Source organism: Novosphingobium colocasiae (assembly GCF_014652555.1).
Taxonomy (GTDB): domain Bacteria; phylum Pseudomonadota; class Alphaproteobacteria; order Sphingomonadales; family Sphingomonadaceae; genus Novosphingobium; species Novosphingobium colocasiae.
Genome location: NZ_BMZA01000001.1, coordinates 329,407 through 384,245, shown reverse-complemented (window position 1 = coordinate 384,245; position 54,839 = coordinate 329,407). Strand labels below are relative to the sequence as shown.

The following is a 54,839-nucleotide window of genomic DNA, read 5'->3' as shown; positions in this document are numbered from 1 at the left end:
GTCCGAAGACATCAAGCCGCGCCCCAATGCCGGCTGCCGCATGCTGGTGCTTTCGCCGACGCGCGAACTGGCGGCGCAGATCGCCGAGAACATGCGCGGCTATGCCAAGTTCCTCAACCTCACCGTACAGTGCGTGTTCGGCGGCGTCCCCGTGGGCAAGCAGGCCCGCGCGCTGGAGCGCGGCACCGATGTGCTGGTCGCCACCCCCGGCCGCCTGCTCGACCTGATCGACCAGCGCGCGCTGACGCTGCGCCATGTCGAGATCTTTGTGCTCGACGAAGCCGACCAGATGATGGACCTCGGCTTCATCGTCCCGCTCAAGCGCGTTGCCGCGCTGCTGCCCAAGAAGCGCCAGAGCCTGTTCTTCTCGGCCACCATGCCGCAGGCGATCGCGGACCTCGGCCGCCAGTTCATCAACGATCCGGTGCGCGTCGAAGTGGCCCCGCAATCCACCACCGCAGAACGGGTGGAACAGTACATCACCTTCATCAACCAGGCCGAAAAGCAGGCGCTGCTCACGCTCAGTCTGCGCGCGGGGCTGGCTGACGGATCGATGGACCGCGCGCTGGTGTTCACCCGCACCAAGCACGGTGCCGATCGCGTGGTGCGCCATCTCGTTTCCGCCGGCATCTCCGCCGCCGCCATTCACGGCAACAAGAGCCAGGCGCAGCGCACCGCCGCGCTGGGCGGGTTTCGCCAAGGCACCGTGCGGGTGCTGGTCGCCACCGATATCGCCGCGCGCGGGATCGACGTTTCGGGCGTCAGCCACGTCTACAACTACGAACTGCCCAACGTGCCCGAACAGTACGTCCACCGCATCGGCCGCACCGCGCGCGCCGGGGCGGATGGTGTGGCGATCAGCTACTGCGCGCCGGACGAAAAGCCGTACCTGCGCGACATCGAGCGCCTGACCCGCGTGAAGTGCGAGCCGCTGGCCCTGCCGGAAGATTTCCAGAAGCAGGCTGCGGGGCTGCCCGCACCCGCCCGCAAGGCCGCCGAACCGCAAGGTGATCGCCGCAACGCGCCCGCCGGTCGTCGCCGTGAAGGTGGCGAACAGCGCCGCGATGGTCGGGGCGATCGCCCCCGCCATGATGATCAGCGTTCTGACGGCCAGCGTCGCGAAGGCGGCGAACCGCGTCGTGACGGCCGCAGCGATGCGCCGCGCGGCGAACGCCGCGACCACGCGCCTGCCGGCGGCGAAGGCGGCGAGGGCCAGCGTCCGCGCCGGTTCCGCCCGCGCGGCCCCAAGGGCATGGGTGCTCACAAGGGCGCGGTCCGCCGCGCCGGCTGAGGCCTGACCTTCAACCACCGCGCTCAAGGATAACAGGGCGGATCGCGACGGGCACAGCCTACGCGCGGTCCGCCCTTTCCTTGTCGGCTACCGGCGCTTAAGCCCCGATCATGGCCACCGCTTCCCTCCTGCCCGCCACGATCGGTTCCGCCATCGCCATGACGGCGATCGTCGGCGTGCGCTATCTGGCAACCTCGGGTCTGTTCGCGTGGATCACCGGGCGGGTCCGGCCCGGCCACCATGCCGGCCTGCAACCGCAGATCCGCCGCGAAATCGGCTGGTCTCTCCTGTCCTGCGCGATCTATGGCATTCCGGCCGGGATCGTAGCCTGGGGCTGGCAGGCGCGCGGCTGGACGCGGATATACCGCGATCCGGCGGCCTATCCCTGGTGGTGGCTGCCGCTGTCGCTGCTGGTCTATCTTTTCCTGCACGATACATGGTTCTACTGGACCCACCGCTGGATGCATCGTCCGGCCCTCTTCCGCATCGCCCACGCCGTGCATCACGACAGCCGGCCGCCCACCGCCTGGGCGGCGATGAGCTTTCACCCGATCGAAGCGTTGACCGGGGCGATCGTCGTCCCCGCGCTGGTCTTCGCGATCCCGATCCATATCGGCGTGCTCGGCCTGGTGCTGCTGGTCATGACGATCATGGGGGTGACCAATCACATGGGCTGGGAAATCTTCCCGCGCGCGCTGGTCCATTCGCGGGTGGGCGGCTGGATCATCACCGCCAGCCACCACCAGCGCCATCACGAAAGCTACCGCTGCAACTACGGGCTTTACTTCCGCTTCTGGGACCGGGTTTGCGGGACCGACCGGGGGATTGCGGAATTTATCAGCGCCGCCTAGGCCAAGCGGGTGACCGACGCCGCCGCACCCGAGCTTCCCACGACATTCTCGCCCCTTCGCTATCCGGTGTTCCGCGCGATCTGGCTGGCCAACCTGTTTTCCAACCTCGGGGCGGCCATGCAATCCGTCGGTGCCGCCTGGCTCATGACCGACCTCACGGCATCGAACCAGCTTGTCGCGCTGGTGCAGGCATCGACCGTGTTGCCGATCCTGCTGCTGGGACTGTTCGCCGGGGCCATCGCCGATAATCACGACCGCCGGCTGGTCATGCTGTGTTCGCAGGTCGGCATGCTGGCGATCTCGGCGGTGCTGGCGATCGTGACGTACTCCGGCCTGATCTCGCCGATGCTGCTGTTGATCTGCACGCTGGGCGTCGGCGTCGGCACCGCGCTCAATGCTCCGGCGTGGCAGGCTTCGGTTCGCCAGCAGGTGCCGCCGCGCCACCTGCCTGCGGCGATCGCGCTCAATTCGCTGTCGTTCAACGTGGCCCGTTCGATCGGGCCCGCGCTCGGCGGTCTTGCGATTTCCTTGTGGCATGTCCCGGCGGTGTTCCTGCTCAATGCCGTGAGCTACGTGGGCCTTATTGGGGTGCTGTTGTGGTGGAAGCCGCCCTCGCGCGCTGCTGCCAAACAGCCCATGCTTCCGGCGATTTGGATCGGCATCACCCATGTGCGAGGTTCCGGGCCGCTGCGCGCCATCATTCTTCGCGGGCTGGCGCTGGGCATCTGCATGACAAGCTTTCAAGCGCTGCTTCCACTGGTGGCGCGACTTTCGCTTCACGGATCCGAGCGCGATTTCGGGCTCCTGCTCGGCGCGTTCGGTATCGGCTCGATCTGCGTCATCCCGCTTCTACCGATGATGCGACGCTGGTTCGGCATCGAGGGGGTGGTGACAAGTGGCGTGATACTGTCCGCCCTTGCATTGACCCTGGCGGCGCTGGCACACCATACCCCGCTGGCGCTGCTCGCCGCGCTGTTCGCCGGGGCCGGCTGGGCGACAACGCTCGTCACGCTCAACACCGCGATGCAGATGCGCTCGCCCGACGAGATATTCGGCCGATGCCTGTCGATCTTCCAGGCCGTGACGTTCGGCGGGATGGCGCTGGGTTCCTGGCTGTGGGGCGCGCTGGCCGACCGAGGCGGCGTCTCGTTTGCGCTGCTGATATCAGCAGCGACGCTGATTGCACTCCAGGTCGGGCTACGCGTCCGCCTACGGTTGCCGCGCGTCGGCGAAGGGGTCATCCCCGTGGCCTGATCGGCGCGCCGCCCCGCGCGCGCGTCCAAAAAAGAGCAGGTCCGTTTTGCGGCCATCTCGCCACGCACTTAAGCGTTAATTTACCACAACGGGCCAATATGCATGGGATTGAGTCTGGTTGGGGTGCCTCATGGATAGTTTGCGCGGTCCGTTTTCCGATAGAGGCGAGCCCGATTCGGGCGCGTCACTTGAGGAAAATCCGATCGAACGGGTGCCCCCGCCGATGTTCGGCCGGGATGAGCGGCGCATGCAGGTGCGGGCCTACAACTTCTGGGCCGGCCTGCTCGACGACCGCAGTTTTCCCGACATTGCCCGGCTGCGTCCGGAAGAACTGCCCGATTTCGGCCCCTTCGGCATTCTTCTCGATTTCACCGACGGTATCGAGAACCCCGGCATCGCCTTTCTGGGCGAGGAGATCGCGCGCGAGTGCGAGGTGCAAGGCCCGATCCGGACGCTGGCCGATGTGCCCAGCCGATCGCTGCTGTCGCGCATTACCGACCACTACATGCAGATCCTCGCCAACGCCGCGCCGATCGGGTTCGAAGCCGAATTCGTCAACCAACGCAACGCGACGATCCTCTATCGCGGCATCCTCATGCCGTTTTCGAGCGACGACCAGACGATCGATCACATCTTCGGGGTCATCAACTGGAAGGAGATGAGCGCCCCCGCCGTCGGCGCACTCGAACTGTCCGAAGCGGACGTCATCCCTCAGGACCAGCCGCTGCACCCGCGCGAGGAAGCGCCGATGGCGGAGTGGGCCGACGGCCCGGTCTCGCTGGGCGGCAGCAGCGGCGGGTACGGCGCGGACCACCCCTTCCCCCAGCCCGAATTCGGCGTCCCCGGCGGACTGACGATCGACGATTATCCCATCGAATTTGCCGCCGGCGCGGCCCTCGCCCCCGAAGACATGGGGCTGGGCGACTGGCTGGCCGAAGCCCGCGACCTCGCAAGCCAGGCGCTGCGCAGCGAAGACCGGTCGCGCGCCGCGCTCTATGCCGCCGTCAGCCGGGCCTGGGACTTTGCCCTGGTGGCGCTGGCCTACCCGGAAGACTTTGCGGAACTGGCAGAGGATGCCGGGGTCACGCTTAACGAGCGGGCCCCGTTGACGCCGGTGGTCAAGCTGGTGTTCGGCGCGGATTACGACAAGACGCGGCTGGCCGAATTCGCCGCCGTGCTCGCCCATGCGCAGCGCCTGGGCCTCGGCACCGGCGCGCTGGAAGCGCTGCTGGCCGAAACGCCGGGCGGCCTCAAGGCCGTGGTGCGCGCGGAACGTCGCCTGCGCCGGCTCGACAAGGGCGAGACCGGCGACGCACCGCACGATCGCGTGCTGACCCGCCTGCGCGCACTGGAACCCCGCCCGCTTGCCGACCTTGGCCGCCAGGGCGAATTCTCGCTGCTGGTGGCGCGGCGGCTGGACGATGGCACGCTGGTGATGCTGGGCGAAGTGGCCGACGATGCCGGCCTGCTCGACAAGGCCGCCCGCCACCTCATCGACTGATCGGCTGTCGACCGGGCTTGCCGGTCAACCCCTCGCTCGCCTACAGCGGATGCTGCGGCACGGCCTGCGCTTCAGCGCCGGTTCAGCCGCCGCCACCGCATGAGGGGACGATGGTCTTGCTGCGCAATCTGCCCCGCTCCTGTGCCGCGGTTCTGGCTTCGCTGGCCGTACTGGGCTGGTCAGCCACGCCCGCGAGCGCGCAATCGATCCTGCGCGATGCGGAAACCGAAGCCCTGTTCCGCGACATGGCGACCCCGCTGGTCAAGGCCGCCGGGCTTGATCCCAAGAACGTGGATGTCGTGCTGATCAACGACAACTCGGTCAACGCCTTCGTCGCCGGCGGACAGGCGGTCTACGTCCATGCCGGGCTCATCAACGAGGCTGACAGCGCCGAACAGGTGCAGGGCGTGATCGCGCACGAACTGGGCCACATCACCGGTGGCCACGCGGTCTACAATCCGGGCGGCAAGGCGGCGACCAACATCTCGATCCTCTCCCTCCTGCTGGGCGCGGCCGCCGCGGCGGCAGGCGGCGGCGAAGCGGCGATGGGCGTGCTGATGGCGGGGCAGCAGGCGGCGATGGGCAAGTTCCTTGCCTACAACCGCTCGCAGGAAGCCAGCGCCGACGCCGCCGGAGCGCAGTATCTTTCCACCGCCGGAATCAGCGGACGGGGTTCGCTCGAATTCTTCAAAAAACTGCAAAGCCTTGAATATCGCCACGGCTATACCCGCAACGAGGAATCGGAGTTCTATTCCAGCCACCCGATGACGGCGGACCGGATCGCCACCCTGACCGATACCTACGAGCATGATGCGGCATGGACCAAGCCCGCCGATCCCGCCCTGCAGGCCCGCTTCGTACTCGCCAAGGCCAAGCTGTTCGGATACCTGGCCGAGCCGAAGGACACGCTGCGCGTCTATCCGGTCACCGACAACTCGCTCCCGGCCCACTATGCCCGCGCCTATGCCTATCACAAGGACGCGCAGATCGACCGCGCCAACGCGGAAACCGCCGCGCTGATCGCGGCGGAGCCGGACAACCCCTATTTCCTCGAACTGGACGGACAGATCCTGCTCGAGTCGGGCCGCCCGGCAGAAGCGCTGGCCCCGCTGCGCAAGGCCACCGCGCTGACCGGCAACCAGCCGCTGATCGCCACCACCTTCGGCCACGCCCTGATCGCGACCGAGGACCCGAAGAACTATGCCGAGGCCGAACAGGTGCTGCGCGCCGCCGTGGGCCGCGATCGCGAGAACCCGTTTGCCTGGTACCAGTTGGGCGTGATCTACGCGGCCCGGGGCGACCTCCCCCGCGCCCGCCTTGCCAGCGCCGAGCAGCAGGTGCTTTCGGGCGACATGGCGCAGGCGCTGGCCAGCGCGCAGGCGGCCGAGCTGGGGCTGCCGACCGGCTCGCCCGACTGGCTGCGGGCGCAAGACATCGAAATGCAGGCGCGGGCCGAAATGGAACGCGACAAGAAGCGGCGCTAGGCCGCACATCAAGGGCTGACGAATGGGCACGGGCAAAGTTGTGGCAATGGTGGCCGGTATCGGTCTGGTGGCGGTGGGCGCGGGCTGGTTCGGCCAGGGGATGGCGCGCAAGGCGGTGGAGGGCGTGGTCCACGACTACATCCTCGACCACCCGGAAATCCTGCCCGAAGCGATGGAGCGGCTTCAGGCCAAGCAGACCGGCTCGCAACTGGCCAGCGTGCGCCAGAGCGTGGAAACCCCGTTTCCCGGCGCGGTGCTGGGGAACCCGCGCGGCAGCGTGACCATGGTCGAATTCACCGATTACGCCTGCGGTTATTGCCGCCGCAGCCTGCCCGACGTGGCCGAACTGCTCAAGCGCAACCCGGACTTGCGCATCGTCGTGCGCGAGCTGCCGATCATCGCCGAGACCAGCCCCGCCGCCGCGCGCATGGCCCTCGCCGCCGCTGCGCAGGGGCGCTACGCCCAGTTCCACGATGCGATGTTCGCCGCCGGCCAGATCGATCGCGGCTCGATCGAAGCGGCCGCCCGCAGCGCCGGGGTGGACCTTGTCGCTGCCGCCAAAGTCGCCGGCAGCGCCCCGGTGGAGCAGGAACTGCAGCGCAACTTCGATCTTGCCAGCAAGCTCGGCTTCAGCGGCACGCCAAGCTGGATCGTGGGGGACCGGCTGATCGCCGGCGCGGTGGGCGTGGACCAGCTTGCCGAAGCGGTGGAGGAAGCGCGCAAGGCGCAGGGCAAAAACGCCCCGGCAGGCTGAAGCGTGGACAGAACCCTGACCGCCGCCGCCGCTGGTTTCCGCTTTGCGCGGTTTTCGGATAGTCAGGCGCGATGAGTGTCCTGCCGATCCAGCCGATCCCCTTCTTCGCCGACAAGGACAGGGCCTTCTGGCGGCTGCAAATGGTCGGCTGGGGCGGGGCGATGCTGCTGCGCACGATGTCGCAGATCGCCAACAACCTGCCGTTCGCCTCACTGATCCTGGTCCTGATCGCCACCATCACCGGGTTTTCGATCAGCCTGGTGCTGTCGGTGATCTATCGCACCCTGATCGACCGGTCGGCGCTGATGACGTGGGGGCTGACGATCATCGTCCTGCCTTTCGCGGTGGGCCTCCATGCCTTCATCGACGCCTGGGTCTGGTCGCTGTGGCGCACGGACGGCGATGCCAGCTTCACGCAGTTGTTCCTGGGCGTGTTCTACCTGGATGCGACGCTGCTGGGGGCGTGGACCGCGCTCTATTACATGGTGAACTTCTACCTGCGGATCGAGGAACAGAACGATCAGTTGATCCAGCTCGAAAATCAGGCGACCAGCGCGCAACTGGCGATGCTGCGCTATCAGCTCAACCCGCATTTCCTGTTCAACACGCTGAATTCGATCTCCACGCTGGTGCTGCTCAAGCAGACCGAGCCCGCCAACGCGATGCTATCCCGGCTGTCCTCATTCCTGCGCTATACGCTGGTCAACAAGCCATCCGCCCGGGTCACCGTGGCGCAGGAGGTGGAGACGCTCAAACTCTACCTCGATATCGAGCGGATGCGGTTCGAAGAGCGGTTGCGCACTACCTTCGCGATAGATCCCGCCACCGAAACCGGACTGCTGCCGTCGCTGCTGCTGCAACCGCTGGTGGAAAACGCCATCAAGTATGCCGTCGCCCCGCAGGAGAGCGGCGCCGAGATCACGATCGCGACGCAGCTTGTCGGCCCCGTGCTTCGGATCACCGTGTCCGATACCGGCCCAGGCTTGCAAAGCCCCACGACCGACAACAGGTTATCGGGAATGAGCTACGACGGAGGGGAACCTGTCAGCACCGGCGTCGGCCTGTCGAATATCCGCGACCGGCTAAGCCAAGCCTATGGCGAACGCCACCGCTTCGAGACGCTGGAGCCGCCGGAAGGTGGCTTTGCGGTGCTGATCGAAATCCCCTTCGAAAGTCGCGAAGAACCTGTCCCCGGCACTCCGGTGGGGCAGCTTGAGAGCGCCGTCAGTTTATGACCGCCTTGGCGCAACCTTTCCTCCCAGCAGGCGTTTATGACGCCGGAGATTTGCCCGAATGACTATCCGAACCATCCTTGTCGACGACGAGAAGCTCGCCATTCAGGGGCTGCAGTTAAGACTGGAAAAGTATCCCGACGTCGAGATCATCGGCACCTGTTCGAACGGCCGTGAGGCTATCCGCGCGATCAAGACCGAAAAGCCGGACCTTGTCTTCCTCGACATCCAGATGCCGGGGTTCGACGGCTTTTCCGTGGTCAAGGGGATCATGGAGATCGAGCCGCCGCTGGTGGTCTTCGTCACCGCCTATCAGGAACACGCGGTGCGGGCCTTCGAGGCCAATGCGGTCAACTATCTGATGAAGCCGGTGGACGAGAGCAAGCTGGACGATACTCTTGCCCGGGTGCGCCAGCGGCTGACGGAAAAGCGATCGACCGAAGAGGCTGAAAAGCTCAAGAGCGTGCTGGCCGAAGTGGCCCCCGACGCCGTCGATCAGGTGGGCGAAGAGGCGGAGCCGGGCGCGGACCGCTATGAAAAGCTCATCAACATCAAGGATCGCGGCCAGATCTTCCGCATCGATGTCGATTCGATCGAGCATATCGAGGCTGCCGGCGATTACATGTGCATCCGCACCGCCGACAACTCACTGATCCTGCGCGAGACGATGAAGGACCTGGAGCGCCGGCTCGATCCGCGCGTGTTCCAGCGCGTTCACCGCTCTACCATCGTCAATCTCAATCAGGTCCGCCAGGTCAAGCCGCATACCAATGGCGAATGCTTCCTGGTGCTGGATTCGGGCGCACAGGTAAAGGTGAGCCGCAGCTACCGCGACGTGATCGCCCGGTTCGTTCATTAGAGCCAAGCCCACAAACCTGACGCATCCCCGTTCGTGTCGAGCGCAGTCGAGACACGTGGGCGCTGTGGTTTCCGTGTCTCGACTGCGCTCGACACGAACGGAACTGTTGGTTCTGACAAACGCACGATGGTTTAAGCGCCCCGCACCCTCTCGACAAAAGCCCGCGCCGGGCCGAAAGGGCTGCCATGACTTCGTTTCATCTGGACGGCTTCGATGTCGAGGCTTTCGTGCGCGCGACGCTTGACGAGGATCTTGGCGTCGGCCTGCCCGGCGGTGGGCGCGACGTCACCTCGGAAAGCGTAATCAACGCCGATATGCGGTTTTCCGGAGTGATGGATTCGCGCGATGCGATCACCGTTGCCGGGCTGCCCATCGCCGCTGCGTTTTTCCGTACACTCGATCCGGCGATGGAGATCGAGATCCTCGCGGCTGAGGGGGCGCAGGTCGAACCCGGCACCGATCTGATGCGGCTGAACGGCAATGCCCGCGCCATGCTGACGGCGGAACGCAGCGCGCTCAACACCGTGCAGCACCTTTCTGGCGTGGCCACCCTCACCCGCCAGTATGTCGATGCCATGGGCGGACATGCGACCCTCCTCGACACGCGCAAGACCATCCCCGGACTGCGGCATTTGGAGAAATACGCAACGCGCATGGGCGGCGCGAAGAACCACCGCATGGGCTTGTGGGACGCCGCGATGATCAAGGATAACCACGTGCTGGTCGCGGGCGGCGTCGGCCAGGCGGTCGGCAGCGCGCGGGCCGCCGGCGTGTCGCAGATCATCTGCGAGGTGGATCACCTCGATCAGATCGAACCGGCCATCGCCGCCGGGGCGCACCACCTGCTGCTCGACAACATGGCCGCTGAGACCCTGCGCGAGGCGGTAGCACTCGTCGCCGGGCGGGTGCCGACCGAGGCTTCGGGCGGAGTGAACCTCCAGACCATCGGTGCCATCGCTTCCAGCGGCGTCACCTATGTCTCGGTCGGCCGCCTGACGCAAAGCGCGCCCGCTGCCGACATCGGACTGGATTTCACGCCGCTGTGAAGCGCTCGCCGGCACCCAGACCTGTATTGCTCGCCGGCCGATATATCGCGCTCAGCGGACTGTTCGGGTTTCTGAACGTTCTTTTGAATTACAACTACTTTCGAGCAGAGGCGATAGCACGTCGCAGCGCAGCCGCAGGTCCACTAATAGGCAGCATGATCGTGCTGCTCTTATCATTGATTTACTGGTATTTTCTTGTCCGACGCGCAAGCAATATCGTACGATGGCAGATCCTGATCTTCACCGTTCTGGGGGCCTTTTCTACCGTCGTGAACATAATCGCCGGTGCTTATCCCTACATCGGCATACTCCAAGTGTTGATGTCCTTGTTGGCATGGGTGACCAGCATCGCGGCTTGTGTCTACCTATGCGCACCGGAGGCGCGCGACTGGCTTGCCTCGCGGGGCAACCGGGCCGCACGCGACTCTGCAATTTTCGACTGAAATGAAGCGGCTGGTCTTTTGCGGACTGATGACTGCGGCGCTGACGGCATCGGTGCCGGCTCTAGCCCAAGCCTATCAGTGCGCCCTGCCGCCCCGCATCGCCCCGCCGGCCCCGGTGCGCCCGGATGGCCCGCCACGCCGGACGGCGGTGGGCGGCTACACCCTCGCCGCAAGCTGGTCGCCAGATTACTGCAAGATGAGCGGGGACTCTGCCTCGATGCAGTGTTCGGGTCGTTCCGGACGCTTCGGCTTCATCCTGCACGGCCTGTGGCCCGAGGCGCGCTCCGGCCCGCCGCCGCAGTGGTGCGGGGATGGCAAGCCGCCTGCCCCCGATCTGCTGCGCCGGCACTTGTGCATGACCCCCTCGGCCGGGCTGCTGGCGCACGAATGGGCCAAGCACGGCAGTTGCATGACCGCCCGGCCGCAGACCTATTACAAGGTATCGGCGATCCTGTGGCGGTCGGTGCAGTGGCCGGATGCCGATCGCCTCTCGCGTCGGCCGGGCCTGACCGCCGGCGATCTGCGGCGCGACTTCGTCGATGCCAATCCGTCGTGGCGGATCGAACAGGTGGGCGTCGATGCCAGCCGCACCGGCTGGCTGCGGGCGATCCGGCTGTGTTATGACCGGCGGTTCATGCCCCGGCGCTGCCCCGCCGCGCAGTTCGGGCCCGCTGACACCCAGCCGCTGCGCATCTGGCGCGGGCTGTAGGTCCTATCGCCGCTGCTGGAAGAATGACCGCAGCATCTGCGCTGCCGGGGCTTCGCCGATGCCGGGATAGACCTCCGGTCGGTGCAGGCACTGCGGCTGGTCGAAAACCCGCGCCCCGTGTTCCACCGCGCCGCCCTTGGGATCGGAGGCACCGTAGTAGAGGCGCGCGATCCGGGCGTGGACGATGGCCCCGGCGCACATCGCGCAAGGTTCCAGCGTGACCCACAACTCGCAGCCGTCCAGCCGTTCGTTACCCAGCGCCAGGGCGGCGGCGCGAATCGCTTCGATCTCGGCATGGCTGGTGGGATCGTGGCGGGCGCGCGGCGCGTTGCGACCGGTGGAAATCACCACTCCGTCCCGCATGATCACCGCGCCGATCGGCACTTCCCCGGAATCCGCCGCCTTGCGGGCTTCCGCAAGGGCCTGGAGCATCGGTTCGGGCAGGGGCCAGCGCGTCATTCCCTTCCGCTAGCGCCCGAAAAGCGCCCGTGCAACTTGACCTTGCAGGGGTGAATCGGTAAGGGCGCGCCTTCCCGTGGCACGTCAGGTGCCTAGGCCACAGAATTTCGAGCGAGAGTTTATCATGTCCCGCGTCTGCGAACTCACCGGCAAGAGCCGCCAGGTCGGCTGCAACGTCAGCCACGCCAACAACAAGACCAAGCGCGTCTATCTGCCCAACCTGCAGAATGTCACGCTGATGTCCGACGGGCTGGAGCGCAGCTTCAAGTTCCGCGTGTCGACCCACGGCCTGCGCTCGGTCGAGCACAACGGCGGCCTCGACAACTGGCTGCTCAAAACCTCTGACGAAAAGCTGTCGCTGCGCGCCGTCAAGGTGAAGCGCGAGCTCAAGAAGAAGCAGGCCGCCTGATTCCGCCGGCACCTCACCGGGTGCCAGCGTTTGGACGGACTTGAAAAGGCGCGCTGACCACCGGGTCGCGCGCCTTTTTCCGCGTCTGCCGCCATCGTAACCTTGCGCCGTGATTTAACGTCAGACCATCGGTCCCGTGAACAGCAGCGGGTCCAGCCGGGCATCGCCCCACTTCATGCTCCAGTGGAGGTGCGGGCCGGTGGCGCGGCCGGTCATGCCGATGCGGGCGATCACCTGCCCCTGCCACACCACATCGCCTTCCTTCACCAGCAGTTGCGAGCTGTGCAGGAACGCGCTGTTCAGGCCCATGCCGTGGTCGAGCATCAGGAGGTTACCCTCCAGCGTGAAGGGGCGTTCGGCGGCCAGGATCACCACCCCGTCGGCCGGGGCGACGTAGGGCGTGCCGCTGGCACCGGTGGCTATATCAAGGCCGGAATGATAGGCTCCCGGCTCGCCGCGATAGACGCGCTGCGAGCCGAACTTGCCGGAAATGCGGCCCTTTGCCGGCCACATGAATTTCTGACGCCACCCCTGCGCCCCGGTCTGCAAGGCGCGGGCAGCGGCGATGCGGGCCAGTTCGGGGGCGCGGATGGCCATGAAATCGTCGGTCGGCCCGCCGCCGCGCCGGGCGATGTTGACGTTTTCGATCTGCCAGGCCCGCGGTGCCACGGTCAGCGGCAGTTCGGCGGTGCCGCCCGTTTCGAGCTGCGCGGTCAGCAGCGCGGCGGGGCGGGCATCGCGATCGAAGGCGATCAGGAACATGCCGTCATCCGCCAGCGCCACCGGCCGCCCGTCGAGCGACAGCGCCTGCCCGGTGGTCCGCCCGCGCAGCCAGCCGCCCTGTGTCAGCGCGCCGGGCAGGAGCAGCTCGATCGGCTTGGCCGCAGCAGTGGCAGACGGCAGGATCAGCCCGCGCCCCTGGCGCAACGCCAGCAGGCCACCCGCAAGGCCGGCCGCAGCCAAACCGAGCGACTGGCGACGGCTGGCCATCACACTTCCCCGAGCAGACGCCGTGTCGCGATGGCGCAGGAGGCATAGGCCTCCTGCCGTTCAACGTCCCAGTAGCGCAGGGCGTCCAGCGATATCGCCTCGCCGCTGACGGCGCAGGCCACGAACGAGCCTGCGCGCAGCACGCGAAAGCCGTTGGGACCATATTCAAGCACGGCCGGGTTGCCGGCGGGATGGGAAAATCCGGAAGTCGTCTTCAGCATGGCGGCATTCTATCAGAGGCGCGGGATCAAAACAAATCGCCCTGAAGCGATCCGCCCGGCGGCGGCGGCGATGCGGGCTTGCGCGACGCAGCCGGGCGGGCCGCTGGCGGCGCGGCACCGATCGCGACATCGAGGGCACCGTCGGCGAACTCCAGCGTCAGCCGCGCCTCTTCGGCGGCGGCGGCGCGGCTCGATACGACATGGCCATCGGCCCGCCGCACCAGCGCATAGCCGCGCTCCAGCGGCTTGCGCGGGTCAAGCTGCGGCAGCACCCGCTTCATCGGCTCCAGCCGCCCTGCCGCGCGTTCCCACTGGCGCACCAGCAGGGGCACGCTCAGGCCAGTGCGCGCCAAGCGCTGGCGTCCGGCTTCCACGCGGTGAAGCAGCAGCGGCGCAGAGAGTCGCGCGCCTACCGCATCGAGCCGGCGGTGGCGCGCGCCCGCAAAGTCCTTGAGCCCGCGCCGCAGCCGCTCCGCCAGTTCATCAAGCCGCTGCGACCGGGCGGCCAGTACCGCCTCGGGCCGGGGCAGCCGCCGCACGCGCGCTTCCAGCCGCTCGCGACCGAGCTGGACGGGGCGGGTCACGCTGCGCCGCTGGCGATAGGCCAGTTCATCGAGCTGGGCGTAGAGATCAGCGCGCACCGGCACCGCCATCTCGGCCGCCGCCGTCGGCGTGGGGGCGCGGCGATCGGCCGCATAGTCGCACAAGGTGGTATCGGTCTCGTGCCCGACCGCCGAGATCACCGGGATCGTCGATTCGCCGACCGCGCGCACCACCACTTCTTCGTTGAAGGACCACAGGTCTTCTATCGAGCCGCCACCGCGCGCAACGATGACGATATCGGGGCGCGGCACCGGGCCATCGACCGGCAGCGCGGAAAAGCCGCGCACGGCATTGGCGACCTGCGCCGCAGCGCCCTCACCCTGAACCAGCACCGGCCAGACCAGCACCCGGCTGGGGAAGCGGTCCGCGAGCCGGTGCAGGATATCGCGGATCACCGCCCCGGTGGGGGATGTGACGACGCCGATGACGCGCGGCAGGAACGGCAGCGGGCGCTTGCGTTCGGGCGCGAACAATCCCTCATCCGCCAGCCGTGCGCGCAGCTTTTCGAGCAGCGCCAGCAGCGCCCCCTCCCCCGCGATCTCCATCGTTTCGATGACGATCTGGTATTTCGAGCGGCCGGGGTAGGTCGTCAGCTTGCCGGTGGCGATCACTTCCACGCCGTCTTCGGGGCGAAACGCCAGCCGCTGCGCCCCGCCGCGCCACATCACCCCGTCGATCAGCGCCTTGTCGTCCTTCAGGCAGCAGTAGAGGTGGCCCGAAGCCGCGCGCTTGACACCGGAAAGTTCGCCGCGCACCCGGACATAGGCGAAGCGATCCTCCACCGTGCGCTTGAGCAGCGCGGAAATCGCGCTGATCGACAGCGGCTCGGCGTTGTCGCCGGCCCTCGGCTTCGCTACCAGCCCCCCGGAACGATCATCTTCGAACGGGTCGGAATCGAAAGGCGACGGCATGAATATCCTACTTCTGGGCTCGGGCGGACGCGAACATGCGCTGGCCTGGAAGCTGGCGCAATCCCCGCTCTGCGATACCCTGTGGGCCGCGCCCGGCAATCCCGGCATCGCCCAGACGGCATCGTGCCTCACGCTGGACGCCACCGATCATGACGCCGTGATCGCCTTTTGCGAGGCCAATGTCATTGGCCTCGTCGTCATCGGCCCCGAAGCGCCGCTGGTCGATGGCCTGGCCGATACCTTGCGCGATGCCGGGTTCGCCGTGTTCGGCCCGAACCAGGCCCCGGCCCAGCTTGAAGGGTCCAAGGGTTTTACCAAGGACCTTTGCGCTCGCGCCGGGATTCCCACCGGCGGTTACGAACGGGTGTCGAGCGAGGCGACGGCGCTGGCCGCGCTGGACCGGTTCGGCGCGCCGGTCGTCATCAAGGCAGATGGCCTGGCCGCCGGCAAGGGCGTGACCGTGGCGATGACGATGGCCGAAGCCGAAGCCGCCGTGCGCGATATCTTCTCCGGCAAGTTCGGCGAAGCGGGGGCCGAAGCCGTGATCGAGGAATTCCTCGACGGCGAGGAAGCCAGCTTCTTCGCCCTGACCGACGGAGCGACGATCGTGCCTTTCGCCTCGGCGCAGGACCACAAGCGGGTCGGCGATGGCGATACCGGCCCCAACACCGGCGGCATGGGCGCGTACAGCCCGGCCCGGGTGCTGACGCCGGCGCTCGAAGCCGAGGTGATGACCAAGATCATCGCCCCCACCGTAAAGACCTTGGCGGACGAGGGCATGGCCTATTCCGGCGTGCTGTTCCTTGGCGTGATGCTGACCGCAAAGGGGCCGCAGCTCATCGAATACAACTGCCGTTTCGGTGATCCAGAGTGCCAGGTCATGATGATGCGGCTGCAATCCGATCTCGTCGAACTGCTCCACGCTTGCGCCGAGAACCGGTTGGCGGCGATTGCAGCGCCCCACTTTTCCGATGCGCCGGCGCTCACCGTGGTGATGGCGGCCAACGGCTATCCCGGCACGCCGGACAAGGGCGGCGGGATCGCCAACATCGAAGCGGCAGAGGCCGATGGCGCGCGGGTGTTTCACGCCGGTACCACCCTGAAGGATGGTGCACTGGTCGCCAGCGGCGGGCGGGTGCTTAATGTCACCGCTACCGGGGCCACGGTAACCGAAGCACAGAAGCGTGCTTATGCCGCCGTCGACGCGATCGATTTTCCCGGCGGGTTCTGCCGCCGCGACATCGGCTGGCGCGAAGTCGCGCGCGAACAGGCCGGGGGCTGAACCCGGTGCGCGCCAGCCCCGATGCCGTCCTGAAGCTGTCGCTGGCGGTAGCGGCTGTCCTCGCCGGCAGCGGCATCGGGTATTACTACGGCGTTTTCCTGCCCGATCAGGCGCGCGAGGCCGGCCGGCGCGCCGATGCCGCCGCCACCGCACAAGCGGACGCGCGCCAACAGGCCGCCCGCGATCAGGCCAGCGCTGAACAGGGCCGCCAGCAGGCTTATCAGGACTGCGTGAACCTGGCGGAACTGGGCTATCGCAACCGCTGGAACACCAGTTGCCGCGCCCAGCGCCAGCGCGATCTGGCGGCGCTGGCTGACTGCGAAGACGATTTCTTCCGCACCAAAGCCGGCTGCGCGCAGGATTTCCCCGTGCGTTCGGGCCGCGATTGCGAACTGCCGGGCGATGCCGCCGCCGCTTATGCCGCCGACCTCGATCGCGAAAAGGCGGTCTGCGCCCAATCGTTGCAATCGACGGGGATTACGCCGGGCGGAGGGTGAACGGGTCGCTTCTCCGCCGTGCGCCGCATCGGCGACGCCCCGGTCACGCTTTGAGCGGGGCCGCGTTTTCTTCCAGTATCCGGGCGACCAGCGCGAGCCGCCGAGCATCGTCGCGGGCGAAGTGTTCGCGCGGCTCACGCCGTTTCGCAGCGTCCAGCGCCGTCACCACCTGCGGCCGGGTGAAGCCGCGTTCCACCATCCATTCACCCAGATAGCGCACCGCGAACGGCGGCTTGCGCCCGACCCCGTGCGCCAGCAATTCAAGCCAGAAGGCGTCGAGATCGGCATCGGCGTAGACGTCGCAATCGGCCGCAAACTCGGCCATTTCGGCCAGCACGAGTTCGGCGGGAAGGCCCTTCCGATCGAGCATCTCGCGGCTGATGCGGTGCAGCGCCTCCGCCTCGTCCGACCAGTCCCAGTTGCGCCATTTGGGCAGCGGATAGATCAGCCAGGCGCGGCTTTGCCCGTCGGTGCGGGCCAGCGCCACTTCGATGGGGTAGGACTTGCCGAATTGCGGCAGGCAGCTTGCCTCGAAGTCGATCAGCACGATGTCGCGCAAGCTTGGACCTTTCGTTTGCCGCGCCATCCGCGCAGGCGGTTAGGTGATCAGCCCGGCCAGCGCCCGGATATCCGCTTCAGGCCGCGCGCCATAGTGCGAGATCACTTCGGCGGCGCAGATCGCCCCCAGCCGCAGGCACTGCTCCATGTTCGTGGCGCGCACATGACCGAACAGGAACCCGGCGGCGAACAGGTCTCCGGCACCGGTGGTATCGACGACATGGCTGACCGGCTCGGCATCAACGCACGACATCGCGCCCTGTGCCACCGCCACCGCGCCTTTTTCGCTGCGGGTGACGACCAGCACCGGCACCTTGGGCGACAGCGCATCGAGCCCGGCCTGAAAATCGTTGAGCCCGGTCAGCGCCGCCAGTTCCGCCTCGTTGGCGAACAGGATATCGATCTGCCCGGCGTCGATCAGCGCACGGAAATCATCGCCGTGGCGGGCGATCACGAACCCGTCGGACAGGGTGAAAGCCACCTTGCGCCCGGCATCGCGGGCGGCGGCGATGGCGGCGCGCATGGCGGCGCGCGGCTCTTCCGGGTCCCACAGGTAGCCTTCGAGATAGAGGATCGAGGCGCTGGCGATGAGATCGAGGTCCACCGCAGCGGCCGGCAGGAACTGCGACGCGCCAAGATAGGTGTTCATCGTGCGCTGGCCGTCGGGCGACACGAAGATCAGGCACCGCGCGGTCGGCGGATCGCCGGCGCGCGCGGGGGTGGCGAAGGTAATGCCGCCGGCGCGGATGTCGTGCGCGAACACCTCGCCAAGCTGATCGTCCGCTACTTGGCCGATGAACCCGCACCGCGCACCCAGCGCGGCAAGGCCGGCCAGCGTGTTGGCGGCCGACCCGCCCGAAATCTCCCGCGCCGGGCCCATCCGTTCGTAGAGTTCGTGCGCCTGCGCCGTATCGATCAGGGTCATCCCGCCCCGCGTCATGCCCAGTTCGGCGATCAGCGAATCTTCGCACGGAGCCATGATATCGACGATGGCATTGCCGATGGCGACGACGTCGAGAAGGGGCTGGGTCATGATGGGCAGTGCATCCGGTCAGTGTGCGGTCCGACGCGCCTAGCGCGCGCTCCGGCGTGGTGCAAGCAGCCGCGCTTGACAGGCGGGGGTACGCGGGCGATGCCGCGCCCGAGAACACAATGACCAGACAGATCCCCGCAAATACCCTGAACGCCCGGCGTTTGCCCGCCCGCTCCCGGCTCCCGCTTGCCGCCGCGCTGACCGCGGCCCTCGCGCTGGCCGGCTGCAACAGCACCGTTGTCCCGGTGGCATCGACCCCGCGCCCGGCGGCGGGCGGCGGCGGCCTCGCCCCGGTGCGCCCTCCAAACCGCACCACCCCGCGCGATCCGGCGTTCCAGAGCATTCCCGGGCTGGAGGACGTGATCGGTGCCAGCCAGGGCCAGCTCACCCGCCTGTTCGGCACCCCCCGGCTCGATGTGTGGGAAGGCGATGCCCGCAAGCTGCAGTTCACCGGCACCGCCTGCCTGCTGGACATCTACCTCTACCCCACCTCGCGCAGCCGTGAGCCGCTGGCGACCTGGGTCGATGCCCGGCGCGGTTCGGACGGCCAGGAAGTGGATCGCGCCGCCTGCGTCGCCGCGCTCAAACAGCGATAGGCAAACAGCGACAGGCGGCGCGCTTAACCGACAATTAGGCTTGGCGCTGTAGACACGGTCCCGAAATTCGGGGGACCTTGTAGCGATGAGCATGCATTTCAGCGACGTGGCGCGGCAGGCGATGGCCGATGGTGCGATCAGTGCCGAGGATGTGCTCGCCCTGCGCCGCGCCGGTTGGGCAGACGGCCAGATCGCGCCGGAAGAGGCCGAGGCGATCTTCGCGATCAACCACCGGCTCGATCAGCCTGCGGCCGAATGGGTTGATTTCTTCCTTGAGGCGATGGGCGAATATGTCGTCAACCAGCTCGAACCGCGCGGCTATGTCACCGATGAGCAGGCGCGCTGGCTGATCTCCCGGATCGAGCAGGATGACAAGCTCCATTCGCTGACCGAACTGGAACTGCTGGTCCGCGTGTTCGAAAAGGCGCTGGACGTGCCCGAAGGCCTGCGCACCTTCGCGCTCGAACAAATCGAGCGTGCCGTGCTGACCGGCGACGGTCCCACTCGCTGCGGTGGCCGGCTGGACAAGGGCAACGTCACCCTGGCCGAAGCGCGGCTGCTGCGGCGTATCCTGTTCGCCAGCGGATCGGATCGCCCCGCCGCCATCAGCCGCCGCGAGGCCGAGCTGCTGTTCCGCCTCAAGGACGAAACGCTGGGCGCGAACAACGATCCGGAATGGAAGCGGCTGTTCGTGCAGGGCGTGGGCAACTACCTCCAGGGCTTCGCCAGCGACAGCGCGCTCAGCCGTGATCGCACCGCGCAACTCGAAGCGTTCATGAACGACACCAGTTCCTCGGTCGGTGCCTTCATGGGCCGGGTGGTCCGCTCCGTCGGTGCGCCCAATCGCATGGGCAAAGTGTTCGGCCGCAAAGCGTCCACCCCCTCGCTCGATCATCTGGTCGATCAGGCGCGGCAGGTGACCGGTGACGAGCAGGCCTGGCTGGATCGCCACATCGACGCGAACGGCGTGGTCGACGAATACGACGAAGCCTTGCTCGAATTCCTCGCCGAAGGTTAAAGCCCAGTATATGAAATCTGGATCACTCTCCGTTCGTATCGAGCGAAGTCGAGATACGCTGGCGCGGTGCTTTCTGTATCTCGACTTCGCTCGATACGAACGGAACTTTTGGTGCTGATTCAACGCACGATGTTTTAAGCCGACGGGCGTCGATACCGGAGAATGCCATCGCCCGCGACGAGCGCGTCAGCGGCTCACATCAGACGGTAAAGCTCTCGCCGCAGCCGCAGCTTCCCTTGGCGTTGGGGTTCTGGAACACGAACCCGGCGGTGAAATCGTCCTCCTGCCAGTCCATCGTGCTGCCGATGAGGTACAGCACCGAGGCGCTGTCGATGTAGAAGGTGCCGCCGGGGGTCTGGATCTTTTCATCCATCGGGTTTTCGGCGGTCACGTAATCGACCGAGTAGGCGAGGCCCGAGCAGCCCCGGCGCGGGGTGGACAGCTTCACGCCGACCGCATCATCGGGGGCCGAAGCCATGAGCGCTTCGATACGGGCCTCGGCGCTGGGCGTCAGGATAACGGCCGCCGGACGCGGACGGGTGGCAGGGGTCGTGGTCATAGCTTCTTTTCCCAGAACTGCGCCGTTCCCGCCTGGGGATCGAGCGCATAATCGCCATAGCCGAGCGCCGCATAGAGCGCCTTGGCCCGGACATTGCCGCTCAACACTTCGAGCGTGATCTTGCAGGCACCGCGCACCCGCGCCTCGGCTTCGATCGCCAGCATCAGCGCCTTGCCGATACCGGTGCCACGCTGGCCGGGTGCCACGGCGATGTCATGGATGTTCACCAGCGGCCGCGCCGCGAAAGTGGAAAGTCCGGTAAAGCAGTTGGCCAGTCCCGCCGGCCGACCGTCAAGGAAGGCGAGGAGCGTGAACGCGCCGGGATGTGCCGCCAGCATCGGTACCAAACTGGTGCACACCCGGTCCGCCAGCGGTGCACCGCCGCCCATCGGATCGCGGGCATAGGCATCGAGCAGGTCGATCACGGCTGCCGCATCGGCGGCATCACCATAATCGGCCAGCCGCACGGTCAGCGCACCCGCGGGCAGGGTCGAGGCGCGCGCCTCGCTCACAGCATTCCCAGTTCCAGCTTCGCCTCGTCGGACATCTTGGCCATGTCCCACGGCGGGTCCCACACCAGGCTGACCTCGCAATCGCGCACGCCGGGGACCGATGCCACCCGCATCTCGACTTCGCCGGGCATCGATTCAGCCACCGGACAATGCGGGGTGGTCAGCGTCATGATCACACTGACGGAGCTTTCGGGTGACACTTCGACCCCGTAGATCAAGCCGAGATCGTAGATGTTCACCGGGATTTCCGGATCGAAGATTTCCTTCAGCGCGGCAATCACACCTTCGTAGACCGCGCCGCCGGGGCCGCCGGGTTCATCGCCCGCCGGCTCTTCGGCCAGAAAACCCTCCAGATAGTCGCGCTTGCGCTCCAGCTTCTCGACCAACGTTTCGGGGCTCGCGGCCTCGGCATCGTCCACGCGCGCGCGGGGCGGCGGGGGGGCCGACGACACTTCCTCGACCACGAACTTGGGGGTCTCGTCACTCATCCGAAAATTCTCCTGGTGCGCTCAATTCCCTTGAGGAGCGCGGCAATATCGCTTTCATCGCTGTACAGGCCGAAGCTGGCGCGGGCGGTGGCGGGCACGCCCAGATGGTCCATCAGCGGCTGCGCGCAATGATGGCCGGCCCGGATCGCCACGCCTTCTTCGTCCAATATGGTGCCGAGATCGTGCGGATGCACCCCGTCCAGCGCAAAACTGACGATGCCCAGTGCATCGTCCGGCCCGAACACCGTCACATCGTTGCGGGCACGCAATTCTGCGCGCAGCACGGCGGCCAGATCACGCTCGTGCGCTTCGGCGCGGGCGAGGCCCACGTCCTGCAGCCAGTCGATCGCGGCACCGAGCGCGATCGCCTCGACGATCGCCGGCGTGCCGGCCTCAAAACGCTGGGGAGCCGGCGCATACGTCGTCTTCGCGAAAGTAACCCGGTCGATCATCGAGCCGCCGCCATGCCACGGCGGCATCGCATCCAGGATCGCCTTGCGCGCCCACAGCGCGCCGATAGCGGTGGGCCCATAGAGCTTGTGCGCCGAGAACACGTAGAAATCGCATTGCAGCGCCGCCATGTCGAGCGCGAGGCGCGGGGCCGCCTGGCAGCCATCGACCAGCAGCAACGCACCTACGCCATGCGCCAGATCGGCCGCGCGGCGCACATCGAGCACGGAGCCCAGCACGTTGGAGACATGCGCCAGCGCCACCAGTTTGTGCGCCTCGGTCAGCATGGCGGCGGCGGCGTCCAGATCGATCCGGCCATCGGCGGTCAGCGGGCATACGTCGATCTCGATGCCGATCCGGTCGCGCAGCAACTGCCAGGGCACGATGTTGGAATGGTGTTCCAGCGTGGACAGCAGCACCCGGTCACCACGTCGGAGATTGGTCACACCCCAGGTCTGCGCCACCAGATTGATCGCCTCGGTCGCACCGCGCGTGAAGACGATCTCGTCCTCGGCACCGCCAAGGAACCCGGCAACCTTGCGCCGCGCCGCCTCGAACGCCAGTGTCATCTCGGCCGAGCGGGCATAGACGCCGCGGTGCACGGTCGCATAATCGCGGCCCAGCGCTGCCGTGGTGGCATCGATCACCGCCTGCGGCTTCTGCGCGGTGGCGGCGGTATCAAGGTAGTGCCAGCCACCGGCAAGGCCGGGGAACTGGTCCTTGAGGATGAGGGTATCGGTGCTCACCCCAGATGCTCCAGCAGCGCCTGCAGACGCGCCAGCGCCGTTTCGCTCAACGCCGCTTCGCCCGCCGCGCCGGCGAAGGCTTCGGCGATGAACGCCTGCAGCATCAGCCGCTTGGCATCGGCAGGCGGCAGCCCGCGCGACATCAGATAGAACAGCCCATTGGCATCCAGCTCGCCCACCGCGCAGCCGTGCGCGGCCTTCACGTCATCGGCATAGATTTCCAGTTCGGGACGGGCGTTGGCGGTTGCCGTTCGGTCCAGCAGCATCGCGCGGACCGACTGTTCGGCATCGGTGCCGTCAGCGCCGCGCGCCACCGCTATGCGGCCGAGGTAGGTTCCGGTCGCATGCCCCGCTACCACCGTGCGCACGATCTGGCTGGAGGTGGCGTTGAGCCCTTCGTGGCTGACGTGCGTGACGATCTCCACGGTTTCAGCGCCGCCGGCGAGTTGCGCCGCCCCGAGGGTGAAAACCGCGCCTTCGCCCAGCGTCACGTCCACCGCAACGCGGCCATAGCCCGGCCCCGCGATCAGGATGCGCAGATCAGCCGATGCGTCGGCAGCCAGCGTGATCGCAAGATGGCGCGCAACGGCAGCGCTGCCAGTCTCGATCACTTCCAGCGCCAGGCTGTCACCGGCGGCCACCGTATGCTGTTCCACCGCGACCGGCCACAGCGGAGCGAGCGCCGCGAGGTCCGCATAGCGGAAGTCCTCGTCCCGACGGGTGGGGAGTTCGAGAACCGCGTTCACCGCAGCACCTCATGATCTAAGCGCACAACCTCGTCATCCCCGCGAAGGCGGGGACCCATTGCGAGGGCCTGCGCCGACCGGACTATCGAGAATTGGGTTCCCGCGTTCGCGAGAATGACGGAGCGGTTGGTCATCACGCCGCACCCTCTTGCACAACCGCCTCGTAGCCCTGCTCTTCAAGCTGATGCGCCAGTTCAGGGCCGCCGGTGCGCACGATCCGGCCATTGGCGAGGACGTGGACGAAGTCCGGTTTCACGTAATCCAGCAGGCGCTGATAGTGGGTAATCAGCAGAACCGCCTTGTCGGGCCGGCGCATGATCGCGTTGATGCCTTCGCCGCAGATGCGCAGCGCATCGATATCCAGGCCGCTGTCGGTTTCATCGAGGATGGCCAGCCTGGGATCAAGGATGCCCATCTGCACCATCTCGGCGCGCTTTTTCTCGCCGCCCGAAAAGCCCACGTTCACGGGCCGCTTGAGCATGTCCATGTCCATCCGCAACAGAGCCGCCTGTTCCTTGGCCAGCTTGAGGAACGCGCCGCCCGACAGTGGCTCCTCACCGCGCATCTTGCGCTGCGCGTTGGCCGCTTCACGCAGGAACTGGACGAACGAGACGCCGGGAATCTCGACCGGATACTGGAAGCCGAGGAACAGCCCCGCCGCCGCCCGCTCGTGCGGATCGAGCGCCAGCAGGTCCTGCCCGTCGAACGACACCGAGCCGCCGGTCACCTCATAGCCGGGCCGGCCACCCAGCACGTAGCCGGTGGTGGACTTGCCGGCACCGTTCGGACCCATGATGGCATGGATTTCACCCGGATTGATGGCGAGCGACAGCCCCTTCAGGATCGGCTTGTCGGCAACGGAGGCGAACAGATTGTTGATTTCGAGCATAATTACTTTCCGTCATTCTCACCTTGAGACATCCAGACAATAGCCCCGAACATCTCTATATTTTCACCGACAAGCTGAAGATTAACTCGCCGTCTTGACGCAACGGGATCTGGAACAATTTTTTCCATATCCTTCATGGCTTGCGCGATATACTGATCTCTTTCAGAAGCGCATGCGGGCGGACCTAATTCAAAATTCATTTCTGTGCGCAGCTCTCTGTAGCTGACGCTTTTGTTTTTAACCCACCGCCACAAACAGCGGTGATATGGCTTGATGGCGTCTTCTAGTTCGCGCGGCCCAACCGTATCCATCGCAAGATATGGACCGTTAGGATCAACCTTATCTTCAGCAAATGATGTGCCAGGCGCGCTCAGAAGCGCGAGTGAGCTTGCGATAATCGCATATTGAATATTGTTAATCATCGTTCGCCTCGAACCTGAGCGTCGCGCCCTTGCGGGCGGCGCGCTTGTCGAAGGGCTTGTTCACTTCGGCGGTGATCGCTTTGGTCACCCCGGCAATATCTGCCAGCACCGCGCTTTCGGCGAAGCGCAGGACGCGCAGGCCCACGTCGGCAAGCTTCTTGTCCTGCAGCGCCTCAACCTCGGGGTTGGCCCCTTCGGGCGACAGCGACAAGACGATCCAGCGCGAGGGGCAGGCGAAATCGACGATGGTCGAGCCGACCACCGCCTGCCGTGTGAAGCGGACCCCACCCAGACGCGAGCCCGACAGCTCGCTCCACAGCGCCGCCTGCGCCTCGGTCGGGTCACGGCGCTGGTCGCGGGCGCGCTCCTTGAGCTTTTCCAGCCGCGCACCGGTCAGCGCGAAGCCGGCACGCGCATCCGCCTTCGGACCACCACCGGCGGCGATGCCGAGAGTCTTGCGGGCGGAAGTCTCGCTGTCAGTCGTCATGAAGGAAGGCCTATCGTGCATGCTGCGGGATGCCCCCCAAAGGCGGGCACCATCCCGGATTTTCGGTTTGAAAAGTTTGCCTTGCCGCCCATCCGCGCCCGTGTCACATCATCAAAACCAAAAAATATTCGGGATTGAGGATGATGTTCAACCTTTCGGCGGGGACGATCGTGCTGTTTCTGGGCGCGGCAATATTTCAGGCGGTCGGCGTTTCGGTGCTGCCGCTGACGCAGGGCATGACCAAGCCCGTCCCGATCGTGGTCACCTTCGTGTGCTATGCCGTCGGCATCTGGTGCATGGGCAAGCTGATCGCTTCGGGCATCGACCTGGGCGTGATGGTGCCGATCATCACGCTGATGGTCATCGGCGGCGCGATCGTGATCGGCATCTTCGCCTATGGCGAAACCCCGTCCATGATGAAGCTGGGCCTGCTGGCGGGCGCGACGCTGCTGCTGACGTTCGCGACGACGGCCTGAGAAAACTGCGCAAACAGCGCTGACCCTTGCTGGCAACTTCATGCGCGTTGCCCCCCGATGGGTCCCTGTAGCCCTTCCCCTTCAGGGGAGGGGTTGGGGTGGGGGCGTGCCCACCGATCCGGGGCCTCGTGCAGGGCACTCAGCACTGAGGTGACGACGCCTTGAAGATTGCGCATCACATCCGCGTTCGTAACGTGCAACACGATGAAACCCATGCGGCGCAGCGCTGCATCACGGCCGCGATCGGTGTCCACATCATGGGTCTCTCCATCGACCTCCACCACCAAGGCCTTTTGGGGACAGAGAAAGTCGGCAATGAACGGCCCGATCACAGCCTGCCGGCGAAACTTGTAGCCCCCAACCTGCGAGCGCGACAGCGCACGCCATAGACGCTTTTCCGGCTCCGTCGGCTCGCGGCGCATACCGCGAGCGAAGCCTGCGATGTCAGCGTTGCGTGCGGCGGAGAGCCCCCACCCCTTGCCCCTCCCCTGAAGGGGAGGGGAATTCGTACGCCGGTCCATGTCCCGCGCCGACAACATCACCCCACGCTCCCCTCAAGGCTGATGCCGAGCAGCTTCTGCGCTTCGACGGCGAATTCCATCGGCAGTTGCTGCAGCACTTCCTTGGCGAAGCCGTTGACGATCAGCGCCACCGCGCTTTCGGTGTCGAGCCCGCGCTGCTGGGCGTAGAACATCTGATCGTCGCTGATCTTGCTGGTGGTCGCCTCGTGCTCGATCTGGGCGGAGGGGTTCTTGACCTCGATATAGGGGACGGTGTGCGCGCCGCAGTCCTTGCCCAGCAACAGGCTGTCGCACTGGGTGAAGTTGCGCACGCCCTCGGCGTTCGCCGCCACCCGCACCAGACCGCGATAGGTGTTGTTGCTCTTGCCGGCCGATATGCCCTTGGAGATGATGGTCGAACGGCTGCGCTTGCCGTTGTGGATCATCTTGGTGCCGGTGTCGGCCTGCTGGTAATTGTTCGTCACCGCGACCGAGTAGAACTCGCCCACCGAATCCTCGCCGTTGAGGACGCAGGACGGGTACTTCCAGGTGATCGCGCTGCCGGTTTCCACCTGGGTCCACGACACCTTCGACCGCGCACCCTGGCATAGCGCGCGCTTGGTCACGAAATTGTAGATGCCGCCCTTCCCCTCGGCATTGCCGGGGTACCAGTTCTGAACGGTCGAATACTTGATTTCGGCATCGTCGAGCGCGACCAGTTCCACCACGGCGGCGTGAAGCTGGTTCTCATCCCGCTGCGGCGCGGTGCAGCCTTCCAGATAGGAGACATAGGCCCCCTTGTCGGCCACGATCAGGGTCCGTTCGAACTGTCCGGTGTTTTCCGCGTTGATGCGGAAATAGGTGGACAGTTCCATGGGGCAGCGCACACCTTCGGGCACGTAGACAAAGGTGCCGTCGGAAAAGACCGCGCAGTTGAGCGCCGCGAAGTAGTTGTCCTGGACCGGCACGACCTTGCCCAGCCACTTCTTCACCAGTTCGGGATATTCGCGGATCGCTTCGGAGATCGAGCGGAAGATCACGCCCGCCTGTTCCAGCTCCTTGCGGAAGGTGGTGGCCACCGAAACGCTGTCGAACACCGCATCGACCGCAACCTTGCGCGCGCCCTCCACCCCGGCGAGCACTTTCTGCTCCTCCAGCGGAATGCCGAGCTTTTCGTAGACCCGCAGGATCTCGGGATCGACCTCGTCGAGGCTGGAGAGCGAGGGCTTCTTCTTGGGAGCCGCCCAGTAATAGGCTTCCTGATAATCGATCGGCGGGACCTTGAGCTTGGCCCAGTCCGGCATCGGCATTTCCAGCCAGCGGGCATAAGCCTTGAGCCGCCATTCGAGCATCCATTCCGGCTCGTTCTTCTTGGCCGAAATGTAGCGAACGGTATCCTCGGACAGGCCCTTGGGCCCGTACTCCTGCTCGATGTCCGACGACCAGCCGTGCTCATACTCGGCCACGCGGGCAGCGGCTTCGCGCGCGGCGACGTCGCGGACTTCGGTGTCAGCCGCTTCGGCGACGGGGGCGGGGGTCAGGTCGTCAGTCATCGGCATTCCTCGGCAAGCTGGGTCAGCGGCACCTGGGCCAGCGCCCCGCGCAGCGCGGCGTTCACTCGGGGCCAGTGCCCGCGCAGATTGCAGCTCTGTTCCAGCGTGCAGTCGTTCTTCGCCTCATCCACGCAGGCGGCCAGCGCGATCGGTCCTTCGACCGCCTCGACGATATCCGCCAGCGTGATCGCCGCCGGTGGTCGGGCCAGCCGCAGCCCGCCGCCCACCCCGCGCGACGAGCGCAGCAGACCGGCGGCGGTCAATTTGCTGACCAGCTTCTGGACGGTCGGCACCGGCACGCCGGTTTCCACGGCCAGCCGGGCGGCGGAAACGCTGGCACGCTGCTGGCCCACCTGTTCGATCAATGCGCACGTGCCGCAGTGCCGCGCGGCGGCGGACATTACGACAACGGCATAATCGGCCATGCTGGACAGGCGCATAAGCGTGGGTTTCCGGGCGGCGGTTAAAGTGGATCAAATCTTTCCGATTTCACCTAGTCGTTCACGCGACCGGATTCAATGCCCCGAATCGCGGCCCGCAAAACGCGAAAAACCGCAAACTTTTCCGTTGCTTCGGAACCGTTCGACCCGTCGAGCGATAAAAAAAGGCGGTTCCGCCCTGAAGCGTGAACCGCCTTTAAGTTAGGAAAGAACTCGCGCGCAATCGCTACGAGCCCTTCGGGTCGCACGGAATTTATATGCTCCGACCGGGGGAATTTATTGTAGAAAAGCGACAGCGAGGCTTCCCGGAGCAACATTGCAATCGAATTTTGTGGGACTGCAGCACAGAAAATTGCGGGTTAAACTGCTCCCGCAGCATTCGCCTCACACATGGGGGAGCGGCGGAATATCGGGCGGCGATGGCGAGTCGGGCAGCTTGCTTGCCGCCCTTGACCGGAACGCCTAGAGCAACACAGGCGGCGTAGAGTTCGCGAAAGGGATGTTTGGGCGAATGGAACTGGCCGATTTCGACAAGGCTGCAAACCTCGTCGCGCTGTTCCTGTCGCGGGCGGACGAACTGGGCGGTGCGCCGATGCTCCACGTCAAACGCGATGGCGTCTGGCAGCCGACAAGCTGGAGCGATGCCGCCCGACAGGTCTGCCTGATCGCGCAAGGCCTGCGGCGCATCGGGCTTGAGCCGGGCGACCGGGTGGTGATCGTTTCCGAAAACCGCCCCGAATGGTGCCTCGCCGATCTGGCGATCATGGCGGCGGGCTGTATCAGCGTTCCCGCATACACAACCAACACCGTGCGCGATCACATCCATATCCTGGAGAATTCGGGCGCGCGGGCGGCGATCGTCTCCACGCCCAAGCTGGCGAAGAACCTCGCCACCGCGATCGACCAGACCGACCTGTGCCGCCACCTGATCGGCATGGAGCCTTTGCCCGCCCACTATTCCGCCATTGCCCATCTGGCCGACTGGGCCTCGTTGCTGGAGGGCGATAGCGCCGCCGCCCGCGCCGAAGTGGATACGCGCGTCGCGGGGATCGGCCGCGAGGATCTGGCCTGCATCATCTACACCAGCGGCACCGGCGGCCTGCCGCGCGGGGTGCGCCAGCACCACGGCATGATCCTCGCCAACATCGACGGCGCGGCCCGCATCATCGCCGAGGATTTCACCTGGGACGCGGCCGAGGATCGCTTCCTGTCGTTCCTGCCGCTCAGCCACGCCTATGAACATACCGGCGGACAGTTCCTGCCGATCGGGCTGGGGGCGCAGATCTGGTACGCCGAAGGGCTCGACAAGCTGGCCGGCAACATCGAGGAAGTGCGCCCGACGATCATGGTCGTGGTCCCCCGCCTGTTCGAAGTGCTGCGCGCGCGCATCCTCAAGCAGATCGAGAAACAGGGTGAGACCGCGCGACGACTGCTCGACTGGGCGCTCGCCGCTGCCGTGCGCAAGGAAAACGGCCGGCGGCGGCTGACCGATCCACTGCTCGATCTGGTGCTGGACCGGACGCTGCGGCCCAAGGTGCAGGCGCGGTTCGGCGGCCGGATCAAGGCGCTGGTATCGGGCGGCGCGCCGCTCAACCCCGAGATCGGGGTGTTCTTCGATGCGCTGGGGCTGGTGCTGTTGCAAGGCTATGGCCAGACCGAGGCGGGCCCGGTGGTAAGCTGCAACCGCCTCGCCGCCGGGGTCAAGATGGACACGGTGGGCCCGCCGCTGCGCGCGGCAACGGTGCGCATCGCCGCCGACGGCGAGATTTGCGTGCAAGGCGAACTGGTCATGCACGGATACTGGCAGAACGCCGCCGCCAGCGCCGACGTGCTGCGCCACGATCCGCTGCTGGGCCCCGGCATCTGGCTGCACACCGGTGACATCGGCCATTTCGATCAGCGTGGCCGGATCATGATCACCGATCGCAAGAAGGACATGATCGTCAACGACAAGGGTGACAATGTCTCGCCCCAGCGGATCGAGGCGATGCTGACGCTGCAACCCGAAATCGCCCAAGCGATGGTGGCCGGCGACCAGCGCCCTTATGTCGTCGGGCTGATCGTGCCCGATGCCGAATGGGCGCTGCAATGGAGCCGCGACAATGGCGAGCCGTTCGATCTGGCCCGGTTGCAGGACCTGCCCGCCTTCCGCTCGGCGGTGCGCGAAGCGGTGGACCGGGTGAACGCCGACCTGTCGGTTATCGAAAAGGTGCGCCAGTTCGCCTTCGCGGCCGAACCGTTCTCTATCGAGAACGAGGAAATGACGCCCAGCCTCAAGATTCGCCGCCACAAGATCCGCGCCCGCTACGGCGAACGGCTCGACGGGCTCTACAAGGGCTGACGACTGGCGCGGCTCAAATCGCCGGCAATTCCTGTTCGGCAAAGCCCCAACCGCGCAACGCCTCGGCGCGGCGGATCAGTTCCTTGCCATCCGCGATCGAATAGGGGTGGGCACCAGCCATCGTGTCGAGCTCGTCCCAGCCGATCGGCACCGCCACCGGGGCCCCGGCCCGCGCCCGCGCCGAATAGGGCAGCACCGCCGTCGCTCCGCGCTGGTTGCGCAGCCAGTCGATGAAGATGCGCCCCTTGCGCTTGGCCTTGCTCATCGTCGCCACGAAGCGATCGGGCTCGGCCAGGCTCATCGCCTCGGCGAAGCGGCGGGCGAAATCCTTGTGCGTATTCCAATCGTGGCCGCGCCTGAGCGGGACGACAATGTGGACGCCCTTGCCGCCCGAGAGCATGGCGAAGCTGACCAGCCCGATATCGGCCAGGCGCTGGCGGATGTCGCCGGCCGCCTTGCGCACTTGCGCGAAATCGAGACCTTCGTCGGGGTCGAGATCGAAAATCATCCGGTCCGGCAGTTCCACATCGTCCGCGCGCGAACCCCAGCCGTGGAACTCGATCGTGCCCATCTGCACGCAATCGAGCAACCCGGCGGCATCGGTGAGATAGAGGTAATCCTCGGCTCCCCCGTCCTTCTCGGCGATGGCAACGTGCCGCACATGCTTGCCGAACGAGCCGCTATCGTGCTTCTGGAAGAAGCATTGCTTGGCGCGCCCCTGCGGGCAGCGCACCAGGCTGACCGGGCGAGCGGCCGCGAAGGGCAGCATCAGCGGGGCGATCTGCGCGTAATAATCGGCCAGATCGCCCTTGGTCCCGCCGCTCTCTGGAAAGATGACGCGATCACGGTTGCTGATCGCGACGTTCACGGCGGCATCGGGCACCGGCGCGGCTTTCTCCTCGCTGACGGCGCTGGCTTTCTTGTCGCCGCGCAAGCCCAGAAAGCTGCCGTGTCGCACCCGTCCTTCGGCCGTCAGTTCGGCAAAGGCGATCTCGGCGACGAGCCGGGGGCTCACCCAGGTCACGCCGCGCGCATCGGCGCGATCGACGGTGACAGGCGGCGTCTTGCGCTCCAGCTTGTTGAGGCGCGCGGCCAGATCGGCCAGCGTATCACCGTCAAAACCGGTGCCGACCTTGCCGCGATAGACCAGCGTCTTGCCCTCGTACTGGCCCAATAGCAGCGATGAAAAGGGCCGCCCTTTCGCACGCGACCGGGTCCAGCCGACGATGACGAATTCCTGCCGCCGCGTACACTTCACCTTGACCCAGTTAGTGCTGCGGCGGCCGGAATAGGCGGCATCGACGCGCTTGGCGATGATCCCCTCCTGCCCCGCCGCGCACATCGCCGCGTAGAGCCGCTCGCCCGCCCCGATCACATGATCGGCAACGAAAATCGGCGGCGCGGCATCGCGCAGAAGCGCCTCCAGCCGCTCCTTGCGGGCGATCTGGCCCTGCGCGGTGCAATCCTCGCCATCGATTTCGAGAAGGTCAAAGGCGTGGAATTCCAGGGCATCGTCCGACCCTTGCGATCCATGACCGCGCTTCAGAACCGCCTGCAGGCTGGAAAAATCGGGGTTGCCCTCGCTCCCGCGCGCAATGATCTCGCCGTCGATCAGGCAGGGCGGCAGATCGAGCGCGGCGACCGCCGCCGCCAGCGGACCGAACTTGTCGGTCCAGTCCTGCCCGCTGCGGGTATAGACGCGCACCTTGTCCCCGCTCGCTGCGATCAGCGCGCGATAGCCGTCGAACTTGATTTCGTGAATCCACTGGTTGCCCGACGGCACCGCATCGACGAGCGTGGCCAATTGCAGGGCGCGGAATTTCGGCGGTGGCGCGCCCTTGCGCGCCGGTTTGCGGCGGGGGGCAGCAGCATGCGCGTTGTGCCGCGCCGCCTTCGCCATCGCCTCGTCGAACGCCTTGCCGCGCTTGCCCGCCAGCGCCTGGGTACCCGCCTTGTCCGCCTCGATTTCGGCCATCGAGCGGCCGGTCAGCATGCTGGTCAGGTTTTGCTCGATCAGCAGATCGCCCTGCCCGGCGTCATCGTCATCGATCTTGCGCAGCAGCCAGTTCTCCCGCTTCTCACCCGGCCGGCCCTTCATCCGCACCAGCAGCCATTCGCCCTTCATCCGCTCGCCATGGAGCGTGAAATGCAGGTGGCCGTGCTCGAGATCATCGGCGCTCTTGCCCGGGATCGGTGCCCAGGTGCCCTGGTCCCACAGCATGACCGTGCCGCCGCCGTACTCACCCTTGGGAATGCGGCCTTCGAACTCTGCATAAGCCAGCGGGTGATCCTCGGTCCGCACCGCCAGCCGTTTGTCATCGGGATCGCTGCTCGGCCCCTTGGTGACCGCCCAGGATTTCAGCACGCCGTCCATCTCCAGCCGGAAATCCCAGTGCAGCCGCGTGGCGGCATGTTTCTGGACGATGAAACGATTGCCCTGCGCCTGCTTCGCGCGCTGTCCCGCCGGCTCGCTGGTCCTGGCGAAATCGCGCTTGCGGTTGTATTCGGCCAGCGGATCGGGACGGCGGGCGCTCATCGCCGCTTACGCCCGCTTGCGCGATCGGGCCGCCGGCTTGGCGGGTGCCGAAGACTTCGCGGCCTTGGACCTGCCCGAGCTTTTGCTTGCGGACGCACCGCCCCCCTCGCCCACCGATTTCTTGAGCGCCGCCATCAGATCGATCACGTTGCCCTTGCCGCTGCCGGCCGCCGGCTCGGCCACGTCTTCGAGAATGCGCTTGCCGGTTTTCGAACGGGCCTTCTTGTCGATCAGGCGATGCAGCGCATCGACGTAGCGGTTGTGGAACTCGGCCGCCCTGAACGGCGCGGTCTTATTGTCGATGAGGGTGGTGGCCAGTTCGAGCAGGTCGGCGTCCGGCTCGCTATCGGCGATATCGCGGAAATAGCCTTGCGCCTTGTGCACCTCGTCGGCGTAGCGCAGCACTTCCATCACCAGCCCGCGTCCGCACGGCTTGATCGAAACCAGTTGCTCGCGCCCGCGCACGGCCAGTTGGCCCACGCCGACTTTGCCGGTCTGCCGCAGCGCCTCGCGCAGGACGACATAGGCCTCTTCGGCCAGGTCATCGGCCGGCACCACGAAATAGGGCTTTTCGTAATAGAGCACGTCGATCTCGCGCGCATCGACGAACTGGACGAGGTCCAGCGTCTTGCGGCTCTCGATCTTGACCGCCTCGATCTCGGCATCATCCAGCAGCACGTAATTGCCCTTGGACACTTCGTAGCCTTTGACGATCTCGTCCCGATCGACCGGCCCGACCCCGGGCGCGACCTTCTCGTAGCGCACGCGCTTGCCGCTGGGTTCGTGAATCTGGTGGAACGCCAGCGCCGCGCCCGAACGGGTTGCCGGATAGACTTCGATCGGGATCGAGACGAGGGCTAGCTTGAGCTGCCCCTGCCAGTATGCGCGCGCCGCCATAGCCGTACCTCCTGTCCGTCCGGTGCAACCGTCAGGATGGGGCCGTGGTTCCCCGCAGTCGTGGCCACCCGCAGATCCATCGCACGGCTGCCCTCATCGCCGAAGACGAGTGACCGTAAGTTGAAAGATCACTTTTGAACACTTTAACTATGACGCCTTATATTCAAAATAATCTTTATCGAAATCAGAAATGATTCGCCTATTGTGAATAATAGGTGTAAGCCGTCATCACTGCCAGCGTTCTCCCGCATGCTGGCGGCTGAGAGACAACCGATCGTTGCGTGCTCCCGCTGAACCTCCGGAGCCATGACATGCCTCAGTTTCATATTTACCCACGAAATCCCGATCTTCCGTCGACGAGCATCGCGACGCTTGATGCATCGATGGTCCTCAACATCATCGAGCGGATGAACTGCAGCGAAGCCGATGTGGAGTGCGAAGGGCGCTATGCGTTTTCCGCCTGCCTCTATGACAACGGCTTGTGGAGCATCTACCACCGCCAGCCCGCAGCCGCCGCGCGTGCCGTGCCGCTGCTGCAGACCGATCCGGTCGCCTCCCTGACGACGGCATAGCGCGGCGGGTCCCCCAGCCCTTTTACCGCTTCAGCCATTCCCCCGCGCGGGCAATGGCCGCGTCGGCAACCGGAGACACGCCGGCCAGGAAGTGGAAGACGTGCTGCTGGCCGGGGCTGACCTCCAGCGTCGCATCCACCCCGGCGGCCCGGGCCAGCGCGTGAAAGCGGCGACTATCGTCCAGCAGCACGTCATCGCCACCGGTCTGGATCAGGATCGGCGGCAATCCTGACAGATCAGCATAGAGCGGGCTGGCAAGCGGATCGTGACGATTGCCGCCAGGCCCCAAGAACACATCGACGAACGCCACCGTGGCCTCTCGCGCGCCCAAGGCATCGACGGCAGCGTTGGTGTCATAGGTCTCGCCGGTCGCCTCCAGGTCAAGATAGGGGGCCATGGCCAGCACCCGGCCGGGCAACGGCAAGCCCAGTTCGCGGGCGCGCAGAAGCGTGGTGATCGCCAATGCGCCGCCCGCAGAATCGCCCACGAACGCTACCCGCGACGGCGCGATGCCGGTTTCGAGCAGACCGTGATAAGCCGCCGCGCAATCGTTCACCGGTCCCGGATGCAGGTTTTCCGGCGCGCGCCGGTAATCGACGATCAGCGCACGGCACCCCGCCGCTCTGGCGAAGTGACCATAGAGCTTGCGGTGGGAATACATCGAACCCAGCACATAGCCGCCGCCATGGAAGCACAGCAGCACCCGCGTATCGTCCGCCCCTTTGGGCAACACCCATAGTGCGGGCAGCCCGCCGATCGCGTCCTCGACATAATCGATGCCGCGTGGCTCGGCGGTCACATCGCCCCAGTGTTCGAACAGCGCCCGCACATCCTCCAGCGGCATGTCGGGCCTGGCCGTGGTGCGCGCGACCCAGCCGGCGTACAGTTCTTGCAGCGGATCGGGGGAATGGTCGTTCATCAACGGGCTCCTGCGGGCCTTGCGGCTTACTGCCGGTATTTTCGCAATCGGCGATAGATCGTGGCACGCGAGATGCCGAGTTCACGCGCGGCCTGCGGGACATCGCCGTTGCTGCGCTCCAGCGCGGCGATGATGGCATCGCGCTCGATCCGGCCGAGTTGCCCGCCGCCCGCCGTGCCACGTGGAACGAGGCCATCGGGCAAATCGGCTAACGCCAGCACCCCGTCGGGCGACATCGCCACCAGCCCTTCCAGAACATTGCGCAGTTCGCGCAGGTTGCCCGGCCAGTCATGCGCGGCCAGCACCGCGATCAGGCCAGGCTCCAGCGCGGGCCGCGCCTCTCCGGGCAGCAGTATCTGGTCCAGCAGCGCGTCGATCAGCGGGGCCAGATCGGCAAGCCGGTGGCGCAGCGACGGCAGTTCGATCGTGCCGCCTGCCAGCCGGAACCACAGATCGGCGCGGAACCGCCCGGCATCGCGATCAGCCGCGAGCGAGCGGTTGGTGGCGGCGATCACTTGCACAGTCACCGGCCGCTCGCGCGATTCGCCCAGCCGGCAGACGATCCGGTCCTCCAGGACCCGCAGCAGGTAGGGCTGCAGCTCCAGCGGCATGTCGCCGATCTCATCGAGGAAGATGGTGCCGCCATCTGCTTCCTCGAACTTGCCACGCGCGCCGCCGCGCCGGGCCCCGGTGAACGCGCCTTCCGCGTGGCCGAACAGTTCGCTGGCGGCGAGATCGCGCGGCAATGCGGCGCAGTTGACCGCGATGAACGGCGCGTCCTTGCCGGCGGTGGCAGCATGGATGGCGCGGGCGGTCACGTCCTTGCCGTTACCGGTTTCGCCCAAGAGCAGGATCGGCATGCTACGGCGGGCGTAAAGCTGGGCGCGTTGCAACAGCGGCGTGAGCGACGGGCTGGCCGCGGCCACCACCGCCAGCGACGGGGCGAGCGTCACCGGCGCGCGGACCGGGCGGATCGCCGGCGGACGCGCGAAATGGATCAGACCGCCGCTGCCATCCCGAAACCATTCGATATCCGCGCCGCGCAGCCACTGATCGGCCTCGCCGCCACCGAATTCCGGCAGAAACCGGCCGCGCACGCATTCGGCGTCAAACCCGGTGAGCGATTGCCCGGCTGCTAGTTCCGGCCCGCCGTGCCGCATGCCCTGGAAAGCGACAACCCGGCCATAGCGATCGAACGCTACCAGTCCTTCGCCGCCGCGTTGGGCGGCAGCATAGGCATCGCGCACACGCGCCAATTCGGCGGTGACGCTGGCGGAAATGTCGTCCCCTACCTCGCCGATGATCCGGCACAGCAGATCGCGCATCGCATCCACCGAGCCGGCATCGTCCGACGTCAGGTCGATCACGCCCAGCACCCGCCGGTCATGCGGATCGCGCACGATCTGGGCCATGCAGGTGAGCCGCTTGTCAGCCTGGCAGAAGTGCTCGTGCGCGTGGATCTGCACCCCCCGCCCTAGCGCCAGCGCGGTGCCGATCGCGTTGGTGCCGCTGTTGCGTTCATCCCAGCCGAAGCCGGGGGCGCTGAAATCCTGTGACAGGTGCGCCACGTAATCGCGGTTACCGTCGATCGTCAGCAGCACCCCGTCGGCATCGGCGGCAGCAATGGCGCAGCGGCGGCGGTCCAGTTCGTGCCAGAGCTGCGGAATGCGGCCCAGCAACGCCTCCAGGAACAGCTCGTTGCGTACCCTGAGGTGGCGCATGTGGTCTGGCGTGGCGACCGGCAGCGCCCCGGCGCGAAACGGATCGACCCCCAGCGCGCGCGAACGCCGCCAGGATTGCAGGACGACCGGGCGGATCGCCGCATCCTCCACCGGCTGATTGGCAATGAACCGCTCCCAGTTGCGCTCAACCTGCGCGAGATAATCGCGCGTAGGCGCGATCGGCGCGGCATGACCTTGCGGCTGTTGCATCATCGCTCTCCACTCGCCCGCGAAGCGCGGGGCCAGGCGCGGATCGGCGCGCATCGTGCTATCGCGATGCTGCGCCGCCGGCCGGGGGCGAGTGTAGGCCATGGTCAGCAGTCTTCAAGCACGATCCGCCCGACCACCTTGCCCGCGTCGAGCAGCGCCAGCGCCTCGTTAGCGCTGTCCTTCGGCATACGGGTGACGGCGAAGGGCACGAACCTGCCCGATTGGGCCAGCGCGATCACTTCGGCGAGATGGCGGCGGTTGCCGGTGATGGTGCCCATGATCGTGCGCGGCCGGAAGATCAGGCCGGCAAGCGACAGCGGCAGTTCGCCGCCGCCCACGCCGACCAGCACCAGCTTGCCCTGCTTGCCCAGCGCTTCCAGTGCCAGCGCCACGGTGGGGGCGACGTTGACGAAATCGAACGCCGCCTGCAGCAGCCCGCCGCCTGCAGCGGCAACCTGCTCCTGAGCGTCCCCGGCGCTGTTGTCGATCGCGGCGGAAGCCCCGGCCTCCAGCGCCGCCGTGCGCTTTTCGGCCGACAAATCGGCGACGATCACGTGCGCGAAGCCGAGCGCGCGCAGCATCCGCACCGCGACCAGCCCGAGACCGCCGGCACCGACCACCAGCACCGCCTTGGCGGGATCAAGCGGCATCGCCTTCTGGATGGCCGAATAGACCGTCAGCCCCGAGCACGGGAACGTCGCGGCAACGGCAGGGTCGATACCATCAAAGGCAAACAGATAGGTCTCGTTCGGGACCACGATATGCGAGCCGAAGCCGCCGTCCTGAATCACGCCGAGCCCGCGCGGCGTATAGCACAGGTTCTCATTGTCGCTGTTGCACAGCTCGCATTCGCCACAGCCGATCCACGGATAGACGATGCGCTGGTCGCCGATCGCCACGCCGCTCGCCTCCGGGCCCAGCGCCACCACCGTGCCGACAATTTCGTGGCCCGGCGCGCAGGGCAGCTTGACCCCGCGATCGGTGATCCTGAGGGTCTTGCCGCCACCCAGATCGAACACGCCATGGACGAAATGGAGGTCCGAATGGCACACTCCGCAATGGCTGACCCGCACCAGCACCTCGCGTCCGACCGGCACCGGATCGGGCCGCTCCAGGCAGACGAGCGGCTTGTCATTTTCCACCACGGCCCACAACTTCATCGCCTTCTCCCGAACATCGCTGCCCCCGCACCGGGGCATATTTCCTCCCTGTCCTAGCCAAAACCGTGCCAGCCGCCGCCCGGCGCGGTTGGCGGCGGATTTCGCGGTCCGGAACCATCACCGCCGCGTCTCAATTTGCGACGCGGCGGTGATGCGACGGATCAGCCTGCACCTCGCGTGCTCGTTTTCACGTCATCCCCCGGCGCAATGCCGCGGCTGGCACGCCGCTTGCTGACCAGCCCCGGGCGAACCCGACCAACGGGCGCAGCGGTAGGTACGGGAGAGTAGGCAAGCCATGCATGGATCAGGCGCGATGCGGTTGAAGTACAAAGTGGCGCTGGTGACCGGCGCGGGGCGCGGGCTGGGCCATGCCATCGCCGGCCAGTTCGCCCGCGAAGGCGCACACGTGTTCTGCTGCGACGTGGATGAAAGCGCCGCCTGGGCCTGTGCCGAGCAAATTCTTGCTGAAGGGGGCAGCGCGGCCGCTATCGCCATCGATGTGGCGGATCGCGCCGCGATTCCGGCCATGGCGGCTCAGGCGCTGGCCGAGCAGGGCCAGGTCGATATCGTCTGCAACAACGCCGGCGTGCTCGACGATTTCCGCCCCGCCGCCGATACCGACGATGCGCTGTGGGACCGGGTGCTGGCGATCAACCTGACCGCGCCGTTCCTCATCAGCCGGGCTTTCATCCCTTCGATGCTGGAGAACGGCGGCGGCACGTTCGTCAACCTCGCTTCCATGGCGGGGCTGATCGCGCAGGCAGGCGGCACCGCCTATACCGTTTCCAAGCATGGCGTCATCGGCCTGACCCGGCAGATTTCGGCCGACTACGGCCAGCGCGGCATCCGCGCCAACGCCATCTGCCCCGGTTCGATCGACACCGCGATGAGCCGCGATTTCCTCAAGGATGCGCCCGAAGTGCAGGCCATCGTCGATAGCGTTCCCGCCGGCCGCATGGGCCGGCCGGAAGAGATCGCCGAACTGGCCACCTATCTCGCCAGCGACTCCTCCGGTTTCATCCATGGTGCCGCGATGGTGATCGACGGCGGCTGGACCATCCGCTGAACCATCCCGCTCCGCCCAAACGAACAACAGCAGGAACGTCATGAGCGACAAGGAAGCCCAGAGGATCGCGGCCATCCGCGACAAGTACGAAGCCGAGCGGGCGCGGCGCCTGCGCCCGGCCGGCACCGATCAATACGTGTTCGCCGAAGGCCGCCACGCCCACTTTGCCGACGATCCCTATGCCGGCCCGCCTCCCGCCCGCGCGGCGCTGGACGAAGAACTCGACGTGCTGGTGATCGGCGCGGGGTTTGGCGGGATCGAGGCCGGGGCGACGCTGCGGCGCAAGGGGATCGGCAACTTCCGCATCCTTGATGCCGCCGGGGATTTCGGCGGCACCTGGTACTGGAACCGCTATCCGGGCCTGCGCTGCGACGTCGAATCCTATATCTACCTGCCCTATCTGGAAGAAACCGGCTACGTCCCGACCGAGCGGTACGTGCGCGGGCGCGAAATCCTGGCCTACTGCCGGCAGCTTGGCCGGCATTTCGACCTGTATGACCGGGCGCTGTTCCAGACCAAGGTGACCGGGATGGTGTGGGACGAGGATGCGGCGCGCTGGATCGTCTCGACCTCACGCGGAGACGCCCTGCGCGCGCGCTTCGTCACCACGCAGAGCGGCATTTTCAGCCGTCCACAACTGCCCGGCATTCCGGGGATCGAGGACTTCGCCGGGCACGCCTTCCATTCGGCGCGCTGGGACTATGCCTATACCGGCGGCAGCACCGATGGCGGGCTCACCGGCCTTGCCGGCAAGCGCGTCGGCGTGGTCGGCACCGGCACCACCGCCCTGCAAGTGGTGCCCGAACTGGCGAAGGACGCCGGATCGCTGACCATCTTCCAGCGCACCCCGACGGCGGTCGGCGTGCGCGACAACGGGCCGACCGATCCCGACTGGTTCGGCGCCCTGCCCCCCGGCTGGCAGCGGCAGCGGATCGAAAGCTTCAACCAGATCGGCAACGGCGAAGAGGCCGACTGCCCGGTGGACGATGGCTGGGCGCGGTTCTTCCGCCTGATGATGTCGGCCGCGCAGTCGGTCCCCGAACCGGATCGCACCCTGGCCGCTATCGGCGCAGCGCAGGAGGCGGCGGACTTCGAACACAACGAAGTGGTCCGCGCACGGGTGGACCAGCATGTGCGCGATCCCGAAAAGGCAGCGATGCTCAAGGCCTATTACCGCACGATGTGCAAGCGCCCCGGCTTCAGCGATGACTATCTGCCCGCCTGCGACCGCGACAATGTGCGGATCGTCGATGTCAGCGGCGGGATCGAACGGATCACGCCGGCGGGCATGGTTGTCGATGGGGTGGAGTACCCGCTCGACTGCCTGATCTTCTGCACCGGCTTCGAACTGGGCACCACCTGGGCCCATCAGGCCGGGTATGACGTGATCGGGCGCGGCGGGCAGCGGCTGTCGGACAAGTGGGCGAACGGGATCAGCACCTATCACGGCCTGTTCAGCCGGGGCTTTCCTAACATGTTCTTCATGGGCCTGACCCAGACCGGAGCGACTGTCAGCGTGCCGCACATGCTGCAGGAACAGGTCGATCACCTGACCTGGATCATCGAACGTCTGCTGCCGCGCGACAGGGCCAGCGTGGAGGCGAGCGCCGAGGCCGAAGCGGCATGGCAGACAACGATCGCGGCGGTGAACGAGGCGCGCCGGCCGTTCCAGGAAAGCTGCACCCCCGGCTATTTCAACGCCGAGGGCAAGCCGCAGGACCGGCGCAGCGCGATCGGATCGGGGATGTTCTTCCCCTCTACCGCATTCTTCCGCATGCTGGCCGAATGGCGCGCAGCAGGCGATTTCGCCGGGCTTGAACTGCAAGAGCGACACGAGATGGGAGAGGTTCCATGACCGGGCACGCATCGCCGGAACTGCTGTTCCGTCCGCTGACCATCGGCCGCACGACGATCCCCAACCGGATCGCCATGGCCCCGATGACGCGCGGGATGTCACCCGGAGGGGTGCCCGGCCCGGATGTTGCCGCCTATTACCGCAGGCGTGCGGAAGGCGGGGTGGGGCTGATCATCACGGAGGGCACTTGGATCCCGCAGGCCAACGCGTCCAACGATCCCGGTGTACCCGACTTTCATGGCGAGGCGGCGCTAGCAGGTTGGGCCGAGGTCGTCCGTCAGGTCCACGCTGCCGGGGCCGCGATCATCCCGCAACTGTGGCACATCGGTGCCGCACCCAAGAGCGACGTCGCCGAAATCTATGGCGACCGGCCCGACGGCATCGGCCAGCCGATCGGCCCGTCCGGGCTTGGCGCACCGGGCACGCCGGTCGGCCGGGCGATGACCCAGCGCGATATCGACGATGTGAGCGAGGCTTTCGTGCGCGCTGCGGTTTCGGCCTTCGCCATCGGCTGCGACGGCGTGGAACTTCACGGCGCGCACGGCTATCTGATCGACCAGTTCTTCTGGGAAGAAACGAACCTGCGAGAGGACGGATACGGCGGCAGCGCCGCCAATCGCAGCCGCTTCGCCGCCGACATCATCCGCGCCATTCGCGCCGCGACCGCGCCCGACTTTCCGATCCAGTTGCGGTTCTCGCAATGGAAGATCCAGGATTACGGCGCGAAGGCGTGGCACACCCCGGCGCAACTCGAAGCCTTCCTGGCACCGCTGGCCGATGCCGGGGTGGACATGTTCCACTGCTCGCAGCGCCGCTTCTGGACGCCCGAATTCGATGGCTCCGATCTCAATCTGGCAGGCTGGACGAAGCATCTGACCGGCAAGCCCACGATCACCGTCGGTTCGGTCAGCCTCGACCTCGACATGACTGTCAGCCTTTACGAGAACCGCCCGACCGCCATTACCGGGATCGACGCGCTGTTCGATCGCATGGCCCGGGGCGAATTCGACATGGTGGCGATCGGCCGCGCCCTCTTGTCAGACCCCGCCTGGGCGGAAAAGGTACGGCGCGGGGCAATCGGGGAACTGAAGCCGTTCGACAACTCGGCGCTGCGCACGCTGGTGTGAGGCGCGAGCTTCGAATTGACGGGCCTTAAACCGTTCGTGTCGAGCGAAGTCGAGACACATCAGCGCCAGAGTGTCTCGACTTCGCTCGACACGAACGGAACTTGGATGAAGCCCGGGCACGCGCGGGGTCCCCGCACTCAGTCCAGCAGCGCCACCTCGGTCGCCCGGGTCCCCTCGAAAGGCCGGCGGCCGTGGCCGGTCAGGAGGTTGTCTAGCAGCATCAGATCGCCGTCCTGCCAAGGCCACTGGTAGGTGTAGCGATCCACCACCGCGCAGAGCGCCGCATCGTCCTCGGCGGAAAGCGCGCTGCCATCGCCCAGGAACGCGCCCGAGGGGTACTTCTGCGAGGCGCGCAACTGGGCGGCGGCACCGGTGTTGTCGTAGGACCCGCCGTAGAAGTGCTCCAGATGCAGGCCGCTGCGATAGATGCGTTCACCGGTTTGCGGGTGGACCACGAAGGCATCTTCCTGGTTGAACACGGTCAGGCTGCCGTCTTCGTGCCACAGCGGCTCCATGTGCCGCCGTGCGCAGATCGCATCCACTTCGACCTCGGAATCGGTGTAGAACGCGAAGTCCCAGCCGCGCTTGTCCATCAGCCGGTCCTGCTGGGCGCTGCCGGTCTTGGCCGCAAAATTGCGCACGTTGCGAATCCCCAGCGCCTCCAGCCGATCCCGCACCGCTGGCGGCAGCGCGGCGGTAATCGCGCGCATGTCGGCAATCTTGGTCTCGCCACCCTTTTCGGCCACCTTGCGTGCGAAGAAGGCAAGGCGCGGCGGGTAGTCGCGGATATAGAACATTTCCTGGTGGATCGGGATCGACTGGTCGCCGGTCCGCTGCGTCGCTTCGTAGACCCCCTTGGCGACAGACCGGCGCGCCGCCGCGCCGCCCTGATAGCCGCCGGAAAATTCCTCGAAACAGCCCATCGCCGCGCTGAAATCCTCGGATGTCGCCAGCGGAAATCCGCGCAGCACAACGCCGCCGTGCGTGCGGATCAGCGCGTCGAGTGCCGGACGGTGGCGGGTGATCCAGCCGGTCGCCTCGGCGATTCCGGCGAATGCCCCTTCGCGCGCGACGATGAACAGCGGCGGCCGGCCTTCGCCCAGCTTGTGGCAATCGACCACATCGTCGAGCGCGGCGATCCGGGTGGCTTGCATCGTGGCCATCGCTATTCCTTCCATGACGGATCGATCCGCTCCATCCGCCGCAGCAGCGCGCGCCATTGCAGGGTGCCTGCCCCGATCTCCGGGTGATCGATCAGGATGCGGCGTGTATTCTCCAGCGCTTCGGGCGGCATCATCAGCGCATTGTCGATCCCGCCGGCCAGCGCCGCCACCTGCATCTTGCAGGCCATCTCCAGCCGGTAGATACCGATGAACGCTTCGGCGCAGCTCTGCCCGCAGGCGATCAGGCCGTGATTGCGCAGGATCATCAGGTTGCCGCTGCCCAGACTGGCAACGAAGCGTTCGCGCTCGTCGAGGTTGAAGGCCGCGCCTTCATAATCGTGATAGCCGATCCGCCCATCAATCAAGGCGGCGTGCTGCGACACCGGCAGCAGCCCGCATTTCATCCCCGAAACCCCGGTCCCCGCCGCGCTGTGGGTGTGGATCACGACATGCAGATCGGGCCGCGCCTGATGGATCGCACCGTGAATGACATAGCCGGTGATGTTGAGCCCGAGGTCCACGTCCGGCCGGAGCACCACATCACCATCGAGCGTGATCTTGTAAAGGTTGGAAGCGGTGACCTCGTCATACATCAGGCCATAGGCGTTGATGAGGATATGGTCCGGTTCGCCCGGGACGCGCATGGTGATGTGGTTGGCGATCAGATCGGTCATGCCGAAGTGATGGACCATGCGATAGAGCGCGGCGAGTTCGACCCGAGCCGCCCATTCTTCGGCGCTGACCCTTTCGCGCATCGGCGCGGACGCGTCGCGTGTTCCGGCAGTGGCAAGCATCCCAAACTCCCAGCAAACTGCGCCTGCGGACGACCCCGGCCCGGTGCCGCGACCGCCGGGTTTTCGCCCGGTCGGCCTCGGCAAAGGCTGGCCGATTCTACCCGTCGGTCAAGCGTATTGCGTCACATATCGTCGGGCGAAATCGAAGTAATTCCGGTTCCAGCAATACTCGATCCAGCCCACGCCCTGCTGCCCCTCGATCTCCACCGTCACGGCAGCCTCGTTGAGGTAGATTTCCGGATCGTAGGTATCGAGCTGGAGCGAGGTGAAGGTGCGGCACGCCACATCGACCGAGCGGCCATCGCTGTCGGTAACGGTCGCGTTCACCTGCTGATGGATCATGTTTTCATCGTACTGCGTCTTGTACGTCACCCCGGCAAGCTGGCGCATCACGCCGTCCTTGTAGAGAAACCCGCGCAAGTGGGTGGCCCCAAACGAATGCATTTCGAAGAAGTGGATCGAACAGTGCGCGGTGGTGACGTGGAACCACTTGTAGTGCTGATTGAGCCCCCAGATGCGCGGGCCCCACGAATGGTCGCGGATAAGGAAGCCTTCGTGGTGGAAGCTCTTGCCGTCGATCGTGACATCGGCGTTGAGCCGGCCGTGCTGTTCGGTCCGGTCATCGCCGTAGTAGGGCGGATTGCCGTCCGGGTGCGAACTGAAGGCATAAGGCGGGTGCAGCGCTTCGTAGCGACCCTTGAACTGGATGCGTTCGCCCTGCCATTCCAGATCGACCAGCTTGTACGGTTCGCGCACCGCCATCGTCAGCGGGCCCATCCTCCAGTCGTCGAAGTCCATCTGGGCGCTGACCGGCAGTTCCACTTCCTCCGCCACCGGTTCGGGCAGGCCGGGGCCGAACAGATGCGTGCGGGCCTTGGCCGGGCCGGTGGCGCGGACCGAGGGGTAGATGAACCCCGCTATCCCCTGCTCGGGAAACAACAGCATATGCGCAAGCGATTCGCGGCCATCGGCACGCAACTTGTGGCGCATGGCATGCTCTGCCGGAAACCGCGCGAATTCCTGCGTTATCGTATCCATGTCCCAAACCTTCTTGTCGCTGCCTGGCGCGCTTTCCTCTCTCAACAAGACCGCGCCCATATCCTGCGTTCTATCGCTTTTCTTCGGAGACAACAGTCCCTTTTTCCAGTTTTTGCGAAACGCTTGCACGCCGAAAGTATTTAGTTTTCTGATATTTTGTCGGATTTGTGTTGAGGTCCTGATCAGCCCCGGATAAGCTTCACCCCGATACCAGAACCAGATGGCGGGAGAGGCTGATGACTGACACGACGCCGAGCGATCCCGTCCCCGCCTGGGCCCATCGCACAGGGCTTCTGGCCCTGGGCCCGGCCCTGCCCGCCAAGGGCGATGCGGGCGCGCTCGACCGCCACCTGATCTGCGAACGCATCGCCCGCTATTGCTGGGCCTATGACGAACGGCAGGAGGACCTGCTGGCCGATTGCTTCACCGAGGACGGCATCTGGGAGGGCAACGTGCTGGGCAAGATCCCGATCGGCCCGTTCGAAGGCCGGGAGAAGGTCCGCCAGTGGCTTGCCGGCTTCTGGCCGCACCAGCACGACCAGCGCCGCCACATGATCCTCAACACGCTGGTTGAGGCGCAGGACGCGGATACCGCCACCACGCTCAGCTACCTGTTGCTGATGGGGGCTGACGGCACGGCGGTGAAGCTGGAAACCACCGGGTTCTATCGCGTCCACTACCGCAAGGAAGGTGAGACCTGGCGGATCGCCCGGCTTACCGCCGGATTCGACGCCCCGTTCTGGCCGGGCAGCATCGAAACGATGAGCGACCGCGGCCGCGCCCGCCACGGGGTTGCGAAGCGCACCTGACCTGAAAACCTCAGGCGCGCGCCGCGGGCGGCAGGCCTTCCTGCACTCCTGGGCGGCTTGGAAAATTTAAACGACTGTTTGCGTCCCGTTGCGAACATTCAGCCCAGCGCCGCCCGGCTACGGAGGAAAGACAAGTAACGCTCATCTTCTATGGCGAACACATCCGCGCCTGCCCCCATATAGGCACGCATAAGTTCGTCGGCGGCCCGGTCGTGTTCCCCAGTATCGAGTAAGACCTGACCTAAGCGAAGATGGAGAAACGGGTTTCCAATGGCATCCGGACAAACCATCGCGAATTCAAGTGCCTCACGCGCAGAAGTCTTATAGCCCGCGAGAAATGCCGCATCCGCGATGGCAGCCAAAATCCATGTGGCTGCTTTCCATTGGTTCTTTGGCTCCGGCACAATCTCCCATGCCCGATTATACTCGGCAATTGCTTCCTCGTACTTGCCAGACGCTGCAAGCAAGTCGCCGTCAGCACAAAAGCGCGTGATTGCGTCAAGCACGGTGGAGGGCAATTCGATGGCTTTCATGGCATCTGAGGATAACGCTTTGCGGGGTGCTGGCAACGCCGCTCTCCACCAGTCTCGGTCATTTCCCCACTCCTGAATTTGTCCATGCAGCCTTAGACCTACGTCCCGGTCCGCGTTGTCAGCGCAGGTGCGATCCTGCTTGACAGAAAACCGTGTAAGGCACATTACACTCATGAGTGCATAATGATCGAACGGGTGAGTTTTTGCCGGTCGATGCCGCCGATCAGGCCCGCGATAACTACGCATGGCCATCGCGCGCGCAATGTGATGTGAAAGCCCCGCAAGCCCGTCGTCGGGCCGGACTATTCAGGGAAAAGAGGACAAGAGCATGGAAATCAACGGACAGGCAGCCATCGTCACCGGCGGCGCATCGGGGCTGGGCGGCGCGACTGCGGCGCGGCTGGCGCGGGCGGGGGCCAAAGTGACGATCTTCGATCTCAACGAAGAACTCGGCATGGCTCACGCGAAAGACATCGGGGGCCACTTCATCAAGCTCAACGTGACCGACGAGGCGGCGGTGGACGCTGCGATCGCGGAAGCCGAAGCGCTGAACGGCAAGGCGCGCATCCTCGTCAACTGCGCCGGCATCGGCCCGCCGGCCAAGGTCATCGGCCGCGATGGCAAGGCCATTCCGCTGGCCGATTTCTCCAAGATCATCACCATCAACCTGATCGGCTCGTTCAACGTGCTGTCGAAATTCGCCGCGCGCATCCACGATAGCGAGACGGTAGGGCCGGAAGAGCGCGGGGTTATCGTCAATACCGCCAGCGTCGCCGCGTTCGACGGGCAGATCGGCCAGGCCGCCTATGCCGCGTCGAAGGGCGGCGTGGTCGGCATGACCCTGCCTATCGCGCGCGAATTCTCGCGCTATGGCATCCGGGTGATGACCATTGCGCCGGGCATCTTCCTGACCCCGCTGCTCGCCTCGCTGCCGCAGGAGGCGCAGGATTCGCTAGGCAAGCAGGTCCCCTTCCCCACCCGTCTCGGCAAGCCGGACGAATATGCGCTGATGGTCGAGCAGATCGTCACGAACCCGATGCTCAACGGCGAAGTCATCCGCCTCGACGGCGCGATCCGGATGGCTCCCAAGTGAGCGGGATCGGCGCGGAGCGAACGGCCGCGATCGCGGCGAAGGTCGAAGCCTTCGTCCGCGATGTCGTGATCCCTTACGAGAAGGACCCGCGCCGCGACCATCACAACTGCCCGACCGAGGAACTGGTCGAGGAACTCAAGGCGCTGGCCCGCGAGGCCGGCGTCCTGACCCCGCATATCCTCGCGGACGGCAGCCACCTCAACCAGCGCGAAACCGCGCAGGTGCTGATCAGGACCGGACTGTCGCCGCTGGGGCCGCTGGCGTGCAACACCGCCGCGCCTGACGAAGGCAACATGTACCTCCTGGGCAAGGTCGGCAGTGCCGAGATCAAGCGGCGGTTCCTCGATCCGCTGGTATCCGGCAGCGGGCGGTCGTGCTTCTTCATGACCGAACCCGCCAGCCTGCAGGGCGCGGGGTCTGACCCGTCGATGATGATCACCACCTGCCGTCGCGACGGCAACCACTGGGTGGTGAACGGCAAGAAGGCGTTCAGCACCGGAGCGCAGGGTGCCAAGGTCGGCATCGTCATGGCCCGCTCCGAGGAGGATGACAGCAAGGGCGGGGCCTGCATGTTCCTCGTCGACCTGCCTGATCCGGCGATCATCGTTACCCACGTCCCCAACACCATCGACAACTCGATGCCCGGCGGCCACTGCGAAGTGACCATCGACAACCTGCGTATCCCGGCCGACCAGATGCTGGGCAATGCCGGCGAAGGATTCACTTATGCGCAAGTGCGGCTGTCGCCGGCGCGGCTGTCGCACTGCATGCGCTGGCTCGGGGCATGCTGGCGCGCTCACGAAATCGCGACGGATTATGCCAACCGCCGCATCGCCTTCGGCAAGACGCTGATCGATCACGAAGGCGTCGGCTTCATGCTGGCCGAAAACATGATCGACCTGAAGCAGGCCGAACTGATGATCGACTGGTGCGCCGACGTGCTCGATACCGGAGCGCTGGGGACGGTCGAAAGCTCGATGGCGAAAGTCGCGGTGTCCGAAGCGCTGATGCGCGTGGCCGATCGCTGCGTGCAGGTGATGGGGGGCAGCGGCGTGACCGATCACACCGTGGTCGAACAGGTGTTTCGCGAAATCCGCTCCTTCCGCATCTATGACGGCCCCACCGAAGTCCACAAGTGGAGCCTTGCCAAAAAGATCAAGCGGGACTGGAAAGCCGCGCAGGCGGGAGCGCACCGGTGACCGAGGCGACCGGACAGGACGCCAATGCCGGCACCACCCCGGTTCGCGAGGCGTACCGTTTCGACGAGGCGGCGCTGGCCCGGTGGATGGAAGCCCATGTGGCGGACTATGCCGGGCCGCTCACGGTGGAGCAGTTCAAGGGCGGACAATCCAACCCAACCTACAAGCTGGTCACGCACGGCCGCAGCTATGTGCTGCGGCGCAAGCCGCCGGGCGCGACGCTGCAGGGCGCGCACGCGGTGGACCGCGAAGCGCGCATCCTGACCGCGCTGGGCAGCGTCGGCTTTCCGGTGGCGCGGGTCTATGGCCTGTGCACGGACGAAAGCGTCATCGGCACCTGGTTCTATGTCATGGCGATGGTCGAAGGGCGGATCTTCTGGGACGCGACTTTCCCCGGCGTCAGCCGCGAAGAGCGCCCGGCCTATTTCGATGCGATGAACGCCACCATCGCCCGGCTGCACGCGATCGATTACGAAGCGCTGGGCCTTGGCGATTACGGCCGCCCCGGCAACTACTTCGCCCGCCAGATCGCGCGCTGGACCCGGCAGTACCACGAAGACGCCGATGCCGGCCGCGATGCCGATATGGACGCGCTGGTCGAATGGCTGCCCGCCAACATCCCGGCGGGCGAGGAAAGCAGCGTGGTCCACGGCGATTTCCGCTGCGACAACATGATCTTCCACCCCACCGAACCGCGCGTGATCGCGGTGCTGGACTGGGAGCTTTCGACGCTCGGCCATCCGCTCGCCGATTTCGCCTATCACGCGATGATGTACCAGATGCCGCCCGATATCGTCGCCGGGCTAGGCGGGGCGGATCTTGCTGCGCTGAACATTCCGTCCGAGCAGGAATATGTCGCGGCCTACTGTGCCCGCACCGGGCGCGACGGGATCGCCAACTGGGATTTCTACGTCGCCTTCAATTATTTCCGGCTGGCGGCGATCTTCCACGGCATCAAAGGCCGGGTCATTCGCGGCACCGCCGCTTCGGCCCATGCGCAGGAGCGCGCGCGGGCGCTGCCCCGCCTTTCGGCACTGGCCCGCCGATCCATGGAGAAATGCCGATGAGCGATAACCCTGTCCTGCTGACCATCGATGGCGCAGTGGCGACCGTCACCCTCAACCGCCCGCAGGCGGGCAACACCATCAGCCAGCCGCTGGCCGATGCCCTGCTCGACGCCGCGATCCGCTGCGACAGCGACCCGGCGATCCGCTGCGTGGTGCTGACCGGGAACGGCAAGCTGTTCTGCGGCGGCGGTGACATCAGCGCCTTCGCCGCTGCCGGGGATGGCGTGCCGGCGTTCCTCAGCCGCCTCGCCGGGACCGTGCACATGGCGGTGACGCGGTTCCTGCGCATGCCCAAGCCGCTGCTGGTGCTGGTAAACGGCCCGGCAGCGGGGGCCGGGCTCAGCCTCGCCATTTCGGGCGATATCGTCATCGCTGCCCGGTCTGCGCATTTCACGGCGGCCTATGGCGCTGTCGGTCTGACCCCGGACGGCGGCATGTCGTGGCTGCTGCCGCGCCTTGTCGGCATGCGGCGGGCGCAGGAGATCATCCTGACCAACCGCCGCATTAGCGCCGAAGACGCCGCCGACATCGGTATGGTGACCCGTACCGTCGATGACGACCTGTTGGCCGAAGAAGGCGCAAAATTGGCCCGCCAGCTTGCCCGTTCCGCCACCGGGGCCGCTGCCGGCGCGCGCGCGCTGCTGCTGGAAAGCACGAACAGCGCGCTGGAAACCCAGCTCGAAAACGAAACGCGCCGCATCGCCGTGGCCGGCGGCTCGGCCGAATGCCGCGAGGGCGTCAGCGCCTTCCTAGAACGGCGCAAGCCCGATTTTTCTGGAGTAGCATGAGATGAACGAAGCTTTCATCGTTGAAGCCGTGCGCACCGCCGGCGGTCGTCGCAACGGGGCGCTGGCCCACTGGCACCCGGCCGACATGGCGGGCGAAGTGCTGAACGCCCTGCTCGATCGCACCGGTATCGATCCTGCCGCGATCGAGGACGTGATCTTGGGCTGCGTTACCCAGGCCGGCGAACAGGGCTTCGCCTTCGGGCGCAACGCCGTGCTGGCATCGCGCCTCCCGGTCAGCGTTCCCGCCGTCACCATCGATCGCCAGTGCGGTTCCTCGCAACAGGCGATCCAGTTCGCGGCGCAGGCAGTACTTTCAGGCACACAGGACATCGTCATCGCCGCCGGCGGCGAGAGCATGAGCCGGGTGCCGATGTTCTCGAACATCGCGCTCCACGCCCGCGAAGGGTTGGGCGAAGGCCCGTTCAGCGAGCGGATCAGGCAGCGCTTCGGCGTCGAGACTTTCAGCCAGTTCGAAGGCGCGGAGATGATCGCCGCCAAGTACGGCTTCGACCGCGAGACGCTGGACCGCTTCGCGCTGGAAAGCCATCGTCGCGCCGCCGCCGCCACCGATGCCGGCCGTTTCGACAGCCAGATCGTCCCGCTCGCCACAGTCGATGGCGGGCTGCACACCAAGGACGAAGGCATCCGCTATGACGCGACGCTGGAAGGCATCGGCTCGGTCAAGCTGCTGAAGGAGGGCGGCGTGGTCTCCGCCGCCAGCGCCAGCCAGATCTGCGACGGCGCATCAGCGGTGCTGATCGTCAACGAACGGGCGCTGAAGGAACACAACCTCACCCCGCTTGCCCGCATCGTCAACATGACAGTGACCGCCGGCGATCCGGTCATCATGCTGGAAGAGCCGATCCCCGCGACCAAAAAGGCGCTGGCCCGCGCCGGGATGTCGATCGCCGACATCGATCTTTACGAGGTGAACGAGGCGTTCGCCCCGGTCCCGCTTGCCTGGCTCCAGGCGCTCCATGCCGATCCAGCGAAGCTCAACGTCAACGGCGGCGCGATCGCGCTCGGCCATCCGCTGGGGGCGACCGGCACCAAGCTGATGGCGACGCTGGTGCACGAACTGCGCGCGCGCGGTGGCCGCTATGGCCTGCAGACGGTGTGCGAAGGCGGCGGTATCGCCAATGTTACTATTGTGGAGGCCCTGGCATGACCCTGCGTACCCGTATCACCGACCTGCTCGGCATCGAACATCCCATCGTCCAGGGCGGGATGATGTGGGTCGGCCGCGCCGAGCTGGCCTCGGCCGTCTCCAACGCCGGCGGGCTCGGCATCCTGACCGCGCTGACCCAGCCGACGCCGGACGACCTACGGCGCGAGATCGACCGGTGCCGGTCGATGACGGACAAACCGTTCGGCGTAAACCTGACGATCCTCCCCTCGGTCAGCCCGCCGCCTTATGCGGAATACCGCAAGGCGATCATCGAGAGCGGCGTAAAGATCGTCGAGACTGCCGGCTACAAGCCGCAGGAGCATGTCGATGATTTCAAGTCGCACGGCATCCTCGTGCTGCACAAGTGCACCGCTGTGAGGCACGCCCTCTCGGCCGAGCGGATGGGGGTGGATGTCATCTCCATCGACGGCTTCGAATGTGCCGGCCATCCGGGCGAGGACGATATTCCCGGTCTGGTGCTGATCCCGGCGGCAGCCGACAAGGTGAAAATACCGATGCTGGCCTCGGGCGGTTTCGGTGACGGCCGCGGGCTTGCCGCCGCGCTGGCGCTGGGCGCGGAAGGGATCAACATGGGCACGCGCTTTTGCGCCACGGTGGAAGCGCCGATCCATGACAACATCAAGCAGTTCATCGTCGCCAACGACGAACGCGCGACCAACCTGATCTTCCGCAAGTTCAAGAATACCGGCCGCGTCGCGAAAAGCGGCGTATCCGACCAGGTGGTGGAGATCGGCAACCGGCCCGACGCGGTGTTCGAGGATATCCGCCCGCTGGTTTCGGGGGCCAAGGGCCGCGAAGCGCTGGAGACCGGAGATCTCGACGCCGGGCTGGTGTGGGCCGGGCAGATCCAGGGGCTGATCCACGACGTGCCGACTTGCGCGGAGCTGGTGTCGCGGATCGCTCGCGAAGCCGAGGAGATCATCTCCTCGCGGCTGGCCGGGTTCATCGCCTGAAGGCCCACGGACATACAGACACGCAACAAGCCCGCATCACATGACAAGAGGCGCGAAAGAGGATGCACCCTTCGATCCACGCGACCCGCACCCCCGGCAAGGCGGCGGTCATCATGGCCGGCAGCGGCGAGACCATCACCTATGCCGAGCTGGAGGCGCGCGCGAACCAGGGCGCGCACCTGCTGCGTTCGCTCGGTCTGAAACGCGGCGACGGCATTGCCCTGATGCTGGAGAACACGCCGCGCTTCTTCGAGATCGTGTGGGCGGCGCAGCGGGCCGGGCTGTATTACTCGTGCCTCTCCACCCGCCTTGCGGTGCCCGAAATCGCCTTCATCCTGGCGGATTCGGGATCACGCGTGCTGGTCGCCTCGATGCCGGTGCCCGATGACCTGCCGACTGACGGCATCACCGTGTTCGCCCCCGGCGCGCGCGATTTCTTGGCAGAGCGCGCGCCGTTTCCGGAAACGCCGATCGCCGACCCGTCGCCCGGTAACGACATGCTCTATTCGTCGGGCACCACCGGGCGGCCCAAGGGCATCCGGCCGCCCTTGCCGGAAGGGCCGCTGGACCAGACCAACGCGCTGACCGAGTTCGGCCGCACCAGCCTGGCGATGCGCGAGGACAGCGTGTTCCTGTCCCCCGCCCCGCTCTATCACGCCGCGCCGCTGCGCTGGTGCATGACGATCCAGAAGCTGGGCGGCACTGTGATCGTGATGGAGAAGTTCGATGCCGAGGCGGTGCTGGCGCTGATCGAACGCTATCGCGTAACCCATGCGCAGTTCGTGCCCACCCACTTCATCCGCATGCTCAAGCTGCCGGCAGAGGTGCGTGCGCGCTACGATCACTCATCGCTGCAGGTGGTCTACCACGCCGCCTCGCCCTGTCCGGTGGAGGTCAAGCACGCGATGATGGACTGGTGGGGGCCGATCCTCCACGAATTCTATGCCGGCACCGAAGCCAACGGCCTTACCGCGATCGGTCCGCAGGACTGGCTGGCCCATCCGGGCTCTGTCGGTCGCGCGATCTGGGGCAAGGTGCGCATCTGCGGGGAAGACGGCGAAGAACTGCCGACCGGCGAAGTGGGCGCGATCTATTTCGCCGATGGCGCACCTTTCGAATACCACGGCGACCCGGAGAAGACCCGCCAAAGCCGCAACCGCCATGGCTGGACCACGCTCGGCGATGTCGGCCGGGTGGATGCCGAAGGCTATCTCTACCTGACCGACCGGCAGAGTTTCATGATCATCTCGGGCGGGGTCAACATCTACCCGCAGGAGATCGAGGACGCGCTGGTCACGCATCCGCGCGTGGCGGATGTCGCGGTGATCGGCGCTCCGGACGCGGAGATGGGCGAACGGGTGGTCGCCGTCGTCCAGCCGCTCGATTGGGCCGATGCCGGGGAAGACCTGGCGCGGGAGTTGATGAGCTGGCTTGATGGCAAGATCGGCCGGATCAAGATGCCGCGGCAAATCGATTTCGATCGCGAGTTGCCGCGCCATCCCAACGGCAAGCTGCTGAAACGCATCGTCCGCGCAAGATA

General features: G+C 66.2%; 56 protein-coding genes (2 of these 56 only partly in view). 30 read left to right on the top strand and 26 right to left on the bottom strand.

Features of this window, described 5'->3' with window-relative positions:
- From IE122_RS01890 to IE122_RS01840, 11 genes are all read left to right on the top strand, one after another.
- A protein-coding gene (locus IE122_RS01890; protein ID WP_189619386.1) for a DEAD/DEAH box helicase crosses the window boundary here: on the top strand, window positions 1-1,291 show its 3' portion. Its footprint begins 191 nt before the window's first position; only the last 1,291 of its 1,482 coding nucleotides appear in the window; its start codon lies off the left edge, out of view; its stop codon occupies window positions 1,289-1,291.
- Between the two features lie 110 nt (window positions 1,292-1,401).
- A complete protein-coding gene (locus IE122_RS01885) occupies window positions 1,402-2,142 on the top strand; it encodes a sterol desaturase family protein (RefSeq protein WP_189619385.1) in 741 nt (246 codons plus the stop codon).
- A gap of 9 nt (window positions 2,143-2,151) precedes the next feature.
- Window positions 2,152-3,396 (top strand): MFS transporter, encoded by a 1,245-nt coding sequence (locus IE122_RS01880; RefSeq protein ID WP_189619384.1) that lies wholly within the window; start codon window positions 2,152-2,154, stop codon window positions 3,394-3,396.
- Window positions 3,397-3,619: 223 nt separating this feature from the next.
- On the top strand, window positions 3,620-4,897 hold the full coding sequence (locus IE122_RS01875) for a PAS domain-containing protein (protein ID WP_229813632.1): 1,278 nt from the start codon (window positions 3,620-3,622) through the stop codon (window positions 4,895-4,897).
- Window positions 4,898-5,007: 110 nt separating this feature from the next.
- A complete protein-coding gene (locus tag IE122_RS01870; RefSeq protein ID WP_189619382.1) occupies window positions 5,008-6,381 on the top strand; it encodes a M48 family metalloprotease in 1,374 nt (457 codons plus the stop codon).
- A 22-nt stretch (window positions 6,382-6,403) separates the two neighbouring features.
- Window positions 6,404-7,135 carry a DsbA family protein gene (locus tag IE122_RS01865; RefSeq protein WP_189619381.1) on the top strand — a complete coding sequence of 244 codons (732 nt, stop codon included), beginning with the start codon at window positions 6,404-6,406 and terminating at the stop codon, window positions 7,133-7,135.
- A 71-nt stretch (window positions 7,136-7,206) separates the two neighbouring features.
- Window positions 7,207-8,370 (top strand): sensor histidine kinase, encoded by a 1,164-nt coding sequence (locus IE122_RS01860; RefSeq protein WP_189619380.1) that lies wholly within the window; start codon window positions 7,207-7,209, stop codon window positions 8,368-8,370.
- A 58-nt stretch (window positions 8,371-8,428) separates the two neighbouring features.
- A complete protein-coding gene (locus IE122_RS01855) occupies window positions 8,429-9,226 on the top strand; it encodes a LytR/AlgR family response regulator transcription factor (RefSeq protein WP_189619379.1) in 798 nt (265 codons plus the stop codon).
- Between the two features lie 185 nt (window positions 9,227-9,411).
- A complete protein-coding gene (gene nadC, locus IE122_RS01850) occupies window positions 9,412-10,272 on the top strand; it encodes a carboxylating nicotinate-nucleotide diphosphorylase (protein ID WP_189619378.1) in 861 nt (286 codons plus the stop codon).
- A gap of 155 nt (window positions 10,273-10,427) precedes the next feature.
- The gene (locus IE122_RS18300; protein ID WP_229813631.1) at window positions 10,428-10,715 is read left to right on the top strand and encodes a hypothetical protein; all 288 of its coding nucleotides are present in this window, start codon (window positions 10,428-10,430) and stop codon (window positions 10,713-10,715) included.
- A 28-nt stretch (window positions 10,716-10,743) separates the two neighbouring features.
- On the top strand, window positions 10,744-11,424 hold the full coding sequence (locus IE122_RS01840) for a ribonuclease T2 family protein (RefSeq protein WP_189619731.1): 681 nt from the start codon (window positions 10,744-10,746) through the stop codon (window positions 11,422-11,424).
- Between the two features lie 3 nt (window positions 11,425-11,427).
- On the opposite strand, the gene IE122_RS01835 is transcribed toward IE122_RS01840, so the two are convergent.
- Complete coding sequence (locus IE122_RS01835; protein ID WP_189619376.1) at window positions 11,428-11,883, bottom strand: nucleoside deaminase; 456 nt, start codon at window positions 11,881-11,883, stop codon at window positions 11,428-11,430.
- A 124-nt stretch (window positions 11,884-12,007) separates the two neighbouring features.
- Here IE122_RS01835 and rpmB point away from each other — a divergent pair, with 124 nt between their 5' ends.
- On the top strand, window positions 12,008-12,292 hold the full coding sequence (gene rpmB, locus IE122_RS01830) for a 50S ribosomal protein L28 (RefSeq protein ID WP_189619375.1): 285 nt from the start codon (window positions 12,008-12,010) through the stop codon (window positions 12,290-12,292).
- Window positions 12,293-12,412: 120 nt separating this feature from the next.
- On the opposite strand, the gene IE122_RS01825 is transcribed toward rpmB, so the two are convergent.
- Genes IE122_RS01825 through xseA form a run of 3 tightly spaced genes read right to left on the bottom strand, consistent with a single transcriptional unit; the run spans window position 12,413 to window position 15,017 of the window.
- On the bottom strand, window positions 12,413-13,282 hold the full coding sequence (locus IE122_RS01825; protein ID WP_189619374.1) for a M23 family metallopeptidase: 870 nt from the start codon (window positions 13,280-13,282) through the stop codon (window positions 12,413-12,415).
- Window positions 13,282-13,503 carry a DUF2093 domain-containing protein gene (locus tag IE122_RS01820; protein ID WP_189619373.1) on the bottom strand — a complete coding sequence of 74 codons (222 nt, stop codon included), beginning with the start codon at window positions 13,501-13,503 and terminating at the stop codon, window positions 13,282-13,284. Before IE122_RS01820 ends, IE122_RS01825 begins: the two co-directional genes overlap by 1 nt.
- Window positions 13,504-13,529: 26 nt before the next feature.
- Entirely contained in the window at window positions 13,530-15,017 is a 1,488-nt protein-coding gene (xseA, locus tag IE122_RS01815; RefSeq protein ID WP_189619372.1) for an exodeoxyribonuclease VII large subunit, read from the bottom strand.
- Here xseA and purD point away from each other — a divergent pair.
- Together purD and IE122_RS01805 are read left to right on the top strand one after the other, a co-directional pair.
- A complete protein-coding gene (gene purD, locus IE122_RS01810; protein ID WP_189619371.1) occupies window positions 15,016-16,299 on the top strand; it encodes a phosphoribosylamine--glycine ligase in 1,284 nt (427 codons plus the stop codon). The two genes, xseA and purD, sit on opposite strands and share 2 nt — an antisense overlap.
- Window positions 16,300-16,304: 5 nt before the next feature.
- On the top strand, window positions 16,305-16,796 hold the full coding sequence (locus IE122_RS01805) for a hypothetical protein (RefSeq protein WP_189619370.1): 492 nt from the start codon (window positions 16,305-16,307) through the stop codon (window positions 16,794-16,796).
- A 43-nt stretch (window positions 16,797-16,839) separates the two neighbouring features.
- Here IE122_RS01805 and IE122_RS01800 read toward each other — a convergent pair whose 3' ends face one another.
- On the bottom strand, window positions 16,840-17,355 hold the full coding sequence (locus IE122_RS01800) for a 3'-5' exonuclease family protein (protein WP_229813630.1): 516 nt from the start codon (window positions 17,353-17,355) through the stop codon (window positions 16,840-16,842).
- Window positions 17,356-17,394: 39 nt separating this feature from the next.
- The gene (locus IE122_RS01795) at window positions 17,395-18,387 is read right to left on the bottom strand and encodes an adenosine kinase (RefSeq protein WP_189619368.1); all 993 of its coding nucleotides are present in this window, start codon (window positions 18,385-18,387) and stop codon (window positions 17,395-17,397) included.
- 119 nt (window positions 18,388-18,506) lie between these two features.
- Between IE122_RS01795 and IE122_RS01790 the strand changes: the two genes are divergently transcribed.
- Both IE122_RS01790 and IE122_RS01785 read left to right on the top strand, forming a co-directional pair.
- Window positions 18,507-18,983: a hypothetical protein gene (locus IE122_RS01790; protein ID WP_189619367.1), complete on the top strand. Its 477-nt coding sequence runs from the start codon at window positions 18,507-18,509 to the stop codon at window positions 18,981-18,983.
- Window positions 18,984-19,068: 85 nt separating this feature from the next.
- On the top strand, window positions 19,069-20,001 hold the full coding sequence (locus IE122_RS01785; RefSeq protein ID WP_189619366.1) for a hypothetical protein: 933 nt from the start codon (window positions 19,069-19,071) through the stop codon (window positions 19,999-20,001).
- A gap of 199 nt (window positions 20,002-20,200) precedes the next feature.
- Here IE122_RS01785 and IE122_RS01780 read toward each other — a convergent pair whose 3' ends face one another.
- The 8 genes from IE122_RS01780 to IE122_RS01745 all read right to left on the bottom strand — a co-directional run bounded on the left by IE122_RS01780 (window position 20,201) and on the right by IE122_RS01745 (window position 25,300).
- Window positions 20,201-20,560 carry a HesB/IscA family protein gene (locus IE122_RS01780; protein ID WP_189619365.1) on the bottom strand — a complete coding sequence of 120 codons (360 nt, stop codon included), beginning with the start codon at window positions 20,558-20,560 and terminating at the stop codon, window positions 20,201-20,203.
- Window positions 20,557-21,072 (bottom strand): GNAT family N-acetyltransferase, encoded by a 516-nt coding sequence (locus IE122_RS01775; protein WP_229813629.1) that lies wholly within the window; start codon window positions 21,070-21,072, stop codon window positions 20,557-20,559. Before IE122_RS01775 ends, IE122_RS01780 begins: the two co-directional genes overlap by 4 nt.
- Window positions 21,069-21,560 (bottom strand): SUF system Fe-S cluster assembly protein, encoded by a 492-nt coding sequence (locus tag IE122_RS01770; protein WP_189619364.1) that lies wholly within the window; start codon window positions 21,558-21,560, stop codon window positions 21,069-21,071. Before IE122_RS01770 ends, IE122_RS01775 begins: the two co-directional genes overlap by 4 nt.
- A complete protein-coding gene (locus IE122_RS01765; RefSeq protein ID WP_189619363.1) occupies window positions 21,557-22,756 on the bottom strand; it encodes an aminotransferase class V-fold PLP-dependent enzyme in 1,200 nt (399 codons plus the stop codon). Before IE122_RS01765 ends, IE122_RS01770 begins: the two co-directional genes overlap by 4 nt.
- Window positions 22,753-23,502 carry a SufD family Fe-S cluster assembly protein gene (locus IE122_RS01760; protein WP_189619362.1) on the bottom strand — a complete coding sequence of 250 codons (750 nt, stop codon included), beginning with the start codon at window positions 23,500-23,502 and terminating at the stop codon, window positions 22,753-22,755. The genes IE122_RS01765 and IE122_RS01760 overlap by 4 nt, the downstream gene beginning before the upstream one ends.
- 133 nt (window positions 23,503-23,635) lie before the next feature.
- Window positions 23,636-24,391: a Fe-S cluster assembly ATPase SufC gene (gene sufC, locus IE122_RS01755; RefSeq protein WP_189619361.1), complete on the bottom strand. Its 756-nt coding sequence runs from the start codon at window positions 24,389-24,391 to the stop codon at window positions 23,636-23,638.
- A 2-nt stretch (window positions 24,392-24,393) separates the two neighbouring features.
- On the bottom strand, window positions 24,394-24,813 hold the full coding sequence (locus IE122_RS01750; RefSeq protein ID WP_189619360.1) for a hypothetical protein: 420 nt from the start codon (window positions 24,811-24,813) through the stop codon (window positions 24,394-24,396).
- Window positions 24,806-25,300 (bottom strand): endonuclease domain-containing protein, encoded by a 495-nt coding sequence (locus IE122_RS01745; protein WP_189619359.1) that lies wholly within the window; start codon window positions 25,298-25,300, stop codon window positions 24,806-24,808. The genes IE122_RS01750 and IE122_RS01745 overlap by 8 nt, the downstream gene beginning before the upstream one ends.
- A 140-nt stretch (window positions 25,301-25,440) precedes the next feature.
- On the opposite strand from IE122_RS01745, the gene IE122_RS01740 reads away from it, so the two are divergent.
- Window positions 25,441-25,776 (top strand): DMT family transporter, encoded by a 336-nt coding sequence (locus IE122_RS01740; RefSeq protein WP_189619358.1) that lies wholly within the window; start codon window positions 25,441-25,443, stop codon window positions 25,774-25,776.
- A gap of 38 nt (window positions 25,777-25,814) precedes the next feature.
- Here the strand turns inward: IE122_RS01740 and IE122_RS01735 are convergent, their stop codons facing one another.
- From IE122_RS01735 to IE122_RS01725, 3 genes are read right to left on the bottom strand one after another with little or no spacing between them, the layout of a single operon-like run.
- Window positions 25,815-26,297, bottom strand: coding sequence for an endonuclease domain-containing protein (locus IE122_RS01735; RefSeq protein ID WP_229813628.1), 483 nt, complete (start codon window positions 26,295-26,297; stop codon window positions 25,815-25,817).
- A 17-nt stretch (window positions 26,298-26,314) separates the two neighbouring features.
- Complete coding sequence (gene sufB / locus IE122_RS01730; RefSeq protein ID WP_229813627.1) at window positions 26,315-27,829, bottom strand: Fe-S cluster assembly protein SufB; 1,515 nt, start codon at window positions 27,827-27,829, stop codon at window positions 26,315-26,317.
- Window positions 27,826-28,269, bottom strand: coding sequence for an RrF2 family transcriptional regulator (locus IE122_RS01725; RefSeq protein WP_189619357.1), 444 nt, complete (start codon window positions 28,267-28,269; stop codon window positions 27,826-27,828). Before IE122_RS01725 ends, sufB begins: the two co-directional genes overlap by 4 nt.
- 511 nt (window positions 28,270-28,780) lie before the next feature.
- On the opposite strand from IE122_RS01725, the gene IE122_RS01720 reads away from it, so the two are divergent.
- The gene (locus IE122_RS01720; RefSeq protein ID WP_189619356.1) at window positions 28,781-30,610 is read left to right on the top strand and encodes an AMP-dependent synthetase/ligase; all 1,830 of its coding nucleotides are present in this window, start codon (window positions 28,781-28,783) and stop codon (window positions 30,608-30,610) included.
- 13 nt (window positions 30,611-30,623) lie between these two features.
- On the opposite strand, the gene ligD is transcribed toward IE122_RS01720, so the two are convergent.
- Together ligD and ku are read right to left on the bottom strand one after the other, a co-directional pair.
- On the bottom strand, window positions 30,624-33,146 hold the full coding sequence (gene ligD / locus IE122_RS01715; RefSeq protein ID WP_189619355.1) for a DNA ligase D: 2,523 nt from the start codon (window positions 33,144-33,146) through the stop codon (window positions 30,624-30,626).
- Between the two features lie 6 nt (window positions 33,147-33,152).
- Window positions 33,153-34,043 carry a non-homologous end joining protein Ku gene (ku, locus tag IE122_RS01710; RefSeq protein ID WP_189619354.1) on the bottom strand — a complete coding sequence of 297 codons (891 nt, stop codon included), beginning with the start codon at window positions 34,041-34,043 and terminating at the stop codon, window positions 33,153-33,155.
- Window positions 34,044-34,354: 311 nt separating this feature from the next.
- Between ku and IE122_RS01705 the strand changes: the two genes are divergently transcribed.
- Window positions 34,355-34,615: a hypothetical protein gene (locus IE122_RS01705; RefSeq protein ID WP_189619353.1), complete on the top strand. Its 261-nt coding sequence runs from the start codon at window positions 34,355-34,357 to the stop codon at window positions 34,613-34,615.
- Window positions 34,616-34,637: 22 nt separating this feature from the next.
- Here the strand turns inward: IE122_RS01705 and IE122_RS01700 are convergent, their stop codons facing one another.
- Genes IE122_RS01700 through IE122_RS01690 form a run of 3 tightly spaced genes read right to left on the bottom strand, consistent with a single transcriptional unit; the run spans window position 34,638 to window position 38,625 of the window.
- Window positions 34,638-35,534: an alpha/beta hydrolase gene (locus IE122_RS01700; RefSeq protein ID WP_189619352.1), complete on the bottom strand. Its 897-nt coding sequence runs from the start codon at window positions 35,532-35,534 to the stop codon at window positions 34,638-34,640.
- Window positions 35,535-35,560: 26 nt separating this feature from the next.
- Complete coding sequence (locus tag IE122_RS01695) at window positions 35,561-37,567, bottom strand: sigma-54-dependent Fis family transcriptional regulator (protein WP_189619351.1); 2,007 nt, start codon at window positions 37,565-37,567, stop codon at window positions 35,561-35,563.
- A 2-nt stretch (window positions 37,568-37,569) separates the two neighbouring features.
- A complete protein-coding gene (locus tag IE122_RS01690; protein ID WP_189619350.1) occupies window positions 37,570-38,625 on the bottom strand; it encodes an alcohol dehydrogenase in 1,056 nt (351 codons plus the stop codon).
- 313 nt (window positions 38,626-38,938) lie between these two features.
- Here IE122_RS01690 and IE122_RS01685 point away from each other — a divergent pair, with 313 nt between their 5' ends.
- The 3 genes from IE122_RS01685 to IE122_RS01675 are packed head-to-tail and all read left to right on the top strand — an operon-like array spanning window position 38,939 to window position 42,673.
- Complete coding sequence (locus IE122_RS01685; protein ID WP_189619349.1) at window positions 38,939-39,691, top strand: SDR family NAD(P)-dependent oxidoreductase; 753 nt, start codon at window positions 38,939-38,941, stop codon at window positions 39,689-39,691.
- A 40-nt stretch (window positions 39,692-39,731) separates the two neighbouring features.
- Window positions 39,732-41,546 carry a flavin-containing monooxygenase gene (locus IE122_RS01680; RefSeq protein ID WP_189619348.1) on the top strand — a complete coding sequence of 605 codons (1,815 nt, stop codon included), beginning with the start codon at window positions 39,732-39,734 and terminating at the stop codon, window positions 41,544-41,546.
- Complete coding sequence (locus IE122_RS01675; protein WP_189619347.1) at window positions 41,543-42,673, top strand: NADH:flavin oxidoreductase; 1,131 nt, start codon at window positions 41,543-41,545, stop codon at window positions 42,671-42,673. Before IE122_RS01680 ends, IE122_RS01675 begins: the two co-directional genes overlap by 4 nt.
- 137 nt (window positions 42,674-42,810) lie before the next feature.
- Here IE122_RS01675 and IE122_RS01670 read toward each other — a convergent pair whose 3' ends face one another.
- The 3 genes from IE122_RS01670 to IE122_RS01660 form a co-directional block, all read right to left on the bottom strand.
- Window positions 42,811-43,836: a TauD/TfdA family dioxygenase gene (locus tag IE122_RS01670; protein WP_189619346.1), complete on the bottom strand. Its 1,026-nt coding sequence runs from the start codon at window positions 43,834-43,836 to the stop codon at window positions 42,811-42,813.
- A gap of 2 nt (window positions 43,837-43,838) precedes the next feature.
- Window positions 43,839-44,630: a class II aldolase/adducin family protein gene (locus tag IE122_RS01665; RefSeq protein ID WP_189619345.1), complete on the bottom strand. Its 792-nt coding sequence runs from the start codon at window positions 44,628-44,630 to the stop codon at window positions 43,839-43,841.
- Between the two features lie 108 nt (window positions 44,631-44,738).
- The gene (locus IE122_RS01660) at window positions 44,739-45,668 is read right to left on the bottom strand and encodes a DUF7064 domain-containing protein (RefSeq protein WP_189619344.1); all 930 of its coding nucleotides are present in this window, start codon (window positions 45,666-45,668) and stop codon (window positions 44,739-44,741) included.
- Between the two features lie 236 nt (window positions 45,669-45,904).
- On the opposite strand from IE122_RS01660, the gene IE122_RS01655 reads away from it, so the two are divergent.
- Entirely contained in the window at window positions 45,905-46,477 is a 573-nt protein-coding gene (locus IE122_RS01655) for a nuclear transport factor 2 family protein (protein ID WP_189619343.1), read from the top strand.
- 98 nt (window positions 46,478-46,575) lie between these two features.
- Here IE122_RS01655 and IE122_RS01650 read toward each other — a convergent pair whose 3' ends face one another.
- Window positions 46,576-47,010, bottom strand: a complete 435-nt coding sequence (locus IE122_RS01650) for a tetratricopeptide repeat protein (protein WP_189619342.1) — start codon at window positions 47,008-47,010, stop codon at window positions 46,576-46,578.
- A gap of 328 nt (window positions 47,011-47,338) precedes the next feature.
- Here IE122_RS01650 and IE122_RS01645 point away from each other — a divergent pair, with 328 nt between their 5' ends.
- The 7 genes from IE122_RS01645 to IE122_RS01615 form a co-directional block, all read left to right on the top strand.
- Window positions 47,339-48,103: an SDR family NAD(P)-dependent oxidoreductase gene (locus tag IE122_RS01645; RefSeq protein ID WP_189619341.1), complete on the top strand. Its 765-nt coding sequence runs from the start codon at window positions 47,339-47,341 to the stop codon at window positions 48,101-48,103.
- On the top strand, window positions 48,100-49,302 hold the full coding sequence (locus IE122_RS01640; protein WP_373299082.1) for an acyl-CoA dehydrogenase family protein: 1,203 nt from the start codon (window positions 48,100-48,102) through the stop codon (window positions 49,300-49,302). Before IE122_RS01645 ends, IE122_RS01640 begins: the two co-directional genes overlap by 4 nt.
- Complete coding sequence (locus tag IE122_RS01635) at window positions 49,299-50,369, top strand: phosphotransferase (RefSeq protein WP_189619340.1); 1,071 nt, start codon at window positions 49,299-49,301, stop codon at window positions 50,367-50,369. The genes IE122_RS01640 and IE122_RS01635 overlap by 4 nt, the downstream gene beginning before the upstream one ends.
- Window positions 50,360-51,157 (top strand): enoyl-CoA hydratase/isomerase family protein, encoded by a 798-nt coding sequence (locus IE122_RS01630; protein WP_373299080.1) that lies wholly within the window; start codon window positions 50,360-50,362, stop codon window positions 51,155-51,157. The genes IE122_RS01635 and IE122_RS01630 overlap by 10 nt, the downstream gene beginning before the upstream one ends.
- A gap of 1 nt (window position 51,158) precedes the next feature.
- The gene (locus IE122_RS01625) at window positions 51,159-52,325 is read left to right on the top strand and encodes an acetyl-CoA C-acetyltransferase (RefSeq protein ID WP_189619338.1); all 1,167 of its coding nucleotides are present in this window, start codon (window positions 51,159-51,161) and stop codon (window positions 52,323-52,325) included.
- Complete coding sequence (locus tag IE122_RS01620; protein WP_189619337.1) at window positions 52,322-53,299, top strand: NAD(P)H-dependent flavin oxidoreductase; 978 nt, start codon at window positions 52,322-52,324, stop codon at window positions 53,297-53,299. Before IE122_RS01625 ends, IE122_RS01620 begins: the two co-directional genes overlap by 4 nt.
- 62 nt (window positions 53,300-53,361) lie before the next feature.
- Window positions 53,362-54,839, top strand: the 5' portion of a protein-coding gene (locus IE122_RS01615; protein ID WP_189619336.1) for an acyl-CoA synthetase. Its footprint extends 10 nt past the window's final position; 1,478 of the gene's 1,488 nt are visible here — the first part of the coding sequence; the start codon lies at window positions 53,362-53,364; its stop codon lies off the right edge, out of view.

Bases quoted from the DNA above. Each gene is read 5' to 3' on its own strand.
- IE122_RS01885 (WP_189619385.1), top strand. From the start codon at position 1,402: ATGGCCACCGCTTCCCTCCTGCCCGCCACGATCGGTTCCGCCATCGCC.
- IE122_RS01875 (WP_229813632.1), top strand. From the start codon at position 3,620: ATGTTCGGCCGGGATGAGCGGCGCATGCAGGTGCGGGCCTACAACTTC.
- IE122_RS01870 (WP_189619382.1), top strand. From the start codon at position 5,008: ATGGTCTTGCTGCGCAATCTGCCCCGCTCCTGTGCCGCGGTTCTGGCT.
- IE122_RS01865 (WP_189619381.1), top strand. From the start codon at position 6,404: ATGGGCACGGGCAAAGTTGTGGCAATGGTGGCCGGTATCGGTCTGGTG.
- IE122_RS01860 (WP_189619380.1), top strand. From the start codon at position 7,207: ATGAGTGTCCTGCCGATCCAGCCGATCCCCTTCTTCGCCGACAAGGAC.
- IE122_RS01855 (WP_189619379.1), top strand. From the start codon at position 8,429: ATGACTATCCGAACCATCCTTGTCGACGACGAGAAGCTCGCCATTCAG.
- nadC (WP_189619378.1), top strand. From the start codon at position 9,412: ATGACTTCGTTTCATCTGGACGGCTTCGATGTCGAGGCTTTCGTGCGC.
- IE122_RS18300 (WP_229813631.1), top strand. From the start codon at position 10,428: ATGATCGTGCTGCTCTTATCATTGATTTACTGGTATTTTCTTGTCCGA.
- IE122_RS01840 (WP_189619731.1), top strand. From the start codon at position 10,744: ATGACTGCGGCGCTGACGGCATCGGTGCCGGCTCTAGCCCAAGCCTAT.
- IE122_RS01835 (WP_189619376.1), bottom strand. From the start codon at position 11,883: ATGACGCGCTGGCCCCTGCCCGAACCGATGCTCCAGGCCCTTGCGGAA.
- rpmB (WP_189619375.1), top strand. From the start codon at position 12,008: ATGTCCCGCGTCTGCGAACTCACCGGCAAGAGCCGCCAGGTCGGCTGC.
- IE122_RS01825 (WP_189619374.1), bottom strand. From the start codon at position 13,282: ATGGCCAGCCGTCGCCAGTCGCTCGGTTTGGCTGCGGCCGGCCTTGCG.
- IE122_RS01820 (WP_189619373.1), bottom strand. From the start codon at position 13,503: ATGCTGAAGACGACTTCCGGATTTTCCCATCCCGCCGGCAACCCGGCC.
- purD (WP_189619371.1), top strand. From the start codon at position 15,016: ATGAATATCCTACTTCTGGGCTCGGGCGGACGCGAACATGCGCTGGCC.
- xseA (WP_189619372.1), bottom strand. From the start codon at position 15,017: ATGCCGTCGCCTTTCGATTCCGACCCGTTCGAAGATGATCGTTCCGGG.
- IE122_RS01795 (WP_189619368.1), bottom strand. From the start codon at position 18,387: ATGACCCAGCCCCTTCTCGACGTCGTCGCCATCGGCAATGCCATCGTC.
- IE122_RS01790 (WP_189619367.1), top strand. From the start codon at position 18,507: ATGACCAGACAGATCCCCGCAAATACCCTGAACGCCCGGCGTTTGCCC.
- IE122_RS01785 (WP_189619366.1), top strand. From the start codon at position 19,069: ATGAGCATGCATTTCAGCGACGTGGCGCGGCAGGCGATGGCCGATGGT.
- IE122_RS01780 (WP_189619365.1), bottom strand. From the start codon at position 20,560: ATGACCACGACCCCTGCCACCCGTCCGCGTCCGGCGGCCGTTATCCTG.
- IE122_RS01770 (WP_189619364.1), bottom strand. From the start codon at position 21,560: ATGAGTGACGAGACCCCCAAGTTCGTGGTCGAGGAAGTGTCGTCGGCC.
- sufC (WP_189619361.1), bottom strand. From the start codon at position 24,391: ATGCTCGAAATCAACAATCTGTTCGCCTCCGTTGCCGACAAGCCGATC.
- IE122_RS01750 (WP_189619360.1), bottom strand. From the start codon at position 24,813: ATGATTAACAATATTCAATATGCGATTATCGCAAGCTCACTCGCGCTT.
- IE122_RS01745 (WP_189619359.1), bottom strand. From the start codon at position 25,300: ATGACGACTGACAGCGAGACTTCCGCCCGCAAGACTCTCGGCATCGCC.
- IE122_RS01740 (WP_189619358.1), top strand. From the start codon at position 25,441: ATGATGTTCAACCTTTCGGCGGGGACGATCGTGCTGTTTCTGGGCGCG.
- IE122_RS01735 (WP_229813628.1), bottom strand. From the start codon at position 26,297: ATGGACCGGCGTACGAATTCCCCTCCCCTTCAGGGGAGGGGCAAGGGG.
- sufB (WP_229813627.1), bottom strand. From the start codon at position 27,829: ATGACTGACGACCTGACCCCCGCCCCCGTCGCCGAAGCGGCTGACACC.
- IE122_RS01725 (WP_189619357.1), bottom strand. From the start codon at position 28,269: ATGCGCCTGTCCAGCATGGCCGATTATGCCGTTGTCGTAATGTCCGCC.
- IE122_RS01720 (WP_189619356.1), top strand. From the start codon at position 28,781: ATGGAACTGGCCGATTTCGACAAGGCTGCAAACCTCGTCGCGCTGTTC.
- ligD (WP_189619355.1), bottom strand. From the start codon at position 33,146: ATGAGCGCCCGCCGTCCCGATCCGCTGGCCGAATACAACCGCAAGCGC.
- ku (WP_189619354.1), bottom strand. From the start codon at position 34,043: ATGGCGGCGCGCGCATACTGGCAGGGGCAGCTCAAGCTAGCCCTCGTC.
- IE122_RS01705 (WP_189619353.1), top strand. From the start codon at position 34,355: ATGCCTCAGTTTCATATTTACCCACGAAATCCCGATCTTCCGTCGACG.
- IE122_RS01700 (WP_189619352.1), bottom strand. From the start codon at position 35,534: ATGAACGACCATTCCCCCGATCCGCTGCAAGAACTGTACGCCGGCTGG.
- IE122_RS01695 (WP_189619351.1), bottom strand. From the start codon at position 37,567: ATGGCCTACACTCGCCCCCGGCCGGCGGCGCAGCATCGCGATAGCACG.
- IE122_RS01690 (WP_189619350.1), bottom strand. From the start codon at position 38,625: ATGAAGTTGTGGGCCGTGGTGGAAAATGACAAGCCGCTCGTCTGCCTG.
- IE122_RS01685 (WP_189619349.1), top strand. From the start codon at position 38,939: ATGCGGTTGAAGTACAAAGTGGCGCTGGTGACCGGCGCGGGGCGCGGG.
- IE122_RS01680 (WP_189619348.1), top strand. From the start codon at position 39,732: ATGAGCGACAAGGAAGCCCAGAGGATCGCGGCCATCCGCGACAAGTAC.
- IE122_RS01675 (WP_189619347.1), top strand. From the start codon at position 41,543: ATGACCGGGCACGCATCGCCGGAACTGCTGTTCCGTCCGCTGACCATC.
- IE122_RS01670 (WP_189619346.1), bottom strand. From the start codon at position 43,836: ATGGCCACGATGCAAGCCACCCGGATCGCCGCGCTCGACGATGTGGTC.
- IE122_RS01665 (WP_189619345.1), bottom strand. From the start codon at position 44,630: ATGCTTGCCACTGCCGGAACACGCGACGCGTCCGCGCCGATGCGCGAA.
- IE122_RS01660 (WP_189619344.1), bottom strand. From the start codon at position 45,668: ATGGATACGATAACGCAGGAATTCGCGCGGTTTCCGGCAGAGCATGCC.
- IE122_RS01655 (WP_189619343.1), top strand. From the start codon at position 45,905: ATGACTGACACGACGCCGAGCGATCCCGTCCCCGCCTGGGCCCATCGC.
- IE122_RS01650 (WP_189619342.1), bottom strand. From the start codon at position 47,010: ATGAAAGCCATCGAATTGCCCTCCACCGTGCTTGACGCAATCACGCGC.
- IE122_RS01645 (WP_189619341.1), top strand. From the start codon at position 47,339: ATGGAAATCAACGGACAGGCAGCCATCGTCACCGGCGGCGCATCGGGG.
- IE122_RS01630 (WP_373299080.1), top strand. From the start codon at position 50,360: ATGCCGATGAGCGATAACCCTGTCCTGCTGACCATCGATGGCGCAGTG.
- IE122_RS01625 (WP_189619338.1), top strand. From the start codon at position 51,159: ATGAACGAAGCTTTCATCGTTGAAGCCGTGCGCACCGCCGGCGGTCGT.
- IE122_RS01620 (WP_189619337.1), top strand. From the start codon at position 52,322: ATGACCCTGCGTACCCGTATCACCGACCTGCTCGGCATCGAACATCCC.